At 38.8% G+C, this 57,671-nt stretch carries 51 protein-coding genes and 1 tRNA gene (2 of these 52 running past the window's edge); 12 read left to right on the top strand and 40 right to left on the bottom strand.

The features are described 5' to 3' along the window. Both HMPREF9455_RS09960 and HMPREF9455_RS09955 read left to right on the top strand, forming a co-directional pair. A protein-coding gene (locus HMPREF9455_RS09960; RefSeq protein ID WP_006799555.1) for a replication-associated recombination protein A crosses the window boundary here: on the top strand, positions 1-1,027 show its 3' portion. It extends 242 nt beyond the left edge of the window; 1,027 of the gene's 1,269 nt are visible here — the last part of the coding sequence; its start codon lies beyond the left edge, outside the window; it ends in the stop codon at positions 1,025-1,027. A 28-nt stretch (positions 1,028-1,055) separates the two neighbouring features. After that, positions 1,056-1,856 (top strand): alpha/beta hydrolase, encoded by an 801-nt coding sequence (locus tag HMPREF9455_RS09955; RefSeq protein WP_006799554.1) that lies wholly within the window; start codon positions 1,056-1,058, stop codon positions 1,854-1,856. A 20-nt stretch (positions 1,857-1,876) separates the two neighbouring features. Here HMPREF9455_RS09955 and HMPREF9455_RS09950 read toward each other — a convergent pair whose 3' ends face one another. The 7 genes from HMPREF9455_RS09950 to nusB form a co-directional block, all read right to left on the bottom strand. Continuing rightward, a complete protein-coding gene (locus HMPREF9455_RS09950) occupies positions 1,877-2,662 on the bottom strand; it encodes a metal ABC transporter ATP-binding protein (RefSeq protein WP_006799553.1) in 786 nt (261 codons plus the stop codon). Continuing rightward, a complete protein-coding gene (locus tag HMPREF9455_RS09945) occupies positions 2,659-3,555 on the bottom strand; it encodes a metal ABC transporter solute-binding protein, Zn/Mn family (protein WP_006799552.1) in 897 nt (298 codons plus the stop codon). Before HMPREF9455_RS09945 ends, HMPREF9455_RS09950 begins: the two co-directional genes overlap by 4 nt. 28 nt (positions 3,556-3,583) lie before the next feature. Next, positions 3,584-4,234, bottom strand: a complete 651-nt coding sequence (locus HMPREF9455_RS09940) for a carbonic anhydrase (RefSeq protein ID WP_006799551.1) — start codon at positions 4,232-4,234, stop codon at positions 3,584-3,586. A gap of 6 nt (positions 4,235-4,240) precedes the next feature. Continuing rightward, a complete protein-coding gene (gene coaE / locus HMPREF9455_RS09935) occupies positions 4,241-4,825 on the bottom strand; it encodes a dephospho-CoA kinase (RefSeq protein WP_006799550.1) in 585 nt (194 codons plus the stop codon). Between the two features lie 78 nt (positions 4,826-4,903). After that, the gene (locus HMPREF9455_RS09930) at positions 4,904-5,887 is read right to left on the bottom strand and encodes a CdaR family protein (protein ID WP_006799549.1); all 984 of its coding nucleotides are present in this window, start codon (positions 5,885-5,887) and stop codon (positions 4,904-4,906) included. A 37-nt stretch (positions 5,888-5,924) separates the two neighbouring features. Next, positions 5,925-6,275 (bottom strand): preprotein translocase subunit YajC, encoded by a 351-nt coding sequence (gene yajC / locus HMPREF9455_RS09925; RefSeq protein ID WP_006799548.1) that lies wholly within the window; start codon positions 6,273-6,275, stop codon positions 5,925-5,927. A gap of 116 nt (positions 6,276-6,391) precedes the next feature. Next, positions 6,392-7,318 carry a transcription antitermination factor NusB gene (gene nusB, locus HMPREF9455_RS09920; protein WP_006799547.1) on the bottom strand — a complete coding sequence of 309 codons (927 nt, stop codon included), beginning with the start codon at positions 7,316-7,318 and terminating at the stop codon, positions 6,392-6,394. 477 nt (positions 7,319-7,795) lie between these two features. Between nusB and lipA the strand changes: the two genes are divergently transcribed. Beyond that, the gene (gene lipA, locus HMPREF9455_RS09915; RefSeq protein ID WP_006799546.1) at positions 7,796-8,638 is read left to right on the top strand and encodes a lipoyl synthase; all 843 of its coding nucleotides are present in this window, start codon (positions 7,796-7,798) and stop codon (positions 8,636-8,638) included. 2 nt (positions 8,639-8,640) lie between these two features. Then, entirely contained in the window at positions 8,641-9,051 is a 411-nt protein-coding gene (locus HMPREF9455_RS09910) for a secondary thiamine-phosphate synthase enzyme YjbQ (protein ID WP_006799545.1), read from the top strand. On the opposite strand, the gene HMPREF9455_RS09905 is transcribed toward HMPREF9455_RS09910, so the two are convergent. From HMPREF9455_RS09905 to cmk, 4 genes are all read right to left on the bottom strand, one after another. Further along, positions 9,052-10,962, bottom strand: a complete 1,911-nt coding sequence (locus tag HMPREF9455_RS09905; RefSeq protein ID WP_006799544.1) for an alpha-amylase family glycosyl hydrolase — start codon at positions 10,960-10,962, stop codon at positions 9,052-9,054. 417 nt (positions 10,963-11,379) lie between these two features. Next, the gene (gene pfkA, locus HMPREF9455_RS09900) at positions 11,380-12,360 is read right to left on the bottom strand and encodes a 6-phosphofructokinase (RefSeq protein ID WP_006799542.1); all 981 of its coding nucleotides are present in this window, start codon (positions 12,358-12,360) and stop codon (positions 11,380-11,382) included. A 99-nt stretch (positions 12,361-12,459) separates the two neighbouring features. Next, the gene (locus HMPREF9455_RS09895; RefSeq protein ID WP_006799541.1) at positions 12,460-13,335 is read right to left on the bottom strand and encodes a 4-hydroxy-3-methylbut-2-enyl diphosphate reductase; all 876 of its coding nucleotides are present in this window, start codon (positions 13,333-13,335) and stop codon (positions 12,460-12,462) included. Further along, positions 13,336-14,028 (bottom strand): (d)CMP kinase, encoded by a 693-nt coding sequence (gene cmk, locus HMPREF9455_RS09890; RefSeq protein WP_006799540.1) that lies wholly within the window; start codon positions 14,026-14,028, stop codon positions 13,336-13,338. 457 nt (positions 14,029-14,485) lie between these two features. Here cmk and HMPREF9455_RS09885 point away from each other — a divergent pair, with 457 nt between their 5' ends. Continuing rightward, on the top strand, positions 14,486-15,403 hold the full coding sequence (locus HMPREF9455_RS09885) for an EamA family transporter (RefSeq protein ID WP_006799539.1): 918 nt from the start codon (positions 14,486-14,488) through the stop codon (positions 15,401-15,403). A 76-nt stretch (positions 15,404-15,479) separates the two neighbouring features. Here the strand turns inward: HMPREF9455_RS09885 and HMPREF9455_RS09880 are convergent, their stop codons facing one another. Together HMPREF9455_RS09880 and HMPREF9455_RS09875 are read right to left on the bottom strand one after the other, a co-directional pair. After that, complete coding sequence (locus HMPREF9455_RS09880) at positions 15,480-15,965, bottom strand: hypothetical protein (protein ID WP_006799538.1); 486 nt, start codon at positions 15,963-15,965, stop codon at positions 15,480-15,482. A gap of 4 nt (positions 15,966-15,969) precedes the next feature. Beyond that, complete coding sequence (locus HMPREF9455_RS09875) at positions 15,970-16,848, bottom strand: helix-turn-helix domain-containing protein (RefSeq protein WP_006799537.1); 879 nt, start codon at positions 16,846-16,848, stop codon at positions 15,970-15,972. A gap of 335 nt (positions 16,849-17,183) precedes the next feature. On the opposite strand from HMPREF9455_RS09875, the gene HMPREF9455_RS09870 reads away from it, so the two are divergent. Then, positions 17,184-17,759 (top strand): superoxide dismutase, encoded by a 576-nt coding sequence (locus HMPREF9455_RS09870; protein WP_185095958.1) that lies wholly within the window; start codon positions 17,184-17,186, stop codon positions 17,757-17,759. Between the two features lie 82 nt (positions 17,760-17,841). Beyond that, positions 17,842-18,630, top strand: a complete 789-nt coding sequence (locus HMPREF9455_RS09865; protein WP_245532181.1) for a cysteine hydrolase family protein — start codon at positions 17,842-17,844, stop codon at positions 18,628-18,630. Here HMPREF9455_RS09865 and HMPREF9455_RS09860 read toward each other — a convergent pair. The 7 genes from HMPREF9455_RS09860 to HMPREF9455_RS09830 form a co-directional block, all read right to left on the bottom strand. Continuing rightward, positions 18,627-19,271: an EcsC family protein gene (locus HMPREF9455_RS09860; protein WP_006799534.1), complete on the bottom strand. Its 645-nt coding sequence runs from the start codon at positions 19,269-19,271 to the stop codon at positions 18,627-18,629. The genes HMPREF9455_RS09865 and HMPREF9455_RS09860 overlap by 4 nt on opposite strands. A 121-nt stretch (positions 19,272-19,392) precedes the next feature. Beyond that, positions 19,393-19,839, bottom strand: a complete 447-nt coding sequence (locus HMPREF9455_RS09855; protein ID WP_006799533.1) for a peroxiredoxin family protein — start codon at positions 19,837-19,839, stop codon at positions 19,393-19,395. Between the two features lie 427 nt (positions 19,840-20,266). Next, positions 20,267-21,814 carry a peptide MFS transporter gene (locus HMPREF9455_RS09850; protein WP_006799532.1) on the bottom strand — a complete coding sequence of 516 codons (1,548 nt, stop codon included), beginning with the start codon at positions 21,812-21,814 and terminating at the stop codon, positions 20,267-20,269. Between the two features lie 139 nt (positions 21,815-21,953). Next, complete coding sequence (purU, locus tag HMPREF9455_RS09845) at positions 21,954-22,814, bottom strand: formyltetrahydrofolate deformylase (protein ID WP_006799531.1); 861 nt, start codon at positions 22,812-22,814, stop codon at positions 21,954-21,956. Positions 22,815-22,824: 10 nt separating this feature from the next. After that, the gene (locus tag HMPREF9455_RS09840) at positions 22,825-24,678 is read right to left on the bottom strand and encodes a DNA topoisomerase IV subunit B (RefSeq protein WP_006799530.1); all 1,854 of its coding nucleotides are present in this window, start codon (positions 24,676-24,678) and stop codon (positions 22,825-22,827) included. 91 nt (positions 24,679-24,769) lie between these two features. After that, positions 24,770-25,909: a hypothetical protein gene (locus HMPREF9455_RS09835; protein WP_006799529.1), complete on the bottom strand. Its 1,140-nt coding sequence runs from the start codon at positions 25,907-25,909 to the stop codon at positions 24,770-24,772. Between the two features lie 185 nt (positions 25,910-26,094). Further along, positions 26,095-26,652, bottom strand: a complete 558-nt coding sequence (locus tag HMPREF9455_RS09830; RefSeq protein WP_006799528.1) for a 5-formyltetrahydrofolate cyclo-ligase — start codon at positions 26,650-26,652, stop codon at positions 26,095-26,097. 147 nt (positions 26,653-26,799) lie between these two features. Between HMPREF9455_RS09830 and HMPREF9455_RS09825 the strand changes: the two genes are divergently transcribed. Further along, a complete protein-coding gene (locus HMPREF9455_RS09825) occupies positions 26,800-28,011 on the top strand; it encodes a glycosyltransferase family 87 protein (RefSeq protein ID WP_006799527.1) in 1,212 nt (403 codons plus the stop codon). A 39-nt stretch (positions 28,012-28,050) separates the two neighbouring features. On the opposite strand, the gene HMPREF9455_RS09820 is transcribed toward HMPREF9455_RS09825, so the two are convergent. From HMPREF9455_RS09820 to HMPREF9455_RS09800, 5 genes are all read right to left on the bottom strand, one after another. Next, entirely contained in the window at positions 28,051-29,685 is a 1,635-nt protein-coding gene (locus HMPREF9455_RS09820) for a S41 family peptidase (RefSeq protein ID WP_006799526.1), read from the bottom strand. A 101-nt stretch (positions 29,686-29,786) separates the two neighbouring features. Next, complete coding sequence (locus HMPREF9455_RS09815) at positions 29,787-30,230, bottom strand: deoxycytidylate deaminase (protein ID WP_006799525.1); 444 nt, start codon at positions 30,228-30,230, stop codon at positions 29,787-29,789. Between the two features lie 301 nt (positions 30,231-30,531). Next, positions 30,532-32,685, bottom strand: coding sequence for a S9 family peptidase (locus tag HMPREF9455_RS09810; RefSeq protein WP_006799524.1), 2,154 nt, complete (start codon positions 32,683-32,685; stop codon positions 30,532-30,534). 277 nt (positions 32,686-32,962) lie between these two features. Beyond that, positions 32,963-34,147: a DUF418 domain-containing protein gene (locus HMPREF9455_RS09805; protein WP_006799523.1), complete on the bottom strand. Its 1,185-nt coding sequence runs from the start codon at positions 34,145-34,147 to the stop codon at positions 32,963-32,965. A 135-nt stretch (positions 34,148-34,282) separates the two neighbouring features. Then, positions 34,283-34,540: a hypothetical protein gene (locus HMPREF9455_RS09800; RefSeq protein WP_006799522.1), complete on the bottom strand. Its 258-nt coding sequence runs from the start codon at positions 34,538-34,540 to the stop codon at positions 34,283-34,285. Positions 34,541-35,352: 812 nt separating this feature from the next. On the opposite strand from HMPREF9455_RS09800, the gene HMPREF9455_RS09795 reads away from it, so the two are divergent. After that, the gene (locus tag HMPREF9455_RS09795; protein ID WP_006799521.1) at positions 35,353-38,244 is read left to right on the top strand and encodes a PD-(D/E)XK nuclease family protein; all 2,892 of its coding nucleotides are present in this window, start codon (positions 35,353-35,355) and stop codon (positions 38,242-38,244) included. A gap of 17 nt (positions 38,245-38,261) precedes the next feature. Here HMPREF9455_RS09795 and HMPREF9455_RS09790 read toward each other — a convergent pair whose 3' ends face one another. Further along, positions 38,262-38,651 carry a DUF1398 domain-containing protein gene (locus tag HMPREF9455_RS09790; protein ID WP_006799520.1) on the bottom strand — a complete coding sequence of 130 codons (390 nt, stop codon included), beginning with the start codon at positions 38,649-38,651 and terminating at the stop codon, positions 38,262-38,264. A 202-nt stretch (positions 38,652-38,853) separates the two neighbouring features. On the opposite strand from HMPREF9455_RS09790, the gene HMPREF9455_RS09785 reads away from it, so the two are divergent. Next, positions 38,854-39,879, top strand: a complete 1,026-nt coding sequence (locus HMPREF9455_RS09785; RefSeq protein WP_006799519.1) for a hypothetical protein — start codon at positions 38,854-38,856, stop codon at positions 39,877-39,879. Positions 39,880-39,954: 75 nt separating this feature from the next. On the opposite strand, the gene HMPREF9455_RS09780 is transcribed toward HMPREF9455_RS09785, so the two are convergent. Together HMPREF9455_RS09780 and HMPREF9455_RS09775 are read right to left on the bottom strand one after the other, a co-directional pair. Then, positions 39,955-40,026: transfer RNA gene (locus HMPREF9455_RS09780), tRNA-Met, on the bottom strand. Positions 40,027-40,151: 125 nt separating this feature from the next. Then, positions 40,152-41,636 carry a DUF3078 domain-containing protein gene (locus HMPREF9455_RS09775; RefSeq protein ID WP_006799518.1) on the bottom strand — a complete coding sequence of 495 codons (1,485 nt, stop codon included), beginning with the start codon at positions 41,634-41,636 and terminating at the stop codon, positions 40,152-40,154. Between the two features lie 306 nt (positions 41,637-41,942). Between HMPREF9455_RS09775 and aroC the strand changes: the two genes are divergently transcribed. After that, positions 41,943-43,019, top strand: coding sequence for a chorismate synthase (aroC, locus tag HMPREF9455_RS09770; RefSeq protein ID WP_006799517.1), 1,077 nt, complete (start codon positions 41,943-41,945; stop codon positions 43,017-43,019). 114 nt (positions 43,020-43,133) lie between these two features. Here the strand turns inward: aroC and HMPREF9455_RS09765 are convergent, their stop codons facing one another. The 10 genes from HMPREF9455_RS09765 to recR form a co-directional block, all read right to left on the bottom strand. Further along, the gene (locus HMPREF9455_RS09765) at positions 43,134-43,865 is read right to left on the bottom strand and encodes a DUF1796 family putative cysteine peptidase (RefSeq protein WP_006799516.1); all 732 of its coding nucleotides are present in this window, start codon (positions 43,863-43,865) and stop codon (positions 43,134-43,136) included. Between the two features lie 45 nt (positions 43,866-43,910). Continuing rightward, on the bottom strand, positions 43,911-45,188 hold the full coding sequence (locus tag HMPREF9455_RS09760; RefSeq protein ID WP_006799515.1) for a glycosyltransferase family 4 protein: 1,278 nt from the start codon (positions 45,186-45,188) through the stop codon (positions 43,911-43,913). A gap of 281 nt (positions 45,189-45,469) precedes the next feature. Then, positions 45,470-47,113: a fibrobacter succinogenes major paralogous domain-containing protein gene (locus HMPREF9455_RS09755; RefSeq protein WP_006799514.1), complete on the bottom strand. Its 1,644-nt coding sequence runs from the start codon at positions 47,111-47,113 to the stop codon at positions 45,470-45,472. A gap of 718 nt (positions 47,114-47,831) precedes the next feature. After that, positions 47,832-48,305 (bottom strand): CDP-glycerol glycerophosphotransferase family protein, encoded by a 474-nt coding sequence (locus tag HMPREF9455_RS21790; protein WP_006799512.1) that lies wholly within the window; start codon positions 48,303-48,305, stop codon positions 47,832-47,834. Then, positions 48,298-48,879, bottom strand: a complete 582-nt coding sequence (locus HMPREF9455_RS21785) for a hypothetical protein (protein ID WP_006799511.1) — start codon at positions 48,877-48,879, stop codon at positions 48,298-48,300. Before HMPREF9455_RS21785 ends, HMPREF9455_RS21790 begins: the two co-directional genes overlap by 8 nt. Positions 48,880-49,870: 991 nt before the next feature. Next, positions 49,871-50,437, bottom strand: coding sequence for a pentapeptide repeat-containing protein (locus HMPREF9455_RS09745; RefSeq protein WP_006799510.1), 567 nt, complete (start codon positions 50,435-50,437; stop codon positions 49,871-49,873). After that, on the bottom strand, positions 50,434-50,997 hold the full coding sequence (locus tag HMPREF9455_RS09740) for an L-threonylcarbamoyladenylate synthase (RefSeq protein ID WP_006799509.1): 564 nt from the start codon (positions 50,995-50,997) through the stop codon (positions 50,434-50,436). The genes HMPREF9455_RS09745 and HMPREF9455_RS09740 overlap by 4 nt, the downstream gene beginning before the upstream one ends. A 14-nt stretch (positions 50,998-51,011) precedes the next feature. Then, positions 51,012-51,539: a GNAT family N-acetyltransferase gene (locus HMPREF9455_RS09735; RefSeq protein ID WP_006799508.1), complete on the bottom strand. Its 528-nt coding sequence runs from the start codon at positions 51,537-51,539 to the stop codon at positions 51,012-51,014. Positions 51,540-51,621: 82 nt separating this feature from the next. After that, complete coding sequence (locus tag HMPREF9455_RS09730) at positions 51,622-52,077, bottom strand: BT0820 family HAD-type phosphatase (protein WP_006799507.1); 456 nt, start codon at positions 52,075-52,077, stop codon at positions 51,622-51,624. A 100-nt stretch (positions 52,078-52,177) separates the two neighbouring features. After that, positions 52,178-52,801, bottom strand: coding sequence for a recombination mediator RecR (recR, locus tag HMPREF9455_RS09725; protein WP_006799506.1), 624 nt, complete (start codon positions 52,799-52,801; stop codon positions 52,178-52,180). A 493-nt stretch (positions 52,802-53,294) separates the two neighbouring features. On the opposite strand from recR, the gene HMPREF9455_RS09720 reads away from it, so the two are divergent. Further along, the gene (locus HMPREF9455_RS09720; RefSeq protein ID WP_006799505.1) at positions 53,295-53,954 is read left to right on the top strand and encodes a suppressor of fused domain protein; all 660 of its coding nucleotides are present in this window, start codon (positions 53,295-53,297) and stop codon (positions 53,952-53,954) included. 107 nt (positions 53,955-54,061) lie between these two features. On the opposite strand, the gene HMPREF9455_RS09715 is transcribed toward HMPREF9455_RS09720, so the two are convergent. Further along, positions 54,062-56,182 (bottom strand): S46 family peptidase, encoded by a 2,121-nt coding sequence (locus HMPREF9455_RS09715; protein WP_006799504.1) that lies wholly within the window; start codon positions 56,180-56,182, stop codon positions 54,062-54,064. Between the two features lie 40 nt (positions 56,183-56,222). Beyond that, a protein-coding gene (locus HMPREF9455_RS09710) for a lipopolysaccharide biosynthesis protein (RefSeq protein WP_006799503.1) crosses the window boundary here: on the bottom strand, positions 56,223-57,671 show its 3' portion. 72 nt of this gene lie beyond the right edge of the window; the window shows 1,449 of its 1,521 coding nt (coding positions 73-1,521); its start codon lies off the right edge, out of view; the stop codon is at positions 56,223-56,225.

Here is a 57,671-nt window from a genome sequence, read left to right as displayed (position 1 = left end):
TGAAGTGATAGAGCAGGCCAAAAAGAGTCAGTTTTTTAATACGAAAAGCCCGATTTTATTTATAGATGAGATCCACCGTTTTTCAAAATCGCAACAAGATTCGTTGCTCAATGCGGTAGAAACGGGGGTGATTACATTAATAGGCGCCACCACGGAGAACCCTTCTTTTGAAGTTATACGGCCCTTGTTGTCACGTTGTCAGGTGTACGTTTTACAGTCCTTAGATAAAGATGATTTAATAGAGTTGGCACATCGTGCCGTGACACAGGATATTATACTTAAAGAGCGAAATGTAGAATTACAGGAAACCAATGCATTGCTTCGTTTTTCGGGAGGTGATGCCCGTAAACTGCTGAATATACTCGATCTGGTAACAGGCGCGGATGTGAGTGACAAAATTGTTATTACCGATAAACTTGTAACGGAGCGCTTGCAGGAAAATCCTGCAGCATACGATAAGGGAGGTGAAATGCATTATGACATTATTTCAGCCTTTATCAAGTCTATCAGAGGCAGTGACCCCGATGCGGCGATATACTGGCTGGCCCGGATGGTGGCAGGTGGTGAAGACCCTAAGTTTATTGCCCGGCGGTTGGTTATATCAGCAGCCGAAGATATAGGATTGGCAAATCCGAATGCTCTTTTACTGGCCAATGCCTGCTTCGATACTTTACAAAAGATCGGCTGGCCCGAAGGCCGGATAGTTTTAGCCGAAGCTACGGTTTATCTGGCAACTTCTCCAAAGAGTAATTCGGCATATATGGCTATAGATGAGGCGATCGCATTGGTGAATGAAACAGGTAACCTGCCGGTTCCGTTGCATTTGCGTAATGCACCCACCAAGCTTATGAAAGAGCTGGATTATGGTAAAAATTACAAGTATGCCCACAGTTTCGAGAATAACTTTGTGCAGCAGGATTATGTGCCAAAAGAAATAAAAGGACGCCAATTTTGGAAACCACAGCAAAACGCATCTGAAAGCAAAATTGTGGAATGGCTGAAAAAATTGTGGAAAGACAGGTATTGAAGTAATTAAGATTTCTAAACTATATACTATGAAGAAAGCAGTAATTAGAATATGTGTGATTTTATTATCACTCTATATATTACTATGTGGATTCTTTTACTTTTTTCAGGAAAAACTGATTTTTTACCCAACAAAACTTGATAATAATTATACTTTCCGCTTTAAGCAGGATTTTGAGGAAATGTATGTAAAAGCAGAGGATGGAACACCTTTGAATAGCCTCTTGTTCAAAACAGAAAATCCGAAAGGATTGATTTTCTTTCTGCATGGCAATGCCGGGGCTCTTGATTCATGGGGATATCAGGCTTCTGTGTACACAGATTTAGGCTATGATGTATTCTTCCTCGATTACAGGGGATTTGGTAAAAGCAGGGGCGAGATTGACAACCAGAATCAATTATTCAGCGATATTCAGCTCGCTTATAATGAGATGAAGAAGCTATACGATGAAGACCGGATAATTGTACTGGGTTTTTCTATCGGAACGGGGCCGGCTGCAAAGATTGCAGCGACCAATAAACCTCATATGTTGATTCTGCAAGCTCCTTATTATAGTCTTACGAATGTGATCCAGGATATTTGTCCTGTTATCCCCGGATTTCTGGTCAAATATAAGTTGGAAACATATAAATATGTAAGTGAATGCAAAATGCCTGTTGTTATCTTTCATGGAAATAATGACAAGGTGATCAGCTACAATAACTCTATGAGATTGAAGGCTGCCTTGAAAGATTCGGATTTGCTGATCACATTAGAAAACGAAGAGCACAATGGTATAACCGAAAATGAAGTATACAGGGAGGAAATAAAAAAGCTGCTTACAAAATGAAGTAGAACTTTGTAGAATTCTTAATCATCTTTACAACATTCACAACCCTCATGTTTATCCAATACCCGATGCGGAAAATCTCCATGACCGACAATTTCGATAGGGCAGGAGGAATATGATTCTTCGAGCCATTCGGTCGAGATATTGGTACCTGAATGATAATGGAGTCCTTCATTCACACAGGCTATATTTTTAACCAGCGATATTACCGTACCCACATCATGTGAGACAAGAACGATGGCGGTGTCTTTATTAATATCTTCTAGTATCTTATAAAAATCAGTTTCGAAGCGTTTATCTACATACGAATTAGGTTCATCAAGCACCAACAGATCCGGCCCGTCTATAATAGCGCGTCCAAGCAATGTACGTTGGAGTTGGCCTCCCGATAAGGCACCTATAGGTCTGTTGATAAGTTTGTCCAGTCCCATCTGATGCGCTATTAGACCGACTTTCTCTTTTTGCTCTTTGGTATAAGGCGAAAATATGCTGTGTTTGATTGTCAGCCCCGACAGTATGACATCATGCACAGATATAGGGAATTTTTTGTCTATCTGGTTTATTTGCGGTAGATAGCCGATATTTATCTTATCCGTTTTTACATTATTCCTGAAAAAAGAAATGTGACCGTTCGTAGGTTTTACGAGTCCGAGAATCGTTTTCAATAGAGTGGTCTTCCCTCCGCCATTAGGGCCGATAATACCGAGAAAATCATCGTGGAAAACATTCAGATTCACGTTTTTCAGTACATAAGGATTGTCATCATATCCTACCGAAAGGTCTCTTATTTCAAGTATTTTGCTCATTCGTTTTCTTGTGCCAAAGCCTTGGCTATTTTTATCATTTCCTCACTCCAGTTATATGATAACGGGTTTATGGGGATGGTTTTTCCATTTATTGCTTCTGCTATAGTTTCAGCATTTTTTGTATCGAACTCCTGCTGTATGAAAACAGCTTTTATCCCTTCAGCTTTTGCTTTATCTATAAGCTCCTTTAACTGTGACGGCGACGGGTTTTTTCCTTCATGTTCGATCGAATATTGGGTCAATCCGTATTCATCGGCAAAATAACTGAGTGCAGGATGATATATTATAAATGATTTGCTCGGAGACTTATCCAGATACGATTTGATGATACTGTCGGTGCTGCTTATCTCTGCTACCAGCCTATCGTAATTGGCAGTATAGTCTGCTTCATTGCTGGCATCCAATTCCAGTACTGCCTTATACATGTTTTCGACTATAATCTTAGCAGATCTTACCGAACTCCATGTATGCGGGTCACCTGCAGCATGTGCGTGCGTATGATTGTGGTCATGATTATCATCTTCACAATGTATATGAGCATCGCCTATAAGTTCAATACCTTGCGAGCAATTTACGACTTTAAGTTCGGGATTACTTTGGGATACTTTATCTATCAATGTGTTCTCTATTCCCAGATATCCGATTTTGAAGTAGGCTACGCTCTTATCCAAAGCCATCATCTGCGATGGGGTGAAATCGGCACTTTCGGGATTGGAGCCAGATGGCACAATACAGTTTACTTCGTAGTGATTTCCTACGATTTTACTTAGAAAATATTTTTGAGGCTCTATAGTGACTGATAGAGTACGGGCTTTATCTGCTTTAGATGGTTTACAACCACTAAGAGATAGAATACCCAGCAATATCGTGGTAACAGCTAATTTATAACTCATAACTCATAATTTATAACTTGCGTCAGACTTATTCTCCTTTTGTTAGATCGTATATCTTACGGATACGGTTCAATTCTTTTTCAAAGTCTATTTCCAGATCGTGGAGTATGCCGTCATTCAGGTCGTAAACCCAGCCGGCTACACGGGGATAACCTTTTGCCAGGTATGATTTCTGTACTTCTGCTGTCTTTATTATATTGAGACACTGTTCATATACATTTATTTCTACCAGGCGGTTATATCTGGCTTGCGGATCGGAAATAGTATCCAGCTCTTTCTCGTGCAGGCGGTACACATCGCGTATATTACGCAGCCAAGGATTCAGTATTCCTAAATCTTTCGGTTCCATTGCGGCTTTTATTCCTCCGCAATTGTAATGTCCGCATACAATGATATATTTCACATTGAGGTATTCCACGGCATAATTAATGACTGACAATACGTTGAGGTCGTTGTTGACGACCATATTAGCAATGTTGCGGTGAACAAATACTTCTCCGGGTTGCAGGCCCATTATCTCATTGGCATGCACGCGGCTGTCGGAGCATCCTATGTAAAGATAGTCCGGGTTTTGCTGATCTGCCAGATGGGTGAAAAAATCCGGGTTTTCCTCATTTATTTTCTCTACCCATTTCTTATTCGCTTCGAATATACCTTTATATGATTTTTGTATTTCCATTATGTTTTATAAGTCTTTTACTTGTTTCAGAATGTCAAGCACTTGTTCGATCAATGAATGTGCACCATCATTAACAATTACAAAATCAGAAAGTTTAGCTTTTTCTTCATCAGGCATCTGATTGTGTATGCGTTCCAATACTTTTTCGCGGGTAGTATGATCCCGTTTCATCGTGCGTTCCAGCCTTATTTCGAGGGGAGTGTATACCATCACTATCTTGTCCATAAGTTTATTGAACCCGGACTCGAAAAGAATCGCGGCTTCGTGTGCTATCACCGGACTGTGTGCATGGTTAACCACCCATTCTTTAAAATCTTTTTCTACTTCGGGATGTATTATTGCGTTTACCTGCTCCAATTTGGCTTTATCATTGAATATATGGGACGCCAGCAATGCTTTATTCAGCACACCACCCTCAAATAATTCTTTACCATAGATATTAATCAATTTTTCCTTTATAACAGGTGAAGTTGCCACAAGTCTTTTACTTTCTGTATCGGCTATATAAACAGGTACATTACAAAGGGAGAATATCTCCGAAACGGTAGATTTACCACTGCCTATTCCTCCTGTTATACCTAATTTGATCATTCTATGAGGGATTATTATTCGTGTAAAAGAATGTATTGATATATTGCATGTAGAGGCAAATAAAAAAGTCTGCTGCCTTTATTTTTGTTCCAGGACAAATTCTACTTCGGACGGAACAGGTCCTTTGGTCTGTATATAATCCGGACTTTCAGTTATCCGTACGGGGATCGAAGCCTCTTTCAGGTCTTTGAGATCATTATAGTCTACAATTACCTGAAAGTCGTGAGACGAAATGTCATTGTATCTTTTTATACCTACAAAGAATGGTATCTTGATTGATGACGGGAAAAACTTGATTGTCAGATTTTCCGGCAGATTGATACATTCGATGGGAACTTCTACTTCCTTTGTACTGAATTTATCTACCGATACATTTAGTTCCACAGTGTTAGGTACAAACCGAATGCCTTTGGTTTGCTTCATTGCTACCAGCATTTTTTTATCCTCGGTCACTTCTCTGAGTGTATCGTTCACAGTGTGGGCATAATGCAGTGTATCCAATGCAGCACGGCTGCCATATACAAGCACCGAATCGGGTTCGATTGTCAGTTCCCCGTCGATCAGATAACCTGATGCCAAACTTATATATCCGTCGTATATAACGGGCAGTTTCTTTTGGTGCAGTACGGCATAGGCATAGGATACACGGGTGGGGGAGTAGCTTATCAGTTCTGAAGAAGCGAAGAGTTTTCCCCGGACCAATTGTTCGAAGTTCCGGCCCTGTATCACTTTTTCCTGTGTTCCTTTCACTATATCCCTCACATCCACTTCCAAAGAGTCGTTTCTATGAGTGAAATAGTATTTGAACATGGCGGCCCCATCGTCTTTTATACGTACATATATTTTCAACGGCAGCTCGTTTTCGAAAACGATGCTGTCGGGTACATTTACATATTTAACAGGTATAGTAAGAGTAGACTCAAATTTTTGGCGATAGACCTGCATCATCCAAAAAACTGAGGAAAGCAATACAAAAAACAAAAAAGTCAGTATCTTTTTCCATGATATATTGGTGAAAAACGATCTGACTTCTTGTATGATGATATTTCTAGTATCGCTCATATAGCTATACCTGACTTTTATGTTTCATTCAAAAGAATTATCTGTTGTTAGCCTGAGTATCAGCAGCTGAAACGTAAACAGAAGATTTTTCGATTGTAATTTTTATTCCGTCGGCGATTTCCAGCACAAATGTGGAATCGTTTACTTCTTTCACTTTTCCGTGGATACCTCCGGCAGTAACTACTTTGTCGCCTACTTTGATAGCATTACGTGCTTCCTGCAACGCTTTTTGTTTCTTTTGTTGCGGACGTATCATAAAGAAATACATGATGGCAAATAAAAGCACCATCATCACGATCATGCTACCGCTGCTACCTAATCCCAGAAAACCTCCGCCGGCAGGTGCACCACCTTCGGCTGCTTGTAATAATACATTTAATAAAGTCATAGATTCTTTAATATTTGATTTATATTATTCTTGATTTTTCTCCTTTCCTAAAAAAGCTTTACAAATATAAGCGATTATTTTGAATTAGAGTGAAGGTGAAAATATGATAAATATTATTATTTCTTAATTATCTTCTTTTCTTCCTTTAGTTCTTTTACAATTGCATCCAGAATACCGTTTATAAATGATGCACTTTTGGCTGTGCTGTACGATTTTGCTATGTCGATATATTCGTTCAGAGTTACGCTTATCGGTATGGATGGGAAACTCACTATTTCACCTATTGCTATCTGCATTATTACCATGTCCATGAGGGCGATACGTTCCGATTCCCAGTTCTTGGTATACTTATCTATCAGTTCGCGGTATTCCTTGCCATTCCAGAGGGATTCACGAAGTAATTTTACGGCGAATTCCCTGTCGGAATCATCTTTGAACATAGGAAGTAACTCCTGAGCGGCTCCCTTATTCTCTTCAAACCTTTTAATCGTTTTCAGGACAAAAGATTCGATGATTTCGATGTCGTCATTCCAGTAAAGGCTTTCATCCTCGAGCAAGGTGTATAATTCTTCATCGGTACAGATGACATGCTTGAATGTTTTGCGCCAAAACTCACGGTCGTCATCATAACTATGGGAATCACAGTCCATATATTCTTTATAGATATCCGAATTGAGGATGTTCTCAAGCATTTTACGAACGAAAGTATCGTGGTCGTACCAGGAAAAAGGCCTGTCTTTAAGATATTTATCCAATTCGAGGTTTTCTCTCAATTGAAGAATAAACTTATTGTTTAACAACCTGATGTTTGGCTTTATATCTTCTTCTGTGGGCAAAAGTTTTGACTTGCGGTTGTCGACTTTCTGGGCATAAGAGTCGGTAAGTTCAACCAAAAGTGACAGTAGATAGAAGTATAAATCGTATGATTTTTGCAGACTGAAAAGAAGCTCGTTTTCGGCTTTCCTCATGTCTGTAGTTTCACCCTGACTGTACGAAAACAGTATTTGGACAACTCTGATACGGATAAGAACGCGGTTTATCATTTCTACATTAAAATGTTTCAGGCTGCAAAATTAAACATTTTTTTCAATATAGTGAATAGAGTTAGGGTAAACCACGAAATTTATTTTTTTTGAAAGAGTTTATCTATATGATAAGCTATTAGCTATTAGCTGTTAGCTTATAGTTCTTTGACAGATTTGAATAAGTAGTAAGTTGAAAGTAATAAGCCAAGTCTTATAAGTTACAAGTTACTTCGCCTTGTGGGCAGTTACGAAATACGAAATAAGTTATTGACTGATTACTGAAAAGGGTGTAACCTTTATTACCTTTTAACTATATATTGTCAATGTATGTGAAGCTGAGTAATGGTAAATAATGGTTGTTCTTTCGTTTTGTATTTTGTTCATCTATCAATGATAGTATAAATAGATGACTTTTTAACCCTTACTATTTTCATGGGAAACATTCTAAGGCTTATCTTTGTTTTATATTTTCTAAAATCATAATTCACAATATAGATGGAACATGTAAAAAAACCGGACTGGTTGAAAATAAAACTGGGAGGTAGCGACCATTTCTCCGAAACTTTAAATATAGTAGAATCACATGGATTACATACAATTTGCACCAGCGGACGTTGCCCGAATATGGGTGAATGCTGGGGGAGGGGAACTGCCACATTTATGATCGGCGGTGATATATGTACCCGCTCATGCAAGTTCTGTAATACAAAGACCGGACGTCCACTGGCTTTGAATCCTTTCGAACCGGCAAATGTTGCCAAATCTATACAGTTGATGGGGCTTAAGCATGCTGTGATAACTTCGGTTGACAGGGACGACCTGCCGGATCAGGGGGCTCAGCACTGGGTAGATACCATCAATAAAGTACGTCAGGTGAATCCCTCTACTACTATTGAAGTATTGATTCCTGATTTTCAGGGGAAATTTGAATTTGTAGATATGGTATGCAAGGCTGCTCCGAATGTTATCTCGCATAATATGGAAACAGTAAGAAGCCTTACCCCGAAAGTACGCAGCGCGGCAAAATATGATATAAGCCTGTCAGTATTGAAGCGTATTGCAGATAATGGATTGAAAGCTAAATCGGGGATGATGGTCGGTTTGGGAGAAACTACCGACGAGATATTCCAGTTAATGGATGATCTCCGGGCATCGAATTGCTCGGTGTTGACAATCGGCCAGTATTTGCAACCATCCCGCAAGCATCTGCCTGTGGTTTCATACATTCATCCGGATGAGTTTAAGCGTTTCAAGGAAGTTGCCTTAAGCAAGGGATTCGATTATGTTGAGAGCGGCCCATTGGTTCGATCTTCTTATCATGCCGAAAACTGCTTGTAATTATGGTCAACCAGATAGAATTCTCATTACAGCCCCGAAACAGAGGCTTTCATCTGGTAACAGAAGAAATAATGGAAAACCTGCCTGCTTTACCTCAGGCAGGTTTGCTGCATCTGTTCATAAAGCATACCTCTGCAGCTCTCACCATCAATGAGAATGCCGATCCCGATGTGCGGGAGGATATGGAATCTATTTTCAATCGTCTGATACGCGAACGTGAGCCTTACTATGTTCATACTATGGAAGGTGATGACGATATGCCTGCACATGCAAAGACGACTCTTGCTGGGGTTAGTCTTACTATACCGATTACAAAGAGCCGTCTTAATATGGGTATCTGGCAGGGAATCTATCTGTGCGAGTTTCGCAACCATGGAGGCAGCCGCCATATTGTGGCTACCGTCCTAAGCTGATTACTTGCTGAAGTACAGATAATATTCGCCCGGATCCAGTGTTATTTCTTGTGTCGATTCATTTACAACCAAAGTCTTGCCGGTGAAATAATCCTGCCATGTTCCTGCCTTACCGAAGTTTACGGTTGCAGTCGTGGGTTCAATAGCGAAGTTTGCAATAGCACATACATCGCCTTCAGCCGATTTTAGCAGTATTTGCTTGAAGTTGTCGCCAATACCGATAGTATAATCAGTGGTAGAGAAAATAGAATTGGTCGTACGCAACTTGTTCATTTTGGCATATACATCATGCAAGGCTTTCCTGTTTGTATCTTCTAAATAGTCCCATTTGATTGGTTTCTTAGCTGTACGAAAGCGTCCGTCTTCATAGTCTTTTATCCACTCACCATCCTCACGGGCATTGATTGAGTAGTCATATCCCAATTCGCCAAACTGCCAGATCATCTTTGGCCCGGGAAGCGACATCAGGATAACAGCGGCAGCTTCTGTACGTGCCAGTCCGACAGGTAACTCCTGCACATTGTAAGACGGGTTGTTTGTATTGCCATACATGTTGTTTTTGAACATGATACGTTCCTCGTCGTGGCTTTCCATATAAGCCACAAGGTTTGGCTTTGTCCAGCCCCGTACCTTGTATGAAGCCCAATTGATATCTCCTTTCAGTTTTTTATTGTCTCCCATCTCATGCCCCCAACCCATGGTCACTTCGTTGAAGTTGTAGTTGATGTTACCCCAAAGATAAATTCCATAGTCGGACAGCACCTTCTCTTCACTATTATCCGCCAGATGTTCAAAGATAACGATCGCATCAGGATTACGCTTGCGGATTTCACTCACCATTCTTTTCAGTATATTAATACGGGCCTGGTCAAATGCATTGCCATCTCCTTTAGTATTGGTAAAACCTTTTGTAAAGTCGAAGCGGAAACCATCCACTTTATACTCTTTCATCCAGTATGAGCAAACACTGTCTACAAAGGCCTGAGTATATTTGCTTTCGTGATTGAAGTCGTACCCCCAGGAATAAACAGAGTTGGGAGACTCCTTATTGTACCATGGATTATCCCCTATATTATCATCATTCTCATTCTTATACATGGTGACCATAGGGCTTTGGCTATAACTGTGATTCAGTACCATATCCATAATTACGGCTATACCGTTTTGGTGGCAGGCGTCGATGAAAGCTTTATAATCGTTTGAGGTACCATATGCTTTATCGGTGGCGAAATAGAAAGACGGATTGTATCCCCAACTGTCATTCCCTTCAAACTCATTGAACGGCATGAGCTCTATCGCATTTACTCCCAGGTTCTTTATATAATCGAGTTTCTCTTGCACTCCTTTTATGCTTCGTTTCTCCGTAAAATCGCGGATAAGCACTTCATAAACAACCATGTTTTCAGGATTCTGAAGGCTAAAATCGGATATATTCCAGGAATATTTGACAGGTGAGGTATTCACTACCATAGACAGGCCGGTAGTTTTTGTAGAAGGTGTAATCAAATCCGGATATATCTCATATTCCATATTGATATACTTATCATTATTGGGATCTGATATTTTGGATGCATAAGGGTCTGCAACCCTTATTTTATTATCGATCAGATATTGGCATATGTATTCTTTGCCTTTTTCCAAACCACCGATCTTTATCCAGAAACGGTCATCCTCCTGATTCATTTTGTATGCCTCAGACACTTTCCAGTTATTGAAATCGCCGATAAGATATACTGATTGCTTACCGGGTGCGAATAATACAAAGGCTAAGGAATCGTCACTGATAATAGTTATTCCATCTCTTAGGCTCTCAGAGGCGGATGGCTGTTTCGGTACTATAATGGGATCATCATTGTCGCTACATGCTACAAATATTAATAAGAACAAGAATAAAAAATGGAACTTTTTCATGATTAAAATTAGATTGAATTATCAATAGGTAGAAGTGAATGTAAAACTAACGTAATTTATTTATGCTGGTTTTTGTTTAACTGTTTAATCGACAAATTTAGCCTGCAAACGGTTGCAGGTTAAATGATTGAAAGAGGTACATAGATATGTATGATTTGGACTATAACGATAAGTCAGGATAATAATATGTTTTGAAATGTTTGTTAGGAGCAGTTGAAATAATAGATGTATTAAATTAGAAGTAATTTATCTATAAGGTATGTTATAGCAAATGGATAATAATAAGAAAGATAAAAATTATGAGCGAAATAGTAAGAGTATAAAAGGTGCTTTTCTTACAGGCTTCTATAAACGAAATACAGAGCCTGTCAAACAGGCTCTGTATTTCTTATTTTGATACTCGAGATACTTTTTCTATTATATAGAAAGTATCTTCAGCGTATTTACCAAGTCTTGTTGTAACGGCTTATTCTTCTTGATCGCTTTTGAGAAAGGCACATTTACTATTTCGTCATTCTGTATGCCAATCATCACATTACGTTGTCCGTCCAATAACGCATCAATTGCCGCTGCACCCATTCTGCTTGCCAGAATCCGGTCGTTGGCGGTAGGAGAGCCTCCACGTTGCACATGTCCCAAAATAGTAACACGTACATCGTATTGCGGATATTCTGTTTTCACACGTTCAGCCATAGCCATTGCACCTCCGGTGATATCGCCTTCGGTTACAAGGACTAAACTACTGTTTTTGCTTTTGCGGAAACCGTTCGAGATCAAATCTCCCAACTGGTCTTGTTGCAGCATCATTTCAGGGATAATAGCTGCCTCGGCACCCGATGCAATGGCACCGTTCAGGGCAAGGAAACCACATTCACGTCCCATCACCTCTATAAAGAACAGCCGTTCGTGTGAGCTTGCAGTATCACGTATCTTATCTACAGCCTGCATAATGGTATTCAAGGCAGTATCATATCCAATGGTAAGGTCGGTACCTTGCAAGTCGTTATCAATTGTTCCGGGTAAGCCAACGATAGGATAGTTGAACTCCTGCGCAAATATACGTGCTCCGGTAAGGGAACCGTCTCCGCCGATAACTACCAATGCATCAATACCTTCTCTTTGCAGTGCTTCAAAAGCGATCTTACGACCTTCCGGCGTTTGAAATTCTTTACTACGGGCGGTTTTGAGAATTGTACCACCTTGTTGTATTATATTACTTACACTATTGGTTCTGAAAGGTTCTATTTCATCGAATATCAGCCCCTTATAACCACGCATAATACCTTTTACTTCCAGCCCGTTATAAATAGCAGCACGAGTGACAGCACGAATTGCAGCATTCATACCGGGAGCATCGCCTCCAGATGTTAAAATACCGATACACTTGATTGTAGACATAGTTTTACTAATATTTTATTCTCTTTTTTGCACGTTAAAAAATCAGGTACAAAAGTAAGAATAAAATGGCTGATTCGGTAATTTTTTAAAGCAATTTGGCTAAACTAATACCGATCTTATTTCATTTATCTTGGCTTCAACCTCTTCCATCTGCCATTTTGGTGTGGAGGTAGCACCACAAATTCCGATGGATGCAGTCTTACTTACAACATCGGGATCGATATCTGAAGGCGTGGTTATGAAATAAGAGTTTGGATTGTATTTCTTACATTCGGCAAAAAGTACTTTACCATTCGAACTCTTTTCTCCGGCTACAAAGAAGATAATATCATTTTTGGATGCAAACTCTTTGATATTCGGAATGCGGTTCGATACCTGACGGCAGATAGTGTCAAAGAATTCAAATTTGGCGTCGCCTATCATACGGCTCTGCATGATATCTATGATCTCCTGAAATCCATCGAGAGGTTTGGTCGTTTGTGAGAACAGGCATATATTTTTTGAGAAGTCGAGTTTTTCCAAATCCTCTTTCTTTTCAATGACAATTGCAGTTGATTCAGTCTGGCCTAAGAGCCCATTTACCTCGGCATGACCATTTTTTCCATAGATAACGATCTGTGTATTATTATCTTTCTCATTATCATATTTGTCGTGTATCTTTTTTTGCAGGCGAAGCACGACCGGGCATGAAGCATCGATAATTTCAATATTATTGTCCTTTGCAATCTGATATGTTGATGGCGGTTCGCCGTGTGCCCTCAATAAAACCCGGGCATCTTTCAATTTTGCAAATTCCTCGTGATTGATTGTTTTCAAGCCCAGTTGTTCAAGCCTGTCAACTTCCAGATTATTGTGGACTATATCACCAAGGCAATACAATGTGCCTCCTTTTGCGAGTTCCTCTTCCGCTTTTTTTATCGCGTTGACCACTCCAAAACAGAAACCTGATTTTGCGTCTATCTCTATATTACTCATTTAGTTTGTTGTTATTTGTTTGAACTTTTCCAGCAACCATTGCATCTGTTCATCAATGGTCATATGTGAATTGTCCAGAAGGATGGCGTCATCTGCTTTTATCAGAGGGCTTTCGGCCCGCGTCTGATCCATGTGGTCTCTGGACTTTAAATTTTCTAATACTTCATCAAAAGTTGTTTCTGTATTGCCTTTCGAACGTAATTCATCGAAGCGTCGTTGTGCCCTTATCGTTGCGTCTGCTGTGACAAAGACTTTCATTTCAGCGTTAGGAAATACAACTGTGCCGATATCTCTTCCGTCCATTACTATGCCTTTAGCCTCACCCATTTTCTGCTGTAAGGCAACCATTGCATGACGTACAAATGGAATGGCACTAACAATACTTACTTTTGAAGAAACCTCCATGCTACGAATAGCGGATTCAACTTTTTCTCCGTTAAGATATGTGTCAGGCGCTCCTGTATCTTTATTTAGATGAAATTCTATTTTTATATTCTTTATTTCGTTATGCAATTTACTTTCGTTTAGTTTACCATCTTCGAATAAATTCTGTTGTATGCAGTAAAGTGTAACCGCTCGGTACATGGCCCCGCTGTCGATGTAGATGTATCCGATTTGTTTTGCCAGGCTTTTAGCCATTGTACTTTTACCGTTCGATGAAAAACCGTCGATTGCAATAACTATTTTCTTCATATTTAATTTTAAAACATTCTATCAGACTAAATGTTTAGTCTATCCCTTATAAATTTATTTAATTATCAGAGAGCAAAGATAGCTATTTTTGGTTATTAGCTGATACCTTTCTTATTCTGATTACTAAGCACGTAATGATTCTACTCTGATGATAATTTCTATAGGTTTGATTATCTGTAGCAAAGAAATTTATTTAGTTGTTAGATGTTTTTTGTTATTAACATTATTGTTGCATGTCAATCAAAAGCTGGATTTGAGCACTTTATTTTTTTATATTTTGACCAGGAGAATAAATTTTGTAATTTTGCAGTACCAACCCGTATATGATATTTCTATCTGATATTATATACGAACGATAAAACAAATGGAGGGGGTATCCGCAAAAGGGTACTCCCTTTTTGTGTGTCTTCTTCTGAAAAAAAAGTATGTTAGAATGGCAATAAATAACTTAAATATTATGAATGAAAGAATAAAAGGTGGGCTGCTGGTATTCGTGGGGGCAGCCAGCTTTGGCCTGTTGTCTACTATTGTAAAATTTGCTTATGCTAATGGTTATACGCTAGGCGAAATTACAGGTACTCAGTCTTTTTCGGGAATGGTTATCTTATGGATGCTATATATGGTCACCAAATCGTTTAAAAGAAAAGATAAACCGGAAGAGGCAAAAGTAATAAAATCTGAGACCAGTTGGTGGAAAATTACCCTGTCAGGAACCTTTACCGGTTTGGTTGGAATATTCTACTATCAGTGTGTCAGATTGTTACCTGCATCTGTGGCTATTATTTTGCTTATGCAATATTTGTGGATAAGTATACTGATCGAAGCTATCGTATTTAAGAAAAAGCCAAGCCGGAAGCAACTGTTGCTGCTTGGCGTTGTCCTCTTAGGTACGCTTCTGGCCGGTGGAATATTCAGTCAGGAAATAATTCTTAATCTGAAAGGTATTGTCTTCGGTTTACTGGCGGCAACTTGTTATGCTATATTTCTGATGACCAGCGGGCGTGTAGGCAATGATCTTCCTGTATTGAAAAAGAGTGCATTGATGATTACCGGTTCATGTGCTATCACCTGGATTATTTTTCCTCCTATGTTTTTCTTCAACGGTATATACTGGGAAGGATTGGTCTTTTGGGGATTAATTCTGGCTTTACTTGGTACTGTTATCCCTCCGCTTCTTTTTTCGATGGGTATACCGCGTGTAGGTGTTTCTATTGGAGCCATATTAAGTGCAGTAGAATTACCTGTAGCAATTTTATCTTCGGCATTTATCCTTCACGAATCTGTAGATAATACACGGTGGGTCGGGGTTATTCTTATATTAACAGCTATTATAGCTACAAATATCAAAACAAAAGAAATTGTGAGCCAATCTTGACTAAGAGATGGTTGTGACGGGTTTGAGTACATATAACAATGAGAATATTAAAGTAATACATCATTAATGTACCAGGTTATAGAGGCTGCATATTTTCGGGGCCGGGGTTATCCAACAGGTTATCATCTTCTATAGCCGGTTTAACTTTCTTTTTTCGAAATATGATTATTAAATATGCGACCGACAGAATTGAAGTGGCGAAAAGTAGATACACCCCGCTTCCATATTTCGGAAGTTTATAGAAAAGATTGAGGGATACGACGAAGGCCAATATGCCTGCTACCATAAGAAGTATGCGTGCTGATTTCTTTTTGAGAGACAGCCATAATACGGCGCTGAAGATGCTGAGAAGAGGAACAAGATAAACTACATATGTAGTATAAACCGATTCCTTATTACGGGAGAAGAAATTAGTGACTTTTGTTACTTTCTTCTGTATGTCGGGTATATCCCAACCTACGATTTTTACCAATCCCATATCGAGCCACGGTAACGAAAATGCGATGATAAATAACAGAGCAAAGAGCAGTTCGAAAGATATGTAACGGTTTAGCTTGTCCATAATATTATAGTTCTATTTCGTCGGCGGTTATATATCCGTTTGTCATGCAATAGAATATCAATCCTGATACTGTTTTTATTCCCAGTTTGGCCGTGATATTCTTTCGGTGCGACAATACGGTGTTCAGGCTTATATTGAGTTTATCGGCCACCTCCTTATTTAGTAGTCCCAATGCTACAAGCCGGAGAACGTCCAGTTCGCGCTGCGACAAAGCCTGAGCTTTTGTTGCCTTGATAGCATGGCTAACCGATATCAGTTCCTGTAGATCTTCTACCCCTGATTCGGACAAATCAGCGATCATGGGTTTTAAAATCTTCTCCCTTATTCGGTTGTGCTTCTCCAAATCCCGTTGAAAACTGTCTATGGTAAATATAGTGGCATAGCACATGTTTTCGTTGAAGTTGCCGGATATATGTTTAATTATGATGCTTTTAAGGTCTGTAAGGAGGGCTAGGGGAGCGTCTCCTTTCATCATCCCCTGCTCAATCTGCCCGATCAGTTCGTTCTTAAACTCTGTGAACAGGCGGCTTATCAGTTTCAACTGAGGATTATTAGGGTCGCTCATAGATATAAAAGCGTTCAGATGCTTTTCCAGATTATGAAGTTGTCCGTGTATCAGGTATGCATCAGTCTGCTTTATATACGTAATTACCAGTTCGATATCGAATTTTTGAAGTTTGCGCTCAGGGAAGTAGTCCTCATTCAGAAAAGTATTGAGTATGGCCAGGAAAAACTCCGTATTGATATTTGCTTTCCTGCAAATATCGGCAATAGTACTATCTCCCAGTCCCAGCTTTATTCCGAAACGGTTTATAACGGGGATCAACTGGTGATTTTCTTCTATGATTTCCGATAAAATAAAGGATGAATCTACAAAGAGCATATACTTGATAATTTTGATAACAAAAGTACATATTTATTCTGATATCTTTTTCTAAAATCTTTATCTATATAATTTAAGAAATATAGTCTGTATTTATATCACAATCAATACATATAGATTTTAGCGATAAACCCTTAAAAACAATTTATGATAATTATCAGCCAATTGTTAAACAAATATCGGATTAAGATTGTTAAATTTGCATACACACTAAAAAACAGAAGTTTATGAAAAGGATATTTTTTACGTGTCTAACGCTCTCTGTATTACTTATTGGTAATATAAAAGCACAAAATATAAACAACGATAATAATAACAATCAAAAAACAAAAGCTATGAAATTTGAATTACCAAAGTTGCCATATGCAACAAATGCTTTAGAACCGGTTATAAGCCAACAGACTATCGAGTTACATTATGGTAAGCACCTTCAGACTTATATAACAAACCTGAATAATCTTGTTCCCGGAACAAAATTCGAGAATGCCGACCTTGAAACAATTGTAAAAGAGAGTGACGGCGCTATTTTCAACAATGCAGGACAGACATTGAATCACAATATATATTTCCTTTCTTTCAGTCCTAACGGAGGTGGTGAACCTAAAGGTAAACTTGCTGAGGCCATTAACAAAAAATGGGGTTCGTTCGAAAGCTTCAAAAAAGAATTTGTTACAGCTGGTACAGCAGTATTCGGATCGGGCTGGGTATGGCTGGCTAAAGATAACGCGGGCAACCTGGAAATTACAAAAGAGCCTAATGCCGGAAATCCTATCACAAAGGGCTTGACCCCGCTTTTGGGATTCGACGTATGGGAACATGCTTATTATCTTGATTACCAAAACCGTCGTGCAGACCATCTTGCCGAATTGTGGAAGATAATCGATTGGAGTGCAGTAGAAGCTCGTTATTAATAGATTAGTGTTTATTATATTAAAAAAGCAACCTTCCGGGGTTGCTTTTTTGCTTATATTTGTATCAGAATGTAATACTTAAATGATGAAAAAAACAGCCATACTTGCCATAGACCTGCAAAATGATTTTACCTCTCCTGCAGGCTCCCTTTTTGTGAAGGATGCTGATATAGATGTAGTCCGCATCGCAGACTTTATCCGGAAAAATCAGGCTAAAATAGATTATGTAGCTCTCACGCTCGACTCACATCAACCTATACATATAGCTCATCAAATTTATTGGAAGAATAAGGCAGGAAATCATCCGCCGTTGTTCTCCAATATTAGTGTGGCGGATGTTAAGTCGGGACTGTGGCAGGCGCAATATAACAAGGAATTAGCCATTCCATATCTGGAACAGCTTGAAGCCAAAGGCGAAGTATGTACTATATGGCCGATGCACTGTATATTAGGGACAAACGGGTGGTCTATAGACAAAGCTGTTACCGACAGCCTTGTTGAATGGGCTGTGAATAATAATAAGTCGTATGAACTGTTCTATAAGGGTTATTCGCAGTCGACCGAACATTACAGCATCTTCAGAGCGGCTGTAGAATGGGATTTCCAACCTGAAACACAATTGAATAGCAGGTTGCTGGCTAATTTAAACTCATATGACGAAGTATTGCTTATCGGAGAAGCTGCGGATTATTGTGTGGCTAACTCTCTTAATGACATCCTTGATACTTGCAGCGAACTGGCGAGGAAGACTGTAGTGCTCACAGATTGCATGTCTTGGATCAATTCTGAGAATGAAAGGGCAAAAATAATATTCGATAATGCCCGAAGAGCGGGAGTCCGTTTCGAAACAGCAGATAGCTATACCGTCTAATTCTCTTCAATCACTTCTTCAAATTTGCTTGCAGCCGGATTGTCAATAAATATTCTTTTTGCTACTTTTCCCACTACACGGGTAGATATGGCATCATATGAGCCTCCGACTACCCCGCCAATAACAGGAACGGCTTTTCCGAGTGAGGTTACTCCCTTCTCACCTGCTTTTGCAGCTAATTTGGCACTGACTTTTTCAATGGTTTTGGATATCAGTTTTTCGCTGGCCTTGATACTTACGTCCTTCAATAGCTCCTTTGCACCATTGCCTACCATGCAGATGTAAACGAGCGATTTAACCCTGTCGTCTCTGATGTCGTGTCCACCCATGTAAGCTATAGCTGCTATCATGCGTATTTGCACATAAATCACACTGGCAATATTTGCAGGAACAGTCAGAGGCATAATCATAACCCCGCCTAGCCCGGTAACAAAGCCGCTGGTTGCCGCTTTTGCTACCTGCCATTTGATAAGTGAATCTACTTGCTGGCTCAGTGTACCATCCTGATGCAGATAGCTGTTGCCAAGATCATAGGCCGAATCCACACCAGTCAGGCCGACTACTGCTTTTGAATATGCCCAGTCGAGAGTTTTGGCTATCAGTCCGTTATTTGGCTTTATATTTTGTTTTTTGTCAGTCATAATTGAAAACCTTTAAACTATTCTTTATCTAAAATAAAACAATAACTATGCCAAGTTAGGCAAAAAGAATAAAGCGTCTCATTTTCAAGAAATGAAACGCTTTAATAAAAAGTAAAATAATTTAATTCTCATTCAACAGTCTGCCGAGATCATTAGGCGTAAGATTCATTGCCACAATTACCCCGTTTTCATCAATCAGGTAATTCTTAAATCCACGTTCTAACTGATAGCGATTGTACAGTTCGGAGGAAGCATCCCCTTTGGCCAGGAACTGATACCTGGTATCAATCTTATCCATAACCAACGTTCTCTCGTACACCGACTCGCTCTTGTCAAAAGAAACCGAAACCATCCGCACCGGATACTGCTTACTCTCGATCAGATGAGACAGCAGCACATTGTCCTTGTGCGAATAGGCGTCATAAGCCGCCCAGAAGTTTACCAATACTTTTTGACCTCTAAGGTCAGACAAATTAATTTTTGTTCCTGATTCATTTACCAAATTTTTAATATCAGGCAACAGGTTTCCCGGATAAATACCTTCCGAAAGACTAGAAGTTCTTGACATATTGGATGATAAACTTATAAAGGTTATACCCGCAATCAAGAAGTACTTCAAATACTTCATAAAATAATCATTAGGTTACCACTAAAGTCTTTATCCCTCACTTCCCTCACAGAAAAGGGAAAAAGACCCTCCCAACTTTTGGGAACAGAATCAATTATCTACGCTTAGATAATTCATAATTCTGTATTTCGGGGTCAAAGATAATACAATTTCGCGAAATGTGAATAATCTGTTCTGGCTAATTATTAACAGTTGTAATTTTTACAATGCCTACGAATAGCTTATGTATTTGATAATCAATGGATGGCAACGTGATCTTTTGCACTTCTTTTTGTATTTACAACATACTTTAAATTAGTATCTGGAGACAAATAAACCCCGGTTTCTGCTATGAAACCGGGGTTTATTTTTAATATTTAAGTGTTATTTACTTGGCTACTCGTTCTAGCCATTTTATCATAAATAGCATCATAAACATTGATAAAAGACATGCTCCAATAAAAACAGACCATGTTATAGTTAAAGAGGTGCTTACATAGAGTATAACCCCAACTTGACATAATTTGTTACCTAAGGCTGTTGCTCCCAGCCAACAACCTTGCATCAATCCTTGTAATTTAGGAGGAGCTACTTTAGATACGAAAGATAATCCTAAGGGGCTAATAAATAATTCAGCAATAGTAAGAATAAAATATGTTCCAAATAATAATAGAGGGGTAACCCTTTGTGCATTGTCAAGTCCACCTATTGCTTCTACATCACTAGAGGCTGGTAATCCTATAGAACCTAAAGTCATAACAACATATGCTATAGCTGCAACTCCCATACCAATGGCAATTTTACGAGGGGCGCTCAACTCGATACCTTTAGCTTTCAACCAGCCCAAAACACCTAACATAACAGGAGTCAATAAAACAACAAATAAAGGATTCACAACCTGAAATAATTCAGCACCCTGAATAGATACCAATCCGAATAAATTGATGTTCAATGCTGTTAAGTCTGTATATTGTTGAGCAAAATATGTTAAAGTTAAACCATTCTGATGAAATGAAAACCAAAAGAAAATAACAACAGCAAAAACAGCAAAAAGAGCATACAAACGCTGCTTAACTTCGCTTGCAGACATTTCAATTTCTGCTTTTTTATCAGCAGAGTTTGCTTCAAGAACTTTCTTTTTCGCTGGGTCGGGAAAACTTTTCTTATTAATTATATATACAGTGAGAGATATCAACATTGCCACAACAGCTATGGCGAAAGCATATTGGTAACCCCTGTTAAACACTTCCAAATAATTATTAACGAATGTTGTAATTTCTGGAGTTGTCCCACCCAAGCTTGCTTTCGTAGCAAGTTCTATTAATCGCCCAGAAGCTTCCGTGGAGAGAGAACCTTCTAAATATCCATGGCAAAGAGACGGCAAATCTGCTTCATAAGAAAAATTATTCATTTTCAGCCACAAATTGCGTGCCGCTACTGCAAATATAGGAGCAAATATAGCCCCGACATTGATAAACATATAAAATAATGAGAATCCAGAATCTCTCATCTTGCTATACTTCTCATTATCATACATTTGTCCAACTAAGGCTTGTAGATTACCTTTAAAAAGTCCATTCCCAAAAGCAATTAATCCTAAAGCAAGATATGTTAGTTTTATATATAAAGATTTATCAGGAACAGGTGTTGGGGTCGGATATGCTAATACAACATACCCTAGAGCCATCAATATAATACCAATAAGAATTACCCCTTTATATTTTTTAGTTGCATCAGCGATAATTCCACCGACTAATGCTAACAGATAAATAAAAAAATAAAAAGTAGTAAATATACTTCCAGCACCTTCTTTATCAAGTCCATACTTAGACATAAGAAATAGTGTAAGAATAGCCATCATTACATAGAAGCCAAAACGCTCTCCCATATTAGATAATGAGGCTGCTAACAAGCCTTTAGGATGATTTTTAAACATAAAATTATATTTAAGATTAATATTATAAGTTATTTCATTCCTTCCTATGGTATTAAACTTTACAAAAGTAAGAAAACATACCAGATAATCGTTTTATCCAAACATATTAAAGAACATAAAACCTTGCTAACCGCATTTTTTATGCAAATAAGATAGTTTTGTTCTTATATACCAATACCCTTCTAGTAAGATGATATTCGATAGCATGGGATAATACTATTTTTTCCAGATCTTGCCCTTTACGCACCAAATTTTCCACACTATCGCGATGGGTAATACGGGTGATGTCCTGTTCTATGATCGGCCCTGCATCAAGCTCGGCTGTTACATAGTGGCTTGTAGCGCCGATAATTTTCACACCTCTCTCATATGCCGCATGATAAGGTTTTGCCCCCACAAAAGCCGGAAGGAAAGAATGGTGGATATTTATTATTTTATTAGGATATGTTTCGATGAATTTATCCGTCAATATCTGCATATAACGTGCAAGGACAATAAAATCGATTTCCTTTTCTTTCAACAGTGCCAACTGTTGAGCTTCTATTTCATCCTTATTATCCTTGTTGAGCTTTAATACATGATATTCAATACCGAAGCGTTCGGCAACCCACCGCATATCTTCGTGATTACTTATGATAAGGGGAATCTCCACATTCCATTCTCCTGCTGTGTAGCGAGCCAGTATATCGAACAGGCAATGTGACATCTTGGAAACAAAAACGGCCATACGTGGTGTATAGTCGTTGAAGTAAAGCCGGAATGTCATGTCGTACTTCTTAGCATACATCGTCTGGAAGTAATCGCTGATCTTCTCGCGGGGAATAATAAAATTGGTTAAATCCCATTCGATACGCATAAAGAACGTATTCGCCTGCTTATCCACATGTTGTTCCAGATTGATGATATTACCTCCATTTACATTGATAAAATCGGTAACGGCAGCTACCAGCCCCGGTTGGTCAGGTGAAGATATAAGTATAATTGCGTGAGCGTTGTTCATTTTAATTTATTTAGTCTTCTTCTATCACAAGATTATCGATAATAAACTCTTGTCTCTCAGGAGTGTTCTTACCCATGTAGAAATTGAGCATATTATTCACTAAGTCTTCTTTCTTCATTGTTACCCGGTCGAGGCGCATATCTTTCCCTATGAAATGTACAAATTCGTCCGGTGATATTTCACCCAGACCTTTAAAGCGGGTTATCTCAGGATTTGCACCCAATTTACTGATGGCAGCAATTCGTTCTTCCTCGGTATAGCAGTAGAATGTCTCTTTCTTGTTGCGCACGCGGAAAAGTGGTGTTTGCAATATATATACGTGATTCTTCTTTATCAAATCCGGAAAGAATTGCAAAAAGAAAGTAAGTATCAGCAAACGGATATGCATACCATCCGTATCAGCATCGGTAGCAACTATTATCTTATTGTAGCGTAGCCCGTCCAGTCCGTCTTCGATATTCAGAGCAGCTTGCAACAGGTTGAATTCTTCATTCTCATATACAATCTTCTTTGTCAATCCGAAACTGTTCAATGGCTTTCCACGAAGGCTGAATACCGCTTGTAGATTCGGATTACGGCTCTTTGTGATAGACCCGCTGGCGGAATCCCCTTCGGTAATAAAAATACTGGTTTCATCCAGATTATCGCCCTTGGTATCGTTATAATGAATGCGACAGTCGCGCAATTTTTTATTATGCAGATTGGCTTTTTTTGCACGTTCACGGGCCAGCTTAGTTACCCCTGCGATAGCCTTACGTTCTTTCTCCGAGTCAAGAATCTTTTTAAGTAACGTCTCCGATACATCGGAATGTTTATGCAGGTAGTTATCCAATTCCTTTTTGAGGAAGTCCCCGATAAATTTCTGTACAGAAGGCCCACCCGGTCCCATATCTTTTGATCCCAGCTTCGTTTTGGTCTGGGATTCGAATACTGGTTCTTCAACCTTTATACTGATAGCCGCTACAATACCGCTACGGATATCAGCATAATCGAAATTCTTATTATAGTATTCTTTGACTACACGGGATAATGATTCACGGAATGCAGACTGATGTGTTCCTCCCTGTGTGGTATGTTGTCCGTTTACGAACGAATAATATTCTTCCCCGTATTGGTCGGTATGGGTAATAACGACTTCTATATCTTCATCCTTCAAATGAATGATGGGATACAGTGCTTCGGAGGTCATGTTCTCATTCAGGAGATCTACCAGCCCGTTTTTGGAAAAGAATTTCTTACCATTATAAATTATGGTAAGTCCGGTATTAAGGAATACATAGTTCTTGAGAAGGCTCTCTACATAATCGTCTCTGAAATTATAATTTGTAAAAATCGTATTATCAGGAATAAACTCAATTAATGTACCGTTTTCTTCTGTTGTATCGTGTATTTTATCCTCTTTGGTTACAATCGCTTTGCTGTATTCAACAGATGTTGTTTGTCTATCGCGAAAGCTCTGAATCTGGAAAAATGAAGAAAGTGCATTTACGGCCTTTATACCTACCCCATTCAGTCCTACCGACTTTTTAAAAGCCTTAGAGTCATATTTGGCTCCGGTATTCATTTTCGATGATACATCTTTCACTTTACCCAATGGGACTCCACGTCCGTGGTCACGCACTCTGACAACACCTTCTTCGATAGCAACATCGATAGTCTTGCCATAGCCCATCATGTATTCATCAATAGAGTTATCCAGTACTTCCTTCAGTAGTACATAGATACCATCATCGGCAGACGAGCCGTCGCCCAACTTACCAATATACATCCCCGGACGGCGGCGGATATGTTCCTGCCAGTCGAGGGTTTTAATATCATCATCGGAATAATTAACTTCGGGTAATTCGATCTTCTCTTCTTCCATAAACTTTTTAAAAATCTCTAGTAATGAAAAACGCAGTGTAAAATTATAAAAAATTCTTCGGAAGAAAAAGTTAAAGTGGCACCCCTCATCCTCAATTTAGATGTTTTATATAAGCCCGGCGCATCTTATGATTCTCAGCATTAAAGCCGTCCCATAATGAGGCTACTTTATTATTCATTTCCAGTTCAGGATTGGATTCGGCGAATTGAAAACCACATTTGTATGCCGACGGTATAAAGTCATTAAATATAATCGCGTTTACTCCTTTCCCCTGATATTCAGGAGCAATTCCTATCAAGAGGAGGTCTATAACCGGATTCTTTTTGCTCTTCAGATCTTTCAGCAGGTGGTACCATCCGAAAGGGAATAGTTTTCCACGCGACTTAATTAATCCTCTGGATAAACTTGGCATTCCTATACCAAAGCCTACAACTTCATCCGTTTCTTCTTTTATAATTATAGATACAATATCCCAACGTAAAAGAGGTACGTACATTTTTACATAATGATCTATCTGCTTCTGGGTTAAAGGAGCAAAGCCATACAGGGGTTTATAGGCCTCGTTCATCAACTTGAACAATCTGTCTACATATGGGGCGATTTGCTTCAGATTCTTAAATTTAAGAACTTTCAAACCATAACGTGTGGCTACCATATTGGCTATTCGCTGATGCCTTTCAGGTACTGCATCAGGCACAGGAATCCTGTATTCATTCCAGTCCGCTTCTTTCTCGAAGCCCAATCGCTCAAGTTGTGTCACATAATATGGATAACTATATTTAGTGGCCATAGTACTCACCTGATCAAACCCTTTTATAAGCATACCTTCGGGATCGAGATCGGTAAATCCCATAGGACCTACTATGGCATCCATACCCTTATCTTTTACCCATTTTATCGCTGCTGCGAATAAAGCATCTACGACCTCATTATCATCTATAAAATCGGCAAGACTGAAACGCGCGTGCTTTTCGTTCCATACTTCATTGGCTTTATGATTGATGATCGCCGCAATCCTACCCACAATCTTATTCTCCTTATAGGCCAGGAACATCTGCATTTCGCAAAAGTCAAATGCCGGATTTTTCTTTGTGTTCAGGGTATCCAACTCGTCCAATATCAGGGAAGGCACATAATACGGACAATCTTTATATAATTTTATAGGGAATTTCACAAAGGCCTTCTTGAGTGCCTTGTCGTCTTCTTTTACTTCTCTAATTACTATAGACATACTTCAATTTCTGATTCTAAGGTCTCAGACCTATTTATTGCTTTGGTAAGTATAACAACTAATGTAAATTATCACTCGAAAGTATATTGTTAAATATCTTCCGTTCTTATTTGGGCGTAAAGATAATATTTTATATGATGAGTTATAAATTATAAATTATGAATTAGCTTCTGTTAACTGACACCTCACCAAATCAACTCATTCTCAGATACAATATAATCCATTTTTACATCATTTCTGTCTGCCGGTATTTCATCGAACAGCTGGAATTCGAAGCATATTCCCAACTTAGGCACTTTTACTTTGGGTAAAAAACGATCGTAATAAGCTTTTCCTCTGCCCAGACGATTCATTTTCCGATCAAATGCCACCCCGGGAATTATTATCAGGTCAACCTTTTTATAATCGGTGTAATTTTCACCCACAGGCTCCATAATGCCAAATGCCGATTGCTGAAAACAGGTGTTGGATGTGCATCTCCTGAAAACCATTTCATCTTTTTCAATCACCGGGAGATAAAAATCTTTCTCCGAGCTCCATTTACGGATAAAATCGAAGGTTTGCACCTCGTCTTCCAGACTATTATATATAAATATCGTTTTCGATTCCTGAAATATTCCGGTTAATTCAAGAACTGATAATACTTCCAGTGAACGATAATGAAGTTCATCAGATGTACATTTTTTTTTGAGTATGGAAATCTCTTTTCGTAATTTATCTTTCGCTTGTTGTATATTACTCATCCTTTTTAGACTATTGAAGCTGAAAAATAATATATCATAATTCAGCTTGATATAGAAATATCAGACAAAAATACATTTCTTCAGTAATATTATCCTATTTTTGATGCTGAAAATAAGAAATATCCTAAAAAACAACGAATAATAGCAATGAATTCCGTTTTCAAGTTCTTTCAGAAACCGATTTTCTATGATAAGCGTCTGATATTTATCTTATGGATTGGTGCTGCTTTGGTCGCAGGGCTGGGACATCTGAACAAAGCCAATAATTACCAGATATTCAAGTATGTATTCTATCATACAATCGAGCAGGTGAACCTGTACGCCGAATATCCTGATAAATATTTTGATTCGAACCATTACGGACCATTATTCAGTATTGTAATAGCGCCCTTTGCCCTACTGCCTGATTTCCTCGGAATACCTTTGTGGGAAATGTTAATTGCGGCTACATTACTAGTCGCGATCTATAAACTTCCGATGTCGTGGAAAGGCAAAGTTATCATCTATTGGATTGCCATACTCGAGGTATATCTGAATGCGACTAACAGTCAGACTAATACGCTTATAGCTGCGTTGATAATCGGATCTTTCATTTGCATCAAGTCGGAAAAGGACTTTTGGGCAGCCTGTTTTATTATGCTGGGACTATTTATAAAACTGTATGGTATTGTAGGATTGGCATTCTTCTTTTTCTCAAAACATAAGCCAAAACTTATCGGATATTTATTCTTATGGGGGATCATTTTCTTCATTTTGCCAATGATCATATCTTCACCCCAGTTTATAGTACAAAGCTATGCCGACTGGTACGAATCGCTGATGTTGAAGAATACATTAAATGCCGGCTCCGTTTATCAGAATATATCGGCAATAGGTTTGGTGCAACGAGTTTCAGGGCTAACATTTTCAAATCTGATTATTCTGATTCCCGCCGTCATTTTGTTTGCTTTACAATATATACCGGTAAAGGAATACAGAAACCCGGTTTATCAATACGGCCTTTTAGCTTCTACACTTATCTTTATCGTCTTATTCAGTACCGGCTCCGAAAACAGCACTTACATCATAGCTGTAACCGGGGTTGCGATTTGGTTTCTGATACAGAAGAAGCCCCTGAATAAATACCTGCTTGCCTTATTTGTATTCACTCTGTTTTTAACTCTTTTCGCTAATTCGGACATAATTCCGGCCTTTATCAGGAGGGAGATTATAAGGCCATATTCACTAAAAGCTCTCCCGAGCCTGTTGGTATGGTTCGTGTTGGTTTATCAGCTTGTAACATTCCGGAGAGCATCCGGGAAAGCATTATCAAGCGGGTATCTGACAGCAAATGAAACAGAGAAACGAATGAACCCATAAAAAAAGCATGAGTTAATATCTCATGCTTCTCTTATTATTCTATTTATATTGCTCGTTCTTTATTGCTTCGGGAGTTGCCTTATTTGCTTTGAGCAGTTTTATAGCTTCCTTCATTATCAGGTCGTCTTTCTGTGCTACCGGATAGTATGCATCTTCTCCGAAGATGTTCCGCAGGATAATTGCTTCCATTTGTGCTTGCAGCAGCCTTCTGGATTCTTCGATCAGGTATGGCTGGCGACGTATTCCTTTATTATATGCATACTCTACCAGATAATCTACAATTGGTTGCGCAGCCAGGTATTTATGAGCCTCCTGCCATGTCTTATACCCTTTCAACTTATCCCTGTTCTTGGCTGAATAAACAAAAGAGTATTCCCGCATCATACCGCTGTTAGCCACTTTCAGATAATAAGAGTTGATTCCTACCGTATCGCGGGGGACAAATACATCGGCCAATATACCGTCATCACCATATACAGGACGTCCCGCTAAAGTATGGAACAATGGAAGGTTATCGAGTTTTATACTGTCCCTGTTCGAGAATTCTCCTCTGTTGTACCTGTTTAGTATATCCATATCATAGTCCGTACGATCACCTTTTTTATATGCTTTTTGGATACATCTTCCAGAAGGAGTATGATAACGGGCGATAGTCAATTGTAAAGCCGACCCGTCTTTAAACATAAACCTGTTTTGTACAAGGCCTTTTCCGAATGAGCGGCGACCGACAATCAGGCCTCTGTCGTTATCCTGCATGGCTCCGGCAAAGATCTCACTGGCAGAAGCGCTTCCTTCGTCAATAAGAACGATCAGCTGGTTATCCTTGCATGTGCCCGAACCATCGGCAAATACATTTTCGCGGGGATAAGCACGGCCTTCGGTATAGACAATCATATTTCCGTTTGCAAGGAATTCATTCGTCATCATTATTGCCGCACCCATATAGCCACCTGTATTCTGTTGGAGATCTACAATGAATGATTCACATCCCAGACTTTTCAGTTTTGCAATAGCCGTAATGAATTCATTGTAAGTAGTACTACCAAATTTCGTAACTTTGATATATCCTATTTTATCATCTATCATGTATGATACCGGAACTGTCTTTACAGGTACATCGGCGCGAGTAACTTCAAATTCGATGAGGTCGGGGCTTGTATCCCTTTTTATCTTTATCTTAACTTTGGTATCTTTCTTTCCTCGTAATGTTTTGAATACCTTCTCTTCGCTAAGTCCTTTTCCTACAAAAAGGCTATCGTTGACATATACCAGCCTGTCGCCGGGAATAATGCCTACTGCCTCAGATGGCCCTCCTGGTATAACGTTCACGATGTTTACCGTATCGTTCTTGATAAGGAATTCTACTCCAACCCCGCTGAAGTGACCTTCCAGTTCATCGCCGCTATATGCCATATTTTCTGCCGAAATGTATACAGAGTGGGGGTCTAGTCCGGCCAAAATCGTAGGAATAGCATCTTCCACCAATTCATTTACGTTGACAGTATCTACATACGACTTATTTACATATTCAAATATAGTCTCCAGCTTATTGCTACCTCCGAATATTTTCCGTACAGGGGTAAACACAGAAAATAAATTACCAATGAGAATCCCTACAGCGATACTCAATGCGATGCACAAAGGCAGCCAAATATATATCCTTTTACTTTTCATTTATTCTATGACTCTATTAAGGTCTCAGACCTGTTTATTATTTTTATATCTGCAACAGCAATAGCCGACCATGACTAAACAATGTTGCATTAAATGCTTTTTTAGTGATTCTTTTCCGTTTCGTCCATTTCGATAAGAACAACTTCAATTCCGGCACGCTCCAGTAATGCCGCACCGTCACTGCGCCGGTATTTTTGGTTGTAAACAACGCGTTTGATACCTGCCTGGATAATTAATTTAGCACATTCGATACAGGGAGATGTCGTTACATACATCGTTGCACCCATACTGCTATTATGTGAGCATGCTACTTTGGTTATGGCATTGGCCTCGGCATGTAGAACATACGGCTTGGTCTCATTGTTCTCATCTTCGCAGATATTTTCAAAACCGGCCGGAGTACCGTTATATCCATCCGATATAATCATTTTATCCTTAACAATTAATGCCCCGACTTTTCTGCGTACGCAATATGAATTTTCAGCCCAGATAGCCGCCATTCTCATATAACGTTCATCCAGCAACTGTTGTTTGTTTTTAGTCATATATTTCACCTCATTTTCGAAGCACAAAGATAATGAAAAGTTCACGATATGTTATTATAAGCGTGTTTTTTATCAGAAATTCATATCCGATAAAACGATGGTTCTAAGTTGTTCATTTTTCTGCATTAAGACATGTAAATTATGATACGGTATGCAGCTAAGAATATGTTTTATATCAATCAGGAATTAAAATGATTTTGTTCGTATGTCGAATGTTTGGGCTTAGCGAAGCTGTATGAGTAAACAAAAAAGCAGGAGTCTAATAAAACTCCTGCTTTTATACTATCTTAAAAAGTTATTATTACATATTTGTTTTCAAAAACTTAATTACTTTCTCATACAGATAAGTACGGTTAGCCGCACCCCGTATCGAATGGTCCTTGTCTGTAAATACAAACATATCGAATTGCTTGTTTGCTTTTACCAGAGCAGCCGCATAATCCATAGTATTCTGGAAATGTACATTATCATCTGCCGAACCGTGTATCAATAATAGATTTCCTTCCAGCTTATTTGCAAAATTGACAGGCGAACCGGCTTCATATCCGGTATTGTTCTGCTGAGGTGTACGCATAAAACGTTCAGTATAAACCGAGTCATAGAAGCGCCAGTCGGTTACAGGTGCAATTGCCACTCCGGCTTTAAATGTGCCGTTACCGTGGCTCATACTCATCAGTACATTATATCCTCCGTAACTCCATCCCCAGATTGCCATTTTGCTGCCGTCGATATATGGAAGTGTGGCAAAGTATTTAGCGGCAGCCACCTGGTCGTCCGATTCATAAATACCCAGATTCATATAGGTACATTTGCGGAATTCTTCACCTCTGGCTCCTGTGCCGCGTCCGTCCACACAGGCTACTATAAAGCCCTGAGTGGTCAGGTAATCAGTCCAGTCCATACCATAACGATCCTGTACCTGCTGCGAGTCCGGCCCGCTATATTGTACCATAACCAGCGGATATTTACGGGATGGATTAAAGTCGGCAGGTTTCATTATATATGCGTTCAAATCCCTGCCATCAGCCGATTTTACAGTTATAAACTCTTTCTTGGGAAGAGTCATCGATGCCAGAGTCTTGCTTAGGGCGGCATTATCCTCGAGTACCCGAAGTTCTTTGCCTGTGGCGTCATGCACAGTGGTTATCTTAGGTGTAGATGCGTTGGAATAGCTGTTGATATAATATTTACCGTTTTCACTGAATGTCGCTTCGTTTGTGCCTTGTTTAGCCGATAGCTTTGTTTTGATGCCTTTCACCATATCTACTTTATAAATGGCTCGTTGCAAGGGACTTTCTTCCGCAGCTTCGTAAAATACAGCTTTTGTAACAGGGTCTACGGCAAGCAGGCCGGTTACATCGTAATTGCCAGAAGTCAGTTGTTTCTGCATTACACCTGTATTGTCGTACAGATAGATATGGGCGTAGCCGCTTCTTTCGCTGACATATGTAAACTGATTTCCAAAGAAGTGTATTGTATTCAACGATTGGGAATCTACATAACGGCTATTCACTTCGTTCAGTACCGAGCGGGGAACGGCAGAACGGGCGTTGGTGAAGAACATCTCAAATTTATTCTGGTCACGGTTCAGAGTCATAATAGCCAGTTCGTCACCCGTAGGAAGAAATTCTATACGCGGGATGTACTCCGTACTTTCAGGAATATTCATTTTGCGGATAGTCTTGGCATCTATATCGAACACATTACATGTTACCTTTGAGTTTTGTTCTCCTGCTTTCGGATATTTGAATGTAAACAGCGATGGGTACAACTGATTGCCATACATCTGCATAGAATATTGCGGTACGGCGGTTTCATCGAAACGGACAAAAGCCAATAAGCCTCCGTCGGCCGAAAAATCCATCAGTCTGGTAGTTCCGAATTCTTCTTCGTATACCCAATCGGTACCTCCGTTGATAATTTTATTTATTTCACCGTCTTTGGTTACCTGCGATTCCGTATCGTAATCGAATTTAGCCAGCCAGATATTATTGTCTATCACATAAGCAAGCATACGTCCGTCGCGGGAGAATACCGGGACAGATTGTTTGCTTTTGTTTTCGGTCAGTTTGCGCACCAGATTGCGGCGCACATCATAGTAATAATAATTTGCTTTGAAAGAATGGCGGTATATGGACTCGGAATCATTGTATACGACCAATCGTTTTTCGTCAGGGCTTATGAGAAAACCCTGAAATGAGTCGAATGTACAATCCCTGGCTTTTTTTACATTAAAAATCGTATCGGTAGGCAATCCTGTTTTATACGAATATTTGATAATCATTTTATTGTCCCTGTCGGCCTGAAAATATGATTCTCCGTCAGCTGACGATGTTACAGGTTGTACGCCACGCGCGTAATATTTTCCTGCATTAATATCCCTGAGGTCTAAACGTTGCGCATGGGCTGAAGTAAAGAGTAAGCCTGCAAGCAGCAATCCAAAAATATTTTTCATTCTTTTTGTATTTTTATTTATTGCAAATATACCGATTTTTGTAAGAGTGGTATTTAGAGCCTGTTTAAATTTTCCACGAATATTTTTCTATGAGTATTTTTCAGTTTTTCTTCGTTCATTTTTAGTCTCTTTTTGTCCGATTTACCCTTTTGTTCAACTCTAATAGCTCGCTATTATCGTTTTTCAAAAGAATAAATCAGCCTGAAAATAGTCCTAAAAATGGAAACGAGCAAAATTTAAACAGGTTCTTATTTACGTCTAAAGAATCTTTAATGGGTTATTTACTTCCAATCCATGTGAGCTTATGCCACAATCTTTCCAGCGGACCTTGCCTGTGGCTTTTTAGCCACCATTTACACAATTGTACTTGTAAGAAGAAAGTTACCAATCCTATAAGCAGGCTTAATGCATATCCGCAATAAGGGGCAAGGTAAAGTCCGATAGGAAAATAAATCAAAGCTCCGGTAATAGATTGTGTGATATAATTGGAAAGACTCATTTTTCCGTATAGACGCAGGTTTGAAACCTTATTCCGGAATTTTTCCTTTTGATATAGCAGTACAAATGAGGATACCAGTACAAAAGTGAACGCAAGCTTTTGCCACATATCCAATAATACAGCTATGCTCTGTTTTATTATCGCGTTGTCGCTGGCCGACAATTCCACCCAAAGCTGATACAGCGGGGCGAATAGAATAGCTGAAATAATTAGTGTCTTAATCCAGAATTTAATATTGCTATCGGATGAGATAAACAGTTTTTTTCTTCCGATAAGGAATCCGAGCAGAAAAAGTCCTGCGGTTTGCAGGAAGCGCCCTGCACCTATGGCCCAGAAAAGGCTAGCTTTTTGTCCGAGTGTGATGTTTCCCCAAAGGAATTCACCCCAGTTGCCGCTTTTTGTATATTCTGCCACTTCTCCGTACATCTTGCCTACTCCGAGATCGGGCAGTGTATATGCCGGATTGAGCAGGCTGGCGATATAATGGAACACCTCGATGGGCTGGCATAGAAAAATAATAGCAGTGATCAGTATAGCTTTTTCGCTCCAGTTGCGGACAATGAAAAGGAAAATACCGACTATGGAAAATAATAATAAAACATCTCCGGCAGGAAAGAATGCGGCGTTTAACGTGGCAAAGGCTGTCAGCAGTAGCAATCGCCAAAGAAAGCGATATCCGAAATCCTTACCTTTGGCCTGTTGGTTTACCAATTGGATGTAGAATGTAAAGCCAAACAGCAAAGCAAAGATGGCGTATGATTTGCCTGCAAAAAGAGTAAATATTATACTGAAAACAGCTTTATCCAGAATATTCAGCCATTCGGGTTGCGATAGAGGATCGGGATATACAGGAAAAATGAAATGCTCAAGGCTGTGTACAAGTAAGATTGCCATAACAGCAAATCCACGGAGAGCATCAACAACTTCTATACGGGGCATTTTCGATAAAGGAGATTGTTCCATAATTGTTTTCTGGTATTATATTGTAATTTAGTGCATAAAAATACACTAAATTGCTTATAGAATCATATTCCTGAAATAAAAAAGAACCGGCTTTCGCCGATTCTTTTATGTTTTTTAAACAAAAACGAGTTTGCTTTATTCTTTTTCTTTATACCATTTATACAAACTTCCGTCTACAAACTGGAAATACCATTCATTCTTGAATTTGTCTTTGTACATGATAGTTTGGTTGTTATTGTCTTTCTGTTCAACCACAGTGTATTTGTCACCCATCAATGTCACAATTTGCTGGGGAGTCATACCCAACTGAACTTGTTTGAGCTGAGTGTTGTAAGCAGTACCGCATGCTGTAAGCATTGCCGCTGCAAATAAAACGAAAAGAAGTTTTTTCATAATTGATATAGTTTGTATTTATTTTACTTGATAAACAACCATTCACGGGTATAAGTTCACCGAAACATTTTCAGAGACAAAATTACATTAAAAACCGATAGCTCGGTTGTTTTTTCAATTAAGTTAGAAACGGAATTATAAAGGATTTATTGTTAAAGGCTCTAAATAACTGTCAGGAAATTTCTCAACAGACTTAAAAAATAATTATCTATATAATTAGAGCTGATAGCCGTTGGCTGTTAGCTGATAGTTCTTTGAAGTATTGGGATAAGTAGTAAGTTTTAGGTACTAAGTTGAAAGTTATATGAGATACGAGTAAACAAGACACGAGATACAAGTTGCTAACTGACGACTGTTCACTGGTGAGAGTCTTCGCTCTGCTCAGCAAGCTAATTCTTAATTGTTTTCCGTGTTACCTCTGTTACTTTTTATTTTTAAACACGGAGTAAAAGGAGTAACACGGAGTTTTTAGAAGAAAAAGTGACAATAAAAATTGTGTGAAAAGTCGTCAGGTTTGTCAGGTTTTGTACATAAGCTATCGGCTAAAAGCTATCAGCTAATAGCTAAAAATGTGTTTCCTTTGTTACCTTTTAACTATATATAGTTAATGAAAGTAAAAGAAACAAGATAAAAATAGCAAAAAAGTGTCAGATATGTCAGGTTTTAACATTGTATAGTCAATAAATGTATATTCGATCAATAGTTACAACTCCTAAATTTCGTATTTGCTAATTTAATTGGTACATCGGCATATTAGATAATTAGCACATTAATTTTACCTTTGTATTACTCATAAAAACAGAGCCGATTAAATGATTCCATTTCTATATAATGTCGCTCAGGCATACTATAAGTCTTACGGTCAGGATATAAGCCGTTATACGTTTGTATTTCCTAACCGCAGGGCAGGGATATTTTTTCAGCACTATTTGTCACAAATAGCCGGACGCCCGATTTTTTCTCCCGAAATACTGACTGTTACCGACCTTTTCGAAAAATTGAGTCCTTATAAGAAAGCCGACCGGATCGAGATGCTTTTCTTATTGTATGATATCTATATACGGGTAAGTTCGTCAACGGAGACTTTCGATGAGTTCCTCTATTGGGGTGAAATGCTGTTGAATGACTTTGACGATGTGGATAAATATCTGGTAGATGCACAGCAACTATTTCGTAATATACATGACCTGAAAGAGATCGATGCCGGGTTCGATTATCTTACCGAAAGCCAGATAGAAGCTATCCGCCGCTTTTGGTCCAATTTTCTTCCAATAGGGGAGAATGATAAGAAAAAGGACTTTTTGGAAATGTGGGAGGTACTTTTCCAATTGTACACATCTTTGCGTGAGCAGCTCCATAACAAGGGTATGGCATATGAAGGAATGATTTTCCGTGATGTGACCGAGCGCTTGGCGAATAATATAGATTATAAGCTTCCTTTCGAAAAAGTAATCTTTGTGGGGTTGAATGGGCACAGTAAATCGGAAGAAACACTTTTGAAATATTTGCACAAACGAAAAATCGCTGATTTTTACTGGGATTATTCCTCTCCATTGGTTCGTGACCCGCAAAACAAAGCCTCATTCTTTATAGACAGGAATAAGATGCTTTTCCCTACACAGCTGACTTTAGAGCCGGAAGAATTGAGTCTGGATCTGCCTGTAGTTGAGGTGATAGGTATTCCTTCGGCTGTAGGACAGGCTAAATATGTGCATACTATCATCAAGTCATTGATGGATGAGCAACAGATTACTTCGTCTACTCAAGCGATGAATACAGCTTTGGTGTTGCCTGACGAAAACCTGCTGCTGCCGGCATTATATTCCATCCCCGGAGAGATAGATAAGATCAATGTAACAATGGGCTACAGCCTCGGCAATAGTTCTATTTCGGGATTGATGGAGCATGTGTTTGAATTGCAGCGTAATATACGCAGATCGGAAAATTATACGGGGTTTTATTACAAGCCGGTGCTGGCGATACTCAACCACCGCTATATAACCAATGTGGCAAGTGACGAAGCCAAAGTGTTGCGGACAAATATTATCCAATATAATAAAACAACGGTTTCATCCCAGGACTTACAGAGTCACCCTCTTTTCCAACTCATTTTCAGGCCAGTGTTCAACTGGCAGGATATACCTTACTATTTACAGTCGATACTATCGACATTAAATACAACATTATCCGTGAATGAGAAAAACGAAGAAAAAGATGAGGATATAAATGCACGTTCTATCGATATCGAATGCGAATTTATTGTAGAGTATTATAAGACGATAAACAAGATGGACGAAGCTCTTAGAAATGTTTTGCCCGAAATGTCGGTAGATACTTATTTCAAACTGTTGCGGAAACTGATTGTCGGTATTAGTGTGCCTTTCAGGGGGGAGCCTCTGTCGGGCTTGCAGATAATGGGCGTATTGGAGACACGCGCCCTCGATTTCGATAACCTGATTATCCTGTCGATGAATGAAGGTATATTTCCGTTGAAGAAGGCCGCCAGTTCGTTCATCCCATATAATTTGCGTAAAGGTTTCGACCTGCCTACATATGAGCATCAGGACAGTATCTTTTCCTATCATTTTTACAGGATGATAAACAGGGCAAAGCGTATTTATCTGCTTTATGATACCCGTACCGAAGGTTTGCAGACTGGTGAAGTCAGTCGCTACTATAACCAGATAAAGCATTTATATAACGACTCATTCGATATCCGTGAGAAACTTGCTGTATATAAAGTGTCGTCTACCGAAAGCCTTGCCATTTCAATACAGAAAACGCCCCAGATAATGGAAAAGATGAATGTTTTTCTGCAAGGCGGGGATAAACGATTGTCGGCCAGTTCTATTAATACATACCTGAATTGCCCGTTACAATTCTATTTTTCCGTAGTGGAGAATATGGAAGAAGAGGACGAGATCGCGGAAACTATTGAAGCCAGTACATTCGGAACTATATTTCACTCTATCATGGAATGGTTGTACGAGCCGTTTAAAGGCAAAATGATAACAGCCGATTTGCTTCACAATATCAGTAAAAACAATAAGTTGCTGACAGAAATGATAGAACGGTCGTTTGCCGAAAACTATTTTAAGAGTGAAAAAGTAAAACGGCTGACAGGTCAGAACTATCTGACAGGTGAAGTTTTACGCAAATATATCAGACAGGTGCTGGCCACTGACGCTAAGCTTACGCCTTTCATTTATATAGACTCGGAAGAGCGCATTAAAAAAGATTATCCCCTGCCTTCGGGTAAAGTAGTCTCGCTGAAAGGCATTATCGACCGTGTGGATGAGGTGAGTGGTCATACCCGTATTATCGACTACAAGACGGGAAAAGGTGTGCTTCGCTATAAGGAAATGAAGGATTTGTTCGACAAAGAGATGAAAGATCGTCCGAAGGCTGTTATGCAGGTGTTCATGTACTCACACCTGTATATGCTCGACCACCCCGATAAAATACTGGAACCGGGGATTTATTACTTACGAAATCTTTTCGATACTAAGTTCGACCCTGATGTGATCAGTAAGTCGGGTAGGGGAGACGGTCGTATCACCGATTTTTCGGAATACAGGCCGGAATTTACAGGATATTTTGATGCCTGCCTAGAAGAGATATTCGATCCTCAGGTGCCGTTTGGTCAGACGCCGACAGGCGAGGCATGCAAATGGTGTATATTTACGAATATATGCAAGAAGTAGGATTATAGGTACTTCTTTTATATTGGTATTTTTTCTTCCAGAACAGAGTTTCCGGGTTTATTATAATAAGTGCACGTTTTAGCTAGTATATCTACTGTCCATTTGGCTATTCCTGCTTCTGCTGAATCCCTGCAAAAAGTCAAATAGTCAGTTTTTCCTTGCTGATGGGCTTTTAAATGATATTTGAATTTTTCACTAAGTGTTTCAGGTGAAATATGCAAATCTGTATACTCGTCATTCGACACAATGGTATAATCATCTTTTCCGATATATTCAGCATGTCCGTCATAGACATAAATACTATATCTTAAAACTCCGAGGGATAATAATTCTTTGACGTATTGCGGAAAATCAGCGCCGCTTTTCACTTTTGAATGGGCTTCCTTTATTTGGGCTAATGTGAACATAGTATCCGGTTTTATTGATTAGATATGGATAGAACAATGATTTGGAGTGTAAAGTTTTATCGGCGGGAAAAACAACTGATTATTTGATTGTATTTCTTTCAGTGGAATACCTTATAGAATTATTGAACGAGTTTATTGAGGATTGGAAAGAATTTATGAAATTTATAGATGGTTTCACTCTATTAGAAAAAAACGTAAGTCTATGGAAAGTCACGCGGAAAAATTATTTCTACTCATTGTATTTATATTAACAATTTTCATTGCATGTACATCCGATGAAAATAAGTCCATCCCAACTATCATTGAAACACCATATGTATACATTGAAATAGATACAGTTTATTTAGAAACAGAGTTGGATTTATATAGTAGCTTCAAGTATGAAAACAAAATCTACGTATATTTTTATCAAAAAGGGTTCTGCAAAATAGCAGTTTTTAACAACAATGGGCAATTCGATAAAGTGATAGAGTTTCCGAAAGAAATAGATAAAGATTGGAGGTTAGACTATATAGCAATAGATAAGGGTTTATTTGTAATCGAAGAACATAAAAATACAACAATACATCTTCTTAATAAAAAAGGAAATAGACTACAACTTTCCGATATTGACGAAATGCCAATATATGATGATGATAAATATTCTGTTTATAGAACTTATCATGGAGAATGGGGCGGAATGGTATATTTTAGAAATAAAAATACGAATAGAATTTATCGCGGATACTCTAATAAAGTAATTAATGTGACTAAATTTCAAGATAGTTATTATGTTACAAGCTATTTAGGGCATATGATGGGACATTCTCAAATAGTGAAGATAGACGAACCTACGAAAATGCAGGAATACAATGGCTTTATATCTGACCTTATAAATAATCGAGCAGAATCAAGTGAAGAAGAACGTTATGTTTTTGATGGAATAAAAATTCTTCTTGACACATTTGAACTTCGTTCAGTAGGCTCATTTATACACAAAAACAGATTATTACAACTATGGAATGAATATCCCTCCTCGAATAAATTATATTTTACCGAACAAATAGAAGAGAAATCAATATGTAGACATATATTTGAAACACCAATGAAAGTGAAATACTTATATAATTCTAAGAATAATAATGAATCGCATATTCTAAATTTCGAAATTGAAACCGAAGAACAGAATGAGTTTGGTTTTATAGAAATAAATAATGAAAAAGTAAAAATAATCTTCCTGAAAAAATGAAGCTTTTATCGAACTCCTCAACTAATTGATATAAAACGAAAAAAGCAACTGATTCCTCAATTGCTTTCTCTTTAGTTGCGGAGACCGGATTCGAACCGATGACCTCCAGGTTATGAGCCTGGCGAGCTACCACTGCTCCACCCCGCGATATTGTGAGTGCAAAAGTATGCATTTTATTATAACACTCCAAATAAAAATGGCATTAATAAATAAAAAACTTTTGCGTATCTTGCTATCTGCTGATTAAAAACAAATTAGCTATAGAAGTTTTTTTACCAACTATAGTATAAACCAAATCCCACTCTCTGATAATACGAAAAATATCCCCATTTGGAATCTTTTCTATCATATGGAATATTATCATCATACTTCACATATAAATAAAGCGAAGTACTGAAATAGCTGTTAAGTTTGAAGTTTACAGAGTTTTCAAATTCGACATAGACTCTCTCATAGTTTGTGAAATACTTCAGACGGGAAGTGAAATTTGTATATCTGTTGCGGCTATAACTAACATTCAGGTTATATGTAGAACCATATTCAGTTTTAGATTTATCTCCTTCATCTATGCCAAACCACGTCTCGTTGACCTTATCACTCCTTACATATTTGTAGTTTAGAGACAGTACGGAGATATCCGCAGTTATATTAAATTTTCTGTACTTGTCAGCTTTAGAAACTATTTCTTTTGCATATCTCATACCGACCCCGAGATTCAATTCAAACGGGGAAAGAAAGGCTCTCTGTCTTACCTTACTCGCATCATTTACATTGTATCTGTTAAACAAAGGCGTCTTCATTTCCAGATTCGAAGAATAGGACCAGTTTTTGAATGCATTTACACCAAAAGAACTGTATGTCCTGAACAAGTCGTCCAATATATTTACTTTGTTGACTGTGTCAGCCTTCATTTGTTGAATACTAAGTCTCCATTCCAGCAGATTGTTGAAATATATCTTATCTTTCTTATAATTCAAATTTACTTTATGCTCACTATATATATTAAAGTTGTTTTCTCCCGACCAGTTGTCAGAAAAGCTATTCTGACTTAAGTCTAGTTTGTGAGAACCGTTTTTGAGCCAATATACAGGCTTAATTCTTATCTTTTCTATCTCAGGAGTATTCAATTCCACTGGATTATCGGCTGTTATCAACTCTTTCCATGGATTTCTTTGTTCTACGACCTTTTCTTTTATAACCGAAGCACCCTCAAATGTCATGGCATTTAATCTTATCTGTTGCGGATTATTCATATAATACCTCCGTCTCATAGCCTCTATTTCTTCTGCTCTCTTAAGCAAGGGTGCAAATGTACTATCAGGTGATATCAGATAAAATGGTTCCGTCTGGGTAGAGGCCGTATCTTTCGGTATAAAATCTAGGCGTGGGGGAAGTATCTTTCCGTCAAATACAACAGGAAGAAAAGCCGGTTCGAAAATAACCGTATCCCTGAATGATTTATAATTATCGAAAGGAGTCCAGTCCGGTTCTACTATCAATAAACCGTTTTTGTCCCGAAGTGGTTGCAAATAGGCTTCATGTATTTGATTGATATATGCAGTATCTATTTTCAGAGGGGCTGAAAATCCTTTTGTTGTATCTTTGGCTGAGATTTCTTTCAGCCTGGTATCGATATCTGTTATTTTATTCAACAAGCTGTCTTTATTGATTTTCGTATTATTTGTTTGTTGGGCACTAACTGATACGAACACAATAAAAAATATAATAAAACTGAAAAAGAACTTGAATACTCTCATTTCATTTATCTTTTTTCTATAAAAGAACATTCGACTGTTTCCTGGGGTCTTGGATTTAATTATTACCTGTCTTTCTAAATGGTTATCGTTCATTGAGATAGGGTAATAAATACTTTCCTGTACTTACTAAGTTGCAAATTTAGTAATTTAATCTTAATTTTCATTTTAATTTATATTAAATGAGTTGTCTCCGATTCAGATCGTACAGATAAACAAAAAATGTAATTGTAATGCTAAATATATCGATTTGCGTGTCGTTTGAATATTTTGATGTAAATTTGTAAAATATTAGAGAAACAATCGGATATGAATACATTTGGCAATATTTTCAGACTTACATCATACGGCGAATCACATGGTGCAGCTATCGGCGGAGTTTTAGACGGATGTCCTGCGGGAATTGTAGTGGATATGGATTTCATACAGAATGAACTGAATCGCAGGCGTCCCGGACAATCAAAAATTACTACACCTCGTAAAGAATCCGACGAAGTAGAGTTTTTATCGGGAATATATGATGGTAAGACCACCGGAACTCCGATTGGTTTTATTATTCGCAATAACAATCAGCATTCATCCGATTATGACAATCTGAAAGATATATATCGCCCGTCTCATGCCGATTATACCTATACTCAAAAATATGGTATCCGTGATCATCGTGGCGGAGGGCGTTCATCGGCCCGTGAAACTATTGCCCGCTGTGTAGGTGGTGCATTGGCTAAGTTGGCTCTGAAACAGTTGAATATTGAGGTTACGGCTTATACTTCGCAAGTAGGTCATATCAAAGTGGAGAAAGCATATAATGGATATGACTTTTCCTTAATAGAATCTACACCGGTACGTTGTCCCGATCCGGAAAAAGCTGTAGAAATGATTTCTCTGATAGAAGAAGTTAAATCGAAAGGAGACACAATTGGAGGTGTTATTACTTGTGTTGTAACAGGTACTCCTGTCGGCTTGGGTGAACCGGTTTTTGGTAAGTTGCATGCAGCATTAGGTAGCGCTATGCTTGGAATCAATGCTGTAAAAGGATTCGAGTATGGAGATGGTTTCGATGTCAATCATCGCGGTTCTGAAGTTAATGATGTATTCTATAACGATAATGGACAGGTAAAAACGCATACGAATCATTCAGGTGGTATACAGGGCGGTATATCCAACGGACAGGATATTTATTTTCGTGTGGCATTCAAACCTGTAGCGACTATATTGATGCATCAGGAAACTATAAATAAAGAGGGTGAGCATACCGATCTTAAAGCTCGCGGGCGTCATGATGCTTGTGTACTTCCCCGAGCTGTGCCTATTGTTGAAGCTATGGCGGCGATGACGATTCTCGATTATTATTTGTTGAGTAAGGTAAATAAGGCTTTTTTGTAAAATATAGGTAGGATAGCAAAAGATACTACTTGATTTAAGGAGACATTGCTTTATCCGGTATATTTTATTACAAATGTGATATGTCGTATTTACAGTCAAGCATTTGAATATCTTTTACAGCCTTTTTACTTTTTTGATCATCTCTCCGATTAAATCCTCATCACATCGTGCCCAAAATAACTCCTGATCATCTCCTCCCCAAATATTTAATGAGTTGAAAACAAAAATATGTATGTTTTGGAAGATTTTGTATTCCAATTTCCGTTCTATTGGGTTCTCTACTATATTTTGATAAAATAATATGATTTGCGCGTTATGTTCGCCTTTTGAGTATAATTGACCAAGCTCTGATAAATGGCCTAATAGTCTATCTATATCCGTTAATACATCTAGTCTGTGATGGTAAAAAATTATAATATCCTTTTTCCCTTTATACTTATTCAAACGGTCTATTCTCTTTGTGAATTTATCTCTAATGGATTCATCTTTAATTATATCGTGATGGGTAAACTCAAAGCCATTTGTGTGTAATTTGTTATATGAATTGGTTATTTTATCATATATCTTTAAACGAGGAACTAATTTGCTGTCAAGTTCTTCATATTTTATAAATTGAGGATTTATAAAATTTACATAATTATCTTTTTCTATTTGTAGAATATACTCGATATTAGATCTCCCATGTGAATATACCGTCGTAAAAGATTTAATGTTGTATCTGTCTAATATGTTGTCTGTTAGGCAATTCTCACCAAAGGAAAGGTATAATTTCTTAGAGAATATATATCTGTTTTCTTTTATAATTCTTTTGCACTGTTGATAAATTCTTCTTAGCTTTTTTCTCATGATTTTTATATAATGGATATTGTAATCTTGTAATAGTAAGTGTTTTTATAAGCTTTCTATCACTTTCTCCATTTTCTCTATCGCATTGTCCCATCTGAAGCGTTGTACATACTCATGACCTTTTTTAGCCAGCGATATGCGATAGTCGTTATTCCTAATCAGGTAGATGATCCGGTCTGCCATCTGTTTTACATTTCTCACCTCTACAAGTAAGGCGGTCTTGCCTTCAAAGGCATATTCCTGATGTCCTTCTATATCAGTGCATATTAACGCGCATCCGCAAAACATGGATTCGACGGATACCAATCCGAAGCCTTCCGTAAAACTGTTGGAAATGAAAATAGCGTTACGGTTATAAAGATCGCAAAGGTCGTCAGGCTCGCGAAAATATCTTATCCATTCGGGTAGTTCGTCCGGACAAGGTGAGATACCGAACAATTCTACATGCAGCTCGGGTATTGCTTCTTTCACAAGCTTTAATGCTTCCAAGCCGTATTTAGACCCTTTAATTTCCTGTATGGAATAAGTCATGGCTACAGATAACGGATTTCTGTCCTCAATCTTGTCTTTTATATAGTATTTTGTGTTGTCTATTCCATTTTCAATAAGTTCTACCCTGTTTTTAGTGTATTTACTTACAATATTTTTCAGGTACGATGCCACAACCACATTTACAGTATCTTTCATGTCATAAGAAGCAAACAGCAGGTCTTCGTGTCCTTCCCAGTTCTCAAATCCCTGTATCAGATTTATCTTCTTACCTTTGCTGATGTTCAGACTACCCATTTCCAGCACAGTAGACCACCATGTAGCTATTACAACATCTGCGTCAGGTATATATTTATCTTCTACCCGAGGGACATAAGACATAGTAATATTAGGTTCGAAGTCGAACCAAATATCTCTTTTGAAGCCTTCTATTTTGGATAGCATGCAACGTATGGAGTAAGGTAGGCGGTATTTCATATACCGGGTTCTTATGGGATACATAAGTTGTATTTTAAATCCACGTTTTGCCAGCCGGTTCGCATATTCATACATTATCCGGAATCCTCCCGCCGGGCGTCGCGGCTTGAAGGGCAGGATAAATGTTATTTCCACAGGTTCACCTTTTATCGCAATAATTTTCCCTTCAGATGTTATTGCCAGAGTACCATGCTTTATATCTTCACGTATTTCTTTTATCCTTTCAGTATATGCTTTCCTATTTTCTAAATCCTGTACGGTTTCCGGTTGCCCCATATTCCCATAGAAAGGAATAATAGGTTCTCTCCAAATATCATTTTCGGTCAGGTCGGATAGTTTATGTTTATATTTACGCATATGAGGATCGCTTTTTGTAATTACAAATATACGGAAAAACTCTTACAGCGAATTATATTACAATTAAGCTCTTAAATCTATAATCCTAATTGATCTGAATAAAGTAAAATAATTGACTGTAAAGCTGCTATCGATTTGAAAACCTTGCTATAATATAAAGAGGACGTAGGTAAAACTTTACCCCTGAATATCAATACTTATTTACGAATATATCCGAAAGTCTTTGATAAAGGGTATCGAAAGCTTTCGGATATAAACAATGATATATTAAAAGTTGTTTTTTATTGATCTTTAACGCATCTCACTGATGCGCCCATCGACCTGGAAGCTGTTGTTGCAGATACAACTGGTCCTTCGAAAGGAGAATAGTTAATAACTTCAGCTTTGGCTGAAGATTCTCCAGCTTTCGGAGTTGCAGTCCAATAATATCCTGTCGGATTAGATACTTCGATGGAATAGGTGAATAATCCACCTGCCACAGCCCCTGTCTGGCTACCGACACTTCCCGGCTTATAAAATTGTCTGGCTATACGTTCGAAGCCATAGGGGTAAAAGCCCAGTTCAGTTCTGCTGGTAGAGGCGTATGCGTTGAGCATAAGTCCGATCCCGTATCCTCCGCCGGTTCCGGCTTTAGTAACATTTGGAGCAGGATCCCATCCGGCCGATTCGAATTTGGCCCAAGGAGATTTACTTGCACTACTATATGCCGGGACACGCCATCCCGCAGGGCAAGGATCAAACATTGATTTTTTACCTGTTTCAGCCCATAAGGAGTTGTCTCCTCCTGCCCCTGTATCGTCCGATGTAAACCAGTCGAAAGGAGGAAATGAAGACTTATATTCCCCATAGTAATAAGTCGTAGGGTTTTGTATTGATTTTTTTAGGTTGGAAACTGTATTTGCTACGACTTCTACATGTTTTATTCCACTTCCGGAAGCACCCGAAAAGTCAAATTCATTTTGTTCTGTCAGTACATTATTGTTGATGTCATATAACTCACGTATATCAGGATCATTATAAAATGATGCGGAAGCAGTGAAAGGGTCTTTCCTTCCCCACTGATATAGTAATCCCATGGCATCTTCGAAATAAGGTTCGGAAGGTGCAGCTCCTGCGTCCATTTTTACAGCCCCCAGGTTACGATCCATAAAAATATAAGTAGCCTCACCATTATCATGTGTATATGATGTAGCTTCAGGATCAAAACCTGTTACCCATATATGCCATGACCAATATATGGGATCTGTGGCATTTCCGTTAGGGCCTATATGGATACCAACCAAAGCATTACCTTCAGTGCTTCCAGCCTTAGTTGTAACTTTAAATTTAGAAAAGCCGCCTTTGTCTCCAGTCGACAGTTCAACCTTTTCTATAAGGTCTTTTTTATCTTGCCAAATCAGAGCAACAGAAACTTTTGCTTTGTCATCGAAAGTCCCTAAATCGGAGCGCTGTTCCCATACCAGATAGGGTTTGCCTACAGGTATTTCTTCAGACACTCCTCCATTGGGCGGGACAATGTAACAATTCGGAGAATTTATCAATTCTGGATCAAGAGGGTTATAACATGGTTCCGGTAATCTTATCCATTGAGTGCCATCCCATACATGTAAGCCCGGGCATAAGCCGACCTCCAGTGAATCTGTGATGTTATAAACTAATAAACCAATGTGTGATTCTTTGTCTCCGGCCTGAAGATCTTCAGTTTTTATACATGGATCCATCTTATCCAGCCCTATCAGATATACACGTGCATTGAGAAGACCTTTTGTAGAATTGGAATTGATATTATCATTTTGCTTCAAATCAAGTAAAGCACCATCTAAAGGAGTAAGATTTGAGCCAACAGTCACTTGTGCGTCGACCTGTACCGAAATAATTATTGCCAACAGCAACAGGTGCAAAAATCTGTGTGTTTGTAGTTTCATGTCAAAATTTATTAACGTTTTTTATTATGAATTTGTCTTATGTCTTAATTTTGTCTTATGTCTTAATGTCTGTTCAAAATAGTCTGATAACGTGCTAAGTCTCGTAGGCGATGTTGTAAATTTTATGATAAAGTATTCAATGCATAATTTATTGATAATAAACGAAAAAATTAAGAAGATAAGATAGAGGCAAATTTCTCAGATGGGTAGATACTTTTATTTATCATTACACTTATATTGCAATTAACTTGCTAACTGTTGCTGCTTTCTAAAAAAAACAGACAGGCGCAAACTTTAAATGATAGCTTTTTATTCGCTTCATTTCATTACTGCTAAAATCAAATTGTTTTGAATTTGAGTCTTTTGTCTTTATTAAATCTTCGGTAGTAAAAATAATTTATCAAAACTTATCAAAAGGGGATATTTAAGTCTATTTGCTTCTTTTGTAAGCGATATATGGTCGTTTTAAATTAATAATATCAATATGTGACATGTTTTTCGTGTATATGTGTCTGTTTTGTGCTTATGTGTATTGTGTTATGGGTTTGTTGGTCAAAAAATGGACTTTATATGTGTTAAATGTTGTCAGAAAAGGTGCGCTGGTCAATTGACCGGAAAAAGTATAAGAAAATTGTTATGATATCGAATGAATCCCGGTAAAGAATATTCCGTCTCAATATAAATAATCAGATGAACCCTTCCTATATAAACAGATTATTCAGAGTGTTTTATAGCAGGGGCCAAAAGGAAAGTATCCGGCTTTCTTGCGAAGCTTGTATTTGCGATACAGGTTCAAAGGCTTCTTTTTTATCTTACCTTTATAGTTAGCAATGAAGTCATCGACAGAATCAAGAATACGAGCCGACGATTTACCATCACGAAAAGGATGTACTTCTTCCATAAACAGCCTGATGTTTTCCATCAGATTAGCCGGCCGTTTCAAGGCTTTTTCCAATGCTTCTTCGAGAAGCTCAGGGGTGTCTATGTTTATAAGATGATTAGCCGGGAAAGTATTTTTGTATGTTACCGCCGGCTTATTGAACCAGAGGTATTCATAAATAACAGACGAGGTATCGCTTAACATTACATCTGATTGCCGGAACAGGTCTGCCTTATCCTCCGTCTCACAAAAAACAGCATTGTCATATTGTTGAGCCAGAGTTTTATAACGGTCAACAGTTTCTTTATCCATCTTCGGATGAAAAGAGAACAACCATATCCAGCTTATTCAGTAGTTCTTCTATCTTATCATGAAGGACTGAGGCTGATTCCATATTTTTAGTAAAAGTGGGTGCAAATACAATAGTTGGTTTAGTATTTGAGGCTTCGCTTTCAGGAGAGGGAAGCCACCCGTCAAACTTACTCCAGCCGGTTTCATATACCTTGAAGAATCCGTATTTTTGTTCCAATTCTTTAAAGCGGGGTGTGAACATTGGGCTGGTAGTACAGTAAATATCGAAGAATCCCCGGATTTTGTAATGGTCGCCATAATCGCCTCGTTTGTAGTATAATCCGTGGAATACTTCTACTTTCAGTCCCGGGAAAAAATCATAAACACGTACCCCCGGAACGAATACTGCAATGGGGTTGTATTCCATGACTTCTTTGATTGTTTTCAATTGTTTCTCATTATCATGCAGGCATACGGGAGCAGAATCTTCAATATACCATGCTACATCATCACCTCTTCTCCATATTTCGTTTTGTAAAGGACGAAGGATGGTATATGAATATGATAATGAAACAAAAAACAAATACTTTTTCATGAATACAGGCATCAATTTATCATTCCGAGCACAAAAATATAAAAAAGATAGGGTAGAACAACCTTAATGTGAAATTAACTGATGGTAAACATACGAAAAATTGCAAGCCATAATCATTCGTTTAATTCTTATTTATTAACCACGTTTAGTTAAAATCTGACACATCTGACAGCTTTTCATTGCTTTTATCCTGTTGTTTTTGTTTTCGTTAACTGTATATAGTTAAAAGGTAACACAGAAAACAATTAATAACTAAAGCCAATCGGTAGTTGAGGTAGTATATCGTCGTATAAAATTGTTGGATTTTTTTCTACTACGCGCAATCAAAGATTGCTTGTATTACTTTTTTCCTAAGCAAAAAAAGTAATCAAAAATGCTTTGACGCCCGCTTTAAAGGCCGACCCATAACAGGCTTAAAGGCTAAACGAAAAAACTCGCTCTCAATAGAGCATAATACGAATCGGTCGATAAGCTCAAACACGTTTTCGTTTTTCAGCCTTTTTCGCCCTATGGGTACCCCGTCCATAAAGCAAATGGCGTCGGCTGATGCACGATAAGGCTGATGCATATTTGATTAAGGGCTTTGCCCTCACTATGGCGTCCGCCCTTGCGCATTAGTGACGCAGGCGGGCACCCAATCCGTAAAGCGGAGGTGTAGAGCAAAATACGGTAGCTGCTGTACTCGACTGATAATCCGGCTAAAGGTGGTTCCGTATTATTTTGCTCCACCGAAGCTGCGGTTTTGGGTCGCCGAGGAATGGAGCGCTAGCCTTTTGGTTCGTTTTGGGCAATGCCAAAATGAACGTTTAAGCGAAACGAAGTGGAGCTGAAAAAAATCCAACATTAAAATGTAACAAACGTAACTACCTTTTCAGTCATTTACTTATATGCCATTCAAAATTTCAAAGAGCTACCGGCTACAAGCTATCGGCTATATACATAGATAAATTTTTATGAAAAAATAAAATCTTATTCATCATCCCTATTATTTCTATTCAATCACAATGTCAAATTGGCTCAGTAATCCGGCTAATCCGTCCTTCGAGAAGCGGGCTTTTTTTATCTGGTTTTGGCTAAGGTCTATTATATAATTGAATGCAGAGGTGAAGTTTACCTCTTGTATATTAGAATTGTAGAATATAGCTTCGTTCAGGTCGCAGTTGATGAATTTCGATTGCTTGAGATCAGCCCCTGCGAAGTCTACACCTTTGAGCGATGAATCTTTGAAATGAGTTTTTATCATCTTCCGTTTCTCGAACGAGCTGTAGTCCAGCATACATTTATCGAAGTCCACCTGAAAAATAAAATCGTGACAGTGGTTGAATTTCACACCCAGTATTTTACAGTTTCTAAACTCTGCGTTATTCAATGTGGTTTGCGATAGATCAGTCATGGAGAAATTACAGTCGGTAAAGACACAATCGGTAAAACTGCAACCTGTAACTTTGGCATTAGAGAAATCGCATTTCGAAAATGTACATTGGTCAAATGTTTCTTTACTTATCCCATTGGTGTAGGATATGATTTCCAATAGCTTATCTTCATGTATAACTGTCATTCCCTTATTACTTTTACTTCTCCCGATTTGCCCAGTTTTATGATGCTTGATGCTTTTGATTTGGAAATATCGTTTTGTCTGTATTGGACAATATAATCCACTCCGTTTTTGATCTCATCACTGATCTCACTGAAATTTGCGGGAGAGGGTTCCCCACTTATATTGGCGGATGTAGAAACAAGCGCTTTGCGGAAACGTTTACAAAGCTCTTGTGAAAAGCTTTCCTTTGTAACGCGAATAGCTAGGCTCCCGTCTTCTGCTATTAAGTTGGGTGCCACATTGCGGGCATTATCATATATTATGGTAAGAGGCTTATCAGATACTTCTATCAGGTCCCATGCTATTTCGGGCACTCCATCTATATAGAAATCGAGCTTCACAGGGTTGTCTACCAGTGTAATAAGCGCTTTGCTATCTACACGCTTCTTCAATTCATATACTTTCCGTACTGCCTCCTCATTGGTTGCATCGCAGCCGATTCCCCAGATAGTATCGGTTGGGTAAAGGATAAGGCCCCCTGCTACCAGTACCTCAAATGCCTTTTTTATATCTTCGTTCATTATAATCGTTTAAACTACTTGTTGTTAATTAATTGAGATAATTGTACATCTTCAAACTTATCGCCTCTTTGTATCCAGTCTTTAAGTATGCCTACTTCTTTATATCCGGCTTTGGAGAAAAGTCCGATACTCTTTATATTGCTGACGGATATGTATGCATACAACTGATGAAGGTATAGGAAATTGAAAGCATAATCGGCCATCAGGCTTAGAGCTTGCGAAGCATAACCTTTTTTGCGATATGTTTCGTCTATCAGTATTCCGATACCGGCCCGGCGGTTATGCGCATCTATTTCATACAGGTCTATTGTTCCGATAGTGATTTTATCTTCGGTCAGGTCTATCATCAGGCGCAGTTGCCTGCTCTGGAAGATATCCATTTCCAATGCATCATTTATATACTGTCGCAATACGAGCTTTGAATATGGGGCAAGTGTATTGCCGTGAACCCACAGCGCAGTGGAGTTTTCCCAACCATAGAGCTGATCCAGATCTTCCGGTTCCACAGCCCTTAACGATATATGTGTATTCTTTAGCAACATGTTTTCTGATAATGAGTTATAAATGATGCATTACGAATCGCCTGCACCACTCTTAATTCTTAGTTATTCATTCTTAATTATTTCAGTATCTGTTATTCTCAAACATTTCCCCCAGACGGATAAAGAAATTCTTCTTCCTGCGTCGTATACGTTGGTTTTCACCTGACGACATCATTATTCTTTCAAACGAAGTTTCACCTCTTTCCATTGCTTTTATTGCATGGTAGATAACTCCCCAGTCGGGTAACCCGCCCAGATTGCGGTCGTCGATAAACATTTCGGCATTCAACTTGCGTGAGGCGGTCGATACATCTTCGTCGGGATGGTTCTTGTTGGCTGCATAGAATTTCAGGCCTTTCTTTTCACAATAGTTTACTGCCTCTTGAAGTAAGTCGCCGTCGCGTACTGTCCACATGAGGAGAATATGCCCTTCTTTCTGTAGTTGGAGCAACGTCTCTATGGCAAAAGGTATTGCTCTGCCTATCTTAGGGTATTCGTGCTCTACAATTGTTCCGTCAAAATCTACTGCGATTACCATATGTTTGATTGATTACAAGTTTCAATATTGTATTGTTGTTAAGAATAATGCAAATATAACAATAAATTACAGTTGCGAGTTGCTGGATAATTCTTCACTTTCACATCCTGTACGATTCGTTGAATAGGGTCCGGTTCAGTATCGAACGTCCGAGAGTGACCTCGTCGGCGTATTCTATTTCATCTCCGATGGAGATTCCCCTGGCTATCATGGATACCTTTACATCATAAGGCGCCAGTTTTTTATAGATGTAGAAGTTAGTGGTATCACCCTCCATTGTAGTGCTCAGAGCGAGGATGATCTCATTGATATTTCCCTGCGACACACGTTCCACCAGGCTTTCTATCTCCAGGTCGGCAGGGCCTATCCCGTCTATAGGGGAAATGATGCCGCCAAGTACGTGATACTGTCCTCTGAACTGCATGGTGTTTTCGATAGCCATTACCTCCTTTATGTTTTCCACCACACAGATTGTTGTGGCATCCCGTGACTTATCCTGGCAAATAGGACACACTTCGGCATCACTGATATTGTGGCATACTTTGCAGTATCTTACTTCATGTTTCAGCGCGACCAGCGATTGTGCAAAACCGTCTACCATCGCGTCATCTTGCCTCAGCAGATGCAGGATAAGGCGTAGCGCTGTTTTACGGCCTATACCGGGTAGGCGGGCAAATTCATTTACTGCATTCTCCAGCAGTATGGAAGGATATTTTTGATTCATAGATATTACTCAAAATAGAAGTTCAAAGATAGAAATATTTTGAGAGTTTTCATTTATCATATGTAGTAGCATGATAAAAGAAGCTCATCGCCGGAGGTTTAATATGTAACATTCCGGAGCTGTTTATTAGCGAATACTTTTCTAACCATGATTTAATTAACCTATATTTGCATTATATTGTTAAAACCTGACAAACTTGACAGCTTTTACTATATTTTTCCATTTCAACTTTTTTAAGTACATCATTTACTTTTAACTTTCTATTTTTTTACATTTAGGTTTTAAGTATAAAACTTGACACTTTTTTATATTTTTTCATAGGCATGTTTTTATTAGGGCGAATTTTCAAAGAATCAACGGCTTCTTCGGTATATAGATAAAATTTCGGAACAATCGTACTGACTATATTAAATAATTTCGTGCGTTTGCCCTAAAAGATCAGGATTACTACTTCTTTAATTTTTTATATCTTTAAACCTTCAATTAAACACATATGACACAGAAAGAATATAAAAATCTCTTCGATGAAGACGATGCCGTAGGGTGGTGGGAAATAGACAAAGCAATAGAAAAACTATATGGAGATGTTGAACCCCGTCATTATGCTCCGCAACTGCATTATATGGTTGGTGGAGAAGACCCTTTGGACGGAGTCAGTATTTTCGATTCCCGTAATCAGGAATTTCACCGCCATCTGGTGAGTTATGGCATGTCGGAACTTTATTATAATGAAGAGGCTGCGGGTGGTGAATTTAGTAAATGGGGTTTTGAATTTACTTTTCGCCTAAAGCCTTTCGAAGAAGACGGAGAAGACCCTACATGGGTTGTCAACCTGATGAATAACCTGGCACGCTATGTGATAAAAAGCGGCCGCTGGTTTGAAGAAAACCATGTAATCCCTGCCAACGGCCCTATACGGGTAGGCGGGAAAAAGGAAATCGACATAGTGGGAGTTGCTTTTACGCTTGATCCCGAAATGGGAAAAATACAGACTCCGCATGGAGAAGTGGCTTTCTTGCAGATGGTCGGACTTACCTCCGGAGAGATGGAGCGGATAAAATCGAGTGACTCGGTTTATGAAGAAGTAAAGAAAGTACTGGAGGAAATGAAGGCCAATAATCCCTTGATGATAACAGATTTGGACCGGCGATAGTAAAGTACGTTTTCAGAAATGGCGTAAAACAGTCAAAATGCCGGTTTGTATAAAACAGAAATGGCTGTCGAAAATGATCGGCAGCCATTTTTATTTTAACGTATTCCTTATTTTATAATTTTCAGTTCCTGAATCAGACGGGGGCATTTCATTACTTTATCTATTGTATAAAGTACATAGCGAATATCCACGCTGATAGTACGTTGCACTTCCGGCTCAAAAACAATATCCCCGCTCAGCGCTTCCCAGTTACCATCGAAAGCCAGACCGATAAGTTGAGCTTTTCCATCGAAAACAGGGCTACCAGAGTTGCCTCCGGTTATATCATTGTTAGATAAGAAGTTTACATGCATCTTACCGTCTGCGTCAGCATACTGACCGAAGTCACCTGCTTTCAGGTCGTTAAGGATATATTCCTGTACGGCAAACTCGGGATCATTCGGATTTTCTTTTTCCAGAACTCCTTTCGATGTAGAATAGTAATCGTATGTTACAGCATCGGCGGGCTTGTATCCGCCAATAGAACCATAGCTCAGACGTTGGGTGAAGTTGGCATCTGGAGAGAATACTTTATTCGGTTCCATTTCCATCAATCCCGCCATAAACAAGCGTCCGCCTTTATCTATTTGCGCATGATATGGGGCAGAGTCTTTCTGAAGCAATTTCAGGCAAGGCTCAAGGGCTTTTGCCAGCTCTATTGCAGGATCTTTTTCTATATCTTTAGCTTTACCGTTGGCAATAAGGGTTACTATTCCGTCCAGACTTGTCAGCTTTGTATTTTTATAGAACCAGTCGGCGTATTTATCATAATCGCCTTTGAACTTCTTGTTGATAGTCTCATATATAGCCGGTTGGTATGCCGCAGGCACACGTTCCGCATATAATTTTAGCAATACAGGCATTACTTCACGGTCTAGAGACGGCTCGTAGTCCTTATAAACGTTAGTCATGCGGCTTCTCAATTCGTCACCTTTATCTCCTTCGTCCATTTTGCTTACAAACAGAGCTGTATTGGCAAAGCGGGTTATCTCTATACCATTATAGAATGTTTCGAACAGGTATGTCTGTATTTTAGCGGCATCCATTGTAGAAGTATAACCTTCTTTCAGCATCGGTAATACATCCCCGTATTTAGCTTGGTTGTTTGATGAAGATACCCATTGTGAAAATCTCGTTTCAAGGTCTTCTTTATCTTTTATTACATCCAGCTTTGCGATGGCTTCATTCATTCCCATTGCATTTTTCCAATAGTTGGAGCTACCTGCGTATTTATTTGCATATTTAATGCGTACAGCGTCACTTGCGTTCATCGCTTTTCTCCAGATATCCTGTTTCGCCCCACGTACTTCGATACGTGGTTTGTGTTCCGATTCTACCATTTGGTTGATACCCCACGATGACATGTAGCGTTCGGTACTTCCCGGATAGCCGATGGTCATGGCATAATCCTTATCCTTGAATCCCTGTATGGATACAGGAACGGAATATTTAGGCTTGTAAGGGACATTGTCGGCGCTGTAGCGCGCAGCCTGATTGTCCTTGTTCGCGTATACGCGGAATACAGAGAAGTCACCTGTGTGGCGTGGCCACATCCAGTTGTCTGTTTCCCCTCCGAATTTACCTACGGATGAAGGTGGAGTGAAAACAAGCCTTACGTCGCGGAAGACATCGTATATAACCGCATAATATTTGTTGTTGGAATAGAACGGTACTACCTGCGCACGTATAAATTCATTTCCCTTGTATTTTTGCAGATATACTTCCGATAATGAATCTATCTTCTGGTCGCGCACATCTTCGCTGTCATCAGGCGACAGAGTAGAGGTCACGAAATCTGTAATGTCTTCTGTCTTTTGCAGGAAAGCAACCATTAATCCTTCTGCCGGCAATTCATCGGCAAATGCCTGGCTGACAAACCCGTCTTTCAGGTAATCGTGCTCTACCGAACTAAGTTTCTGAATGTTTCCGTAGCCGCAGTGATGATTTGTGAAGATCAATCCCAGGTCGGAAACGGCAACTCCGGTACATCCGCCACCGAAGATTACGACCGCATCTTTCAGCGATGGGTTTGTCTCACTGTAAATACTATCGGCCGGGAACGAAAAACCCAGTTCTTTCATACGAGCCAGACTTTGTTTGTTCAGCTCTTTCAGCAACCACATACCTTCGTCTGCCTTTACCAGCAGGGCCGAGAGGAAGAGGATTGAAAATAGAAATATCTTTCTCATTGATTTATAATTATTATTGATTAATTGATTGTTTTTTAGTTTATTTATTTCTCTTGAAATACCTGTTGATAATGGGTATTTCACTTAAAGGCAAATCCTTTTTTATCACAATCGCTGCAAAAGCGATGAGGAATAATGTACGGTATCCCATACGCAACAACTCATTATCTATTTGCGGATACATCGCAGCTATATAAAATACGGTTGCCAGAACGAAATAAAGGAATATATTCTTCAGGTCATATTTTATAGGGAAATACTTTTGTCCTATGAAGTACGATATGGCAGCGATTATCAGGTTGCAGGCGAATGTTGCCCATGCACTGGCTATATAGCCGTAAATAGGAACCAGAACGATATTCATTACTACCTGTATGACGCACCCCAGTATGGAAAAATATGCACCGTATTTGGTCTTGTCGGTCAGCTTATACCATACCGAAAGGTTGAAATAGATACCGAAAAATATTTCACCCATCATGGCGTATGGCAGAACGTCCAGCCCTATGGCATAATTACGGCCTATTCTATGCATAATATACTGGATAATATCTATGTAGAACATTACTACCAGAAATATCAGCAGCACAAATATGATGAAATACTTCATTGCGTCCGCATAAGACTTGGTATTGTCCTTCCCATCCTTGTTTTTCCCGAAGAAGAAAGGCTCATAAGCATAGCGGAAGGCTTGAATGAACATGGATATTATGACCGAGAATTTGACACAGGCACTATATATTCCGAGTTGGCGGTCGGCTTCTTCAACACTGTCGAAAATATATGGATATACCAGTTGCGCCACAGTCTGACTGATAACCCCTGCCAGTCCCAGCATCAGCAGAGGAAAGGAATATTTCAGCAGGCGACCCAACAGGCTTTTGTCAAAGTCTATCTTCAATCCTTTCATCGTTGTTGGTATCAACAAGATTAATACTGCCAGCGTAGATATAAGATTGGCTAGAAATATATATCCTATACCGATATCCTGATGATAAAACTTATTCAGTATAAAATCGGGGTAAGCCTCCTTTATCCATGGGCAAAATACTAAGAAGAACAGATTGAAAAATATATTGAAGAAAATAAAGGCGAGTTTCAGTGCGGCAAACCGTTTCGGCCTTTTTTGTTGTCTCAAATATGCGAAAGGAATGGTCATGAAAGCATCCAGGGCAACTACGATTGCCATAATCATTATATGTTCCCTGTGGTCCGTATATCTGAGCCATTCGGAAATAGGTGTGATGAAGCAGATCGAAAACAAAATAAAGAGCAACGAGGTGCAGCCTATGGTTATCAATGAGGTAGAATATACCTTATCCGCGTTTTCTTCCTTTTTATTCATAAATCGGAAGAAACCCGTTTCCAGTCCGTAAGTCAGCAATACCAAAAACAGTGCCGTAAGTCCGTATATACGGCTGACTTTCCCATATTCGATAGTATTGGTGAAAATGCTGATGTGCAGTGGCATCAGAAACCAGTTGAGAAC

It is taken from the genome of Dysgonomonas gadei ATCC BAA-286 (genome assembly GCF_000213555.1).
Taxonomy (GTDB): Bacteria; Bacteroidota; Bacteroidia; order Bacteroidales; family Dysgonomonadaceae; genus Dysgonomonas; species Dysgonomonas gadei.
The sequence above is the reverse complement of the archived record's forward strand: the minus strand, read 5'-3'. Positions and strand labels throughout refer to the sequence as shown.

What these genes read in the sequence shown, in the direction of transcription:
- HMPREF9455_RS09730 (WP_006799507.1), bottom strand. Translation starts at nt 52,077, where the DNA reads ATGGTAATCGCAGTAGATTTTGACGGAACAATTGTAGAGCACGAATAC.
- HMPREF9455_RS09740 (WP_006799509.1), bottom strand. Translation starts at nt 50,997, where the DNA reads ATGAACGAAGATATAAAAAAGGCATTTGAGGTACTGGTAGCAGGGGGC.
- recR (WP_006799506.1), bottom strand. Translation starts at nt 52,801, where the DNA reads ATGAATCAAAAATATCCTTCCATACTGCTGGAGAATGCAGTAAATGAA.
- HMPREF9455_RS09835 (WP_006799529.1), bottom strand. Translation starts at nt 25,909, where the DNA reads ATGTCTATAGTAATTAGAGAAGTAAAAGAAGACGACAAGGCACTCAAG.
- HMPREF9455_RS09715 (WP_006799504.1), bottom strand. Translation starts at nt 56,182, where the DNA reads ATGAGAAAGATATTTCTATTTTCAATCCTCTTCCTCTCGGCCCTGCTG.
- HMPREF9455_RS09755 (WP_006799514.1), bottom strand. Translation starts at nt 47,113, where the DNA reads ATGAAACTACAAACACACAGATTTTTGCACCTGTTGCTGTTGGCAATA.
- HMPREF9455_RS09795 (WP_006799521.1), top strand. Translation starts at nt 35,353, where the DNA reads ATGATTCCATTTCTATATAATGTCGCTCAGGCATACTATAAGTCTTAC.
- HMPREF9455_RS09940 (WP_006799551.1), bottom strand. Translation starts at nt 4,234, where the DNA reads ATGGAAATACAAAAATCATATAAAGGTATATTCGAAGCGAATAAGAAA.
- aroC (WP_006799517.1), top strand. Translation starts at nt 41,943, where the DNA reads ATGAATACATTTGGCAATATTTTCAGACTTACATCATACGGCGAATCA.
- yajC (WP_006799548.1), bottom strand. Translation starts at nt 6,275, where the DNA reads ATGACTTTATTAAATGTATTATTACAAGCAGCCGAAGGTGGTGCACCT.
- HMPREF9455_RS09885 (WP_006799539.1), top strand. Translation starts at nt 14,486, where the DNA reads ATGAATGAAAGAATAAAAGGTGGGCTGCTGGTATTCGTGGGGGCAGCC.
- HMPREF9455_RS09840 (WP_006799530.1), bottom strand. Translation starts at nt 24,678, where the DNA reads ATGGAAGAAGAGAAGATCGAATTACCCGAAGTTAATTATTCCGATGAT.
- HMPREF9455_RS09950 (WP_006799553.1), bottom strand. Translation starts at nt 2,662, where the DNA reads ATGAGCAAAATACTTGAAATAAGAGACCTTTCGGTAGGATATGATGAC.
- HMPREF9455_RS09860 (WP_006799534.1), bottom strand. Translation starts at nt 19,271, where the DNA reads ATGACTGACAAAAAACAAAATATAAAGCCAAATAACGGACTGATAGCC.
- HMPREF9455_RS09895 (WP_006799541.1), bottom strand. Translation starts at nt 13,335, where the DNA reads ATGAGTAATATAGAGATAGACGCAAAATCAGGTTTCTGTTTTGGAGTG.
- HMPREF9455_RS09735 (WP_006799508.1), bottom strand. Translation starts at nt 51,539, where the DNA reads ATGTTGCTAAAGAATACACATATATCGTTAAGGGCTGTGGAACCGGAA.
- HMPREF9455_RS09745 (WP_006799510.1), bottom strand. Translation starts at nt 50,437, where the DNA reads ATGACAGTTATACATGAAGATAAGCTATTGGAAATCATATCCTACACC.
- HMPREF9455_RS09905 (WP_006799544.1), bottom strand. Translation starts at nt 10,962, where the DNA reads ATGAAAAAGTTCCATTTTTTATTCTTGTTCTTATTAATATTTGTAGCA.
- HMPREF9455_RS09800 (WP_006799522.1), bottom strand. Translation starts at nt 34,540, where the DNA reads ATGAAAAAACTTCTTTTCGTTTTATTTGCAGCGGCAATGCTTACAGCA.
- purU (WP_006799531.1), bottom strand. Translation starts at nt 22,814, where the DNA reads ATGAACAACGCTCACGCAATTATACTTATATCTTCACCTGACCAACCG.
- HMPREF9455_RS09785 (WP_006799519.1), top strand. Translation starts at nt 38,854, where the DNA reads ATGGAAAGTCACGCGGAAAAATTATTTCTACTCATTGTATTTATATTA.
- HMPREF9455_RS09910 (WP_006799545.1), top strand. Translation starts at nt 8,641, where the DNA reads ATGGTCAACCAGATAGAATTCTCATTACAGCCCCGAAACAGAGGCTTT.
- HMPREF9455_RS09810 (WP_006799524.1), bottom strand. Translation starts at nt 32,685, where the DNA reads ATGAAAAATATTTTTGGATTGCTGCTTGCAGGCTTACTCTTTACTTCA.
- HMPREF9455_RS09760 (WP_006799515.1), bottom strand. Translation starts at nt 45,188, where the DNA reads ATGCGTAAATATAAACATAAACTATCCGACCTGACCGAAAATGATATT.
- HMPREF9455_RS21785 (WP_006799511.1), bottom strand. Translation starts at nt 48,879, where the DNA reads ATGAAAAAGTATTTGTTTTTTGTTTCATTATCATATTCATATACCATC.
- HMPREF9455_RS09865 (WP_245532181.1), top strand. Translation starts at nt 17,842, where the DNA reads ATGATGAAAAAAACAGCCATACTTGCCATAGACCTGCAAAATGATTTT.
- HMPREF9455_RS09790 (WP_006799520.1), bottom strand. Translation starts at nt 38,651, where the DNA reads ATGTTCACATTAGCCCAAATAAAGGAAGCCCATTCAAAAGTGAAAAGC.
- HMPREF9455_RS09930 (WP_006799549.1), bottom strand. Translation starts at nt 5,887, where the DNA reads ATGAGCGATACTAGAAATATCATCATACAAGAAGTCAGATCGTTTTTC.
- HMPREF9455_RS21790 (WP_006799512.1), bottom strand. Translation starts at nt 48,305, where the DNA reads ATGGATAAAGAAACTGTTGACCGTTATAAAACTCTGGCTCAACAATAT.
- HMPREF9455_RS09880 (WP_006799538.1), bottom strand. Translation starts at nt 15,965, where the DNA reads ATGGACAAGCTAAACCGTTACATATCTTTCGAACTGCTCTTTGCTCTG.
- HMPREF9455_RS09850 (WP_006799532.1), bottom strand. Translation starts at nt 21,814, where the DNA reads ATGTTTAAAAATCATCCTAAAGGCTTGTTAGCAGCCTCATTATCTAAT.
- HMPREF9455_RS09955 (WP_006799554.1), top strand. Translation starts at nt 1,056, where the DNA reads ATGAAGAAAGCAGTAATTAGAATATGTGTGATTTTATTATCACTCTAT.
- HMPREF9455_RS09820 (WP_006799526.1), bottom strand. Translation starts at nt 29,685, where the DNA reads ATGAAAAGTAAAAGGATATATATTTGGCTGCCTTTGTGCATCGCATTG.
- HMPREF9455_RS09815 (WP_006799525.1), bottom strand. Translation starts at nt 30,230, where the DNA reads ATGACTAAAAACAAACAACAGTTGCTGGATGAACGTTATATGAGAATG.
- HMPREF9455_RS09870 (WP_185095958.1), top strand. Translation starts at nt 17,184, where the DNA reads ATGAAATTTGAATTACCAAAGTTGCCATATGCAACAAATGCTTTAGAA.
- HMPREF9455_RS09945 (WP_006799552.1), bottom strand. Translation starts at nt 3,555, where the DNA reads ATGAGTTATAAATTAGCTGTTACCACGATATTGCTGGGTATTCTATCT.
- HMPREF9455_RS09765 (WP_006799516.1), bottom strand. Translation starts at nt 43,865, where the DNA reads ATGAGAAAAAAGCTAAGAAGAATTTATCAACAGTGCAAAAGAATTATA.
- pfkA (WP_006799542.1), bottom strand. Translation starts at nt 12,360, where the DNA reads ATGTCTACAATCAAGTGTATCGGTATTTTAACATCTGGAGGCGATGCT.
- lipA (WP_006799546.1), top strand. Translation starts at nt 7,796, where the DNA reads ATGGAACATGTAAAAAAACCGGACTGGTTGAAAATAAAACTGGGAGGT.
- coaE (WP_006799550.1), bottom strand. Translation starts at nt 4,825, where the DNA reads ATGATCAAATTAGGTATAACAGGAGGAATAGGCAGTGGTAAATCTACC.
- HMPREF9455_RS09830 (WP_006799528.1), bottom strand. Translation starts at nt 26,652, where the DNA reads ATGAGTAATATACAACAAGCGAAAGATAAATTACGAAAAGAGATTTCC.
- HMPREF9455_RS09825 (WP_006799527.1), top strand. Translation starts at nt 26,800, where the DNA reads ATGAATTCCGTTTTCAAGTTCTTTCAGAAACCGATTTTCTATGATAAG.
- nusB (WP_006799547.1), bottom strand. Translation starts at nt 7,318, where the DNA reads ATGATAAACCGCGTTCTTATCCGTATCAGAGTTGTCCAAATACTGTTT.
- HMPREF9455_RS09720 (WP_006799505.1), top strand. Translation starts at nt 53,295, where the DNA reads ATGACACAGAAAGAATATAAAAATCTCTTCGATGAAGACGATGCCGTA.
- HMPREF9455_RS09805 (WP_006799523.1), bottom strand. Translation starts at nt 34,147, where the DNA reads ATGGAACAATCTCCTTTATCGAAAATGCCCCGTATAGAAGTTGTTGAT.
- HMPREF9455_RS09855 (WP_006799533.1), bottom strand. Translation starts at nt 19,839, where the DNA reads ATGTCAAGAACTTCTAGTCTTTCGGAAGGTATTTATCCGGGAAACCTG.
- HMPREF9455_RS09775 (WP_006799518.1), bottom strand. Translation starts at nt 41,636, where the DNA reads ATGAGAGTATTCAAGTTCTTTTTCAGTTTTATTATATTTTTTATTGTG.
- cmk (WP_006799540.1), bottom strand. Translation starts at nt 14,028, where the DNA reads ATGAAGAAAATAGTTATTGCAATCGACGGTTTTTCATCGAACGGTAAA.
- HMPREF9455_RS09875 (WP_006799537.1), bottom strand. Translation starts at nt 16,848, where the DNA reads ATGCTCTTTGTAGATTCATCCTTTATTTTATCGGAAATCATAGAAGAA.